The organism is Arthrobacter sp. MDT2-34-1 (assembly GCF_059091365.1).
This window is the reverse complement of sequence record NZ_JBNHGO010000001.1, coordinates 394,630-451,538: the sequence shown is the minus strand read 5'-3', so window position 1 is coordinate 451,538 and position 56,909 is coordinate 394,630. Positions and strand designations below refer to the sequence as shown.

Genomic DNA, 56,909 nt, shown 5'->3' with positions numbered 1-56,909 from the left:
CCTGAGCCTGTTTGCCCCCTACACCGCGGAGGACCTCTGGGCCCGGCTGGGCCACGAACCGTCCGTGGTCAAGGCGTCCTGGCCGGCCGTGGACCAGTCCCTGCTGGTGCAGGACACCGTGACGGCCGTGGTGCAGGTGGCCGGGAAGGTGCGCGACCGGTTGGAGGTGGCAGCCGACGTCGACGCGGACGAGCTGGAGAAGCTCGCCCTGGCCTCGCCGCAGATCATCCGGACCCTTGACGGCCGCGGAGTGCGCAAGGTGATTGTGCGCGCGCCGAAGCTGGTCAACATCGTGCCGGCCTGACCGGCGGCCCGGCCCCGATGAATTGGCTCGAGCACCTCGTACAGCGGTCCAAACAGTTGCTGCACCAGCAGCAGGCGCCTGCCCGGCCCGGGCAGCCGCCGCGGCACCGGGTCGCCGTCGTCACGGATTCGGCGGCCTCGCTGCCCGCGGACTGGGTCAACCAGCCGGACACCGCGGACTGGCTGCGGGTGGTGCCGATGCCGGTGATGATCTCAGGGCAGATTTACGGGGAAGGCGTCGACGACGTCGCGTCCGCCCTGGCGGTCGGGCTCGCCGAGGGGCGCGACATCAAGACGTCTCGCCCGTCGCCGGGGCTGTTGGAGCGGACCTACCGGGAGCTTGAAGACCTGGGCTTCGACGCGATCGTCTCCATCCACCTCTCGGCCGAGCTCTCCGGCACGATCGAAGCGGCAGGCCTGGCCGCCGACGGCGTGGGCATCCCGGTGGAAGTGGTGGACACGCGCAGCGCCGCTCTGGGCGAAGGATTCGCCGTCATCGACGCCGTCGTCGCGGCGCAGAGCGGTCTCGACCGGCAGGCCGTGACGGATCGCGCCAAGGCGGCCGCCGTGTGTTCCGACGTCTTTTTCTACGTGCCCAGCCTGGATCAGCTGCGCCGCGGCGGCCGGATTTCCGCCGCCTCCGGCCTGCTCGGCTCCCTGCTGGCGATCAAGCCGCTGCTGGCCATCCGCGACGGTGCCATCCTGCCGCTGGAGAAGGTGCGGACCGCCGCCCGCGCCCAGGCCCGGCTGCAGCAGCTTGTGGTGCGCCGGATCGAGGAACTCGACTACGAACCCCGGGTTGCGGTGCATTACTTCGGCAACGAAACCGAGAGCCGGGCCATCGCGGATACCCTGCAGCAGTACCTGAGCGACGAGGTGCTGCTGACCCCGGTGCCCTCGGTCCTGGCCGCCCACACCGGCCTGGGCGTCGTCGCTGTGGTCGTCGGGCCGCCGACGCCGCCCCTGGACTGACCGCTCCTTTCCTGCACAGGCGGCGCCGCCGGAGCCGCAGCGTTACCCTTGCAGAGGTGTCGGCTGATCAGGGGTAAACGAGCAGGTTCTTGTGCGCATGGCGCCAGCCTTCAGCCAGTTCCTTACTGACGTCGTAGTCGTCGTCGACCAGCTTTGCCTTTACGCCGGGGGCGCCCAGCTCCACAGCGGGGGTGCCGCCGCCACAGCCGGAGGAGGCTGTTTCGGCTTTCAGATTCTCCACGACCACGCACACAATGCCGTCTCCACCAGGGTCGTTCGACAGCGCCGCATGGAACACGTAGTCGTCGTCCTTGAACAGGAGCCGCGCGCTGTCTGCCTTGATGTTGAGGTCCTCCGCGTCGCCGGCCAGGCTGGTGTCGGCGGGTCCGGCCGGAGCATCCAGAGCAGCAATCCAGAACTTCGGATCATCCAACCCGCGCACCAACAGGTTCTTGTGCAGGTAGCGCCAGCCATCGGCCAGTTCCTTACTGGCGTCGTAGCCGTCGTACGCCAGCTTCGCTTCCAGGAGGCCGGGAGTTCCCTCGGTCTTGTCCCTGGCAATGTACGGGGTGCCGTGGCCACATCCAGTTGATTCGGCGCCCCCTTCATCCTGAATGACCACGCAGAGGCGCCCGCTGGCCAACTCGGCGAGCGGCACCAGAGAGTAAAACCTGTAGGGCGCTTCTTCTGCCAGCAGATGCTTATTGGTTGAGGTGAGGGGCAGGTCCTTGAATGCCAGATCAGGCGGCGCCGGCTTTGGTCCGCTGGTGCAGCCAGCCATCGCCAGGAGTACCGCTACACCGGCTGTCAGTTTGGTCAGCGTGCGCACATCGTGTTCCTGTCTGCTGGTGGCTGGCACCACTCAAACTACTGCAGGCTGTCGTGATACCGACAAATTCGAACGCAAACACCGAAGAGAAGCGATTCCCTAGGCGGCGTTGAGCCACACGGATTTCCTTTACCGTAGACATATTTGTCTCAGGCTAACCGCAGGACGCTAGGCGCGAAATTTTTCCCACATTGCGAAGCAATAACTTCTTTATGTGCATGGCCATAGCTGCATAACCCTGGCTGCTCCCTTTGAACCCCCCAGTCCAGCTTGGGCGAGAGAGTAGGCTTCGGATACAAGGCGTAGCTAAAGGCAACCTTCTCTGGACAATCTCTCAGGTTGATTTAGGTCCAATAAGTAGTGTCTTAACTTAGGGGGAACATGAACCAGAATCACGGCACCGCAAATTTTCCAACCGTGCATATGGTTCTTGCCATTTGTGCCGCCGCTTTTCTCGCCGGCTGCACTGTGTTGGAAGTACCTCCGGCTGTCTCTCAATTGGCGCCTGCCAGCCCAGCCCCATCCTCCGACCCGGAACGCGTTGACGCTGAGCCGGTGACTGTCATGACCGTGGCGGCACCGTCCCCTGATCCAAAACGTACCGATATGGTTGCTCCCGGGCCGCGGAACGTTGAAGCTGACGTGGCCTATACGAACGCGTTCCTAAGCCAGGCTTGGGACACTACAGAGCCCAAATCCCTTGTCGAGGTTTCCATTGGAGACTGCATATTCTTCGATTACGACTACGCAGCAACAACGACGGCACTGTTCACCGTCGACTGCTCCCAACCCCACGAAGGCGAAGTCCTCGCGATTTACCGGTACCACGAGTCCGAATATCCCGGCCAAGTAACTTTATGGGGCAGGGCAGGCCAGGCGTTCAGTGATGCGGTGGACAGCCTGAGGGAGGCCGGATGGATCACCACAGGATTTTCATATCAAGACTTGGCTCCCACAGAGGCCGACTGGGAAGCCGGCGGACGCACCGGCCTGACAATCCTGCGGCACGGAGACAGCAATGGCCTTTTGGACGGCAGCTATCTTGATGCAGAGCGCTTCGTCACAATTGACGCCGCCAATGGGTAACCGCGTACGCCTGGGAAAAACTGGACGGTTTAGGTAACAACCTCCTGCTTACCTGCGGCACAATTCGGATATCGAAACCCGGGTCCGAGGAAACCCAAAGGTGAAGGGACGACAATGAAGCATGGTCGCCCCCGAAGTACCGGCTCGCACTCCGAAAAGCGGACTGGAACGCATCTCTGACCACGCCCTTTGGTGGCTGCCCATGGTGGCTTTGCTGCCTGCAAATATCCTGCAGCCGAATGCGGATCTGGGCGCCCGGATCCTCACCAGCCTCGGGGCAGTCGTCCTCGTCGAAGCCCTGCTGCTCGTCGGGGTGAGACGCGACAAACGGAAGCGCCTGACCGCGGACATCGAAGAACACGGGATCATTGATTGCCTCCTCCGCTATCCCACTGCTGTGCCCGGGTCACTGCGCAACCGGTGGGCACTAGGGTCGGCCCAGCTTAAACCAGGCACCATCGTGTTCAGAGAGCGCAACGTCATTGAACCCTTTGGCTTGGACCAGGCCATCGGAGCCCCCCGAATCCTCGAGGTCCAGTCATTCGCCGAGCAACGGGTTCTGCCTCCGCGCACGCAAAAGGAGCTTCGACGGAACCAGCGCGTGGTCAGTATCCAAACGAGCCACGGTGAAGTGGAACTGGCAGCTGATGAGATGAGCCTCAACGCCTTGCGCAGGCTTGTCGACGGAACAAACCATGGCGACTAGGCTGTCACGACCGTGGTCAAGTCACGCCTGGCGAAGCCCGCGTTCGCACCCGCCAGTGCATGACGGTTATCCACAGGATTGCGAGTCTCTAGTTTTCGGGAAACTGAATCATGCCTGCCACACCTGCGGAGATGGAATTTGCGGAAGGCGGGAGCCGTCTGAAAGATGACTCCGCGTGGGCGGCGATGCCCGGGGAGTTTGGGTTCTTCGTGGCTCACGACGGCCTAGCTGCCGCCCATCCTGCCATCAACAGCCCTGCCAGCACCGCCGCGCCGGCGAATCCCAGCGGCGAAGCCCAACCGAGCTGCGGCAGCGTCAGCGCCACGGCAACGACCGCGCAGGAGAGTAGGAACTCGACGGCGACCCGCAGGGGACGCTGCCTGTAAAGAGGCGATGCGATGAAGTGTGCTAGCGGTACTACTGGCACCAGGGCGAGTAGAGCGGGACCGAGAATTGGGTAGAACCCGTAGAGGACGAAGAACAGCGAGGATGCGGCCAGGAGCACCACGAACAGTGCCAGCTTTGCCACCCGTTGCGTCCAGCTGTAACTGTCCCAGCGCAGGCAGAGAATGGCCCAGGACGGCAGGCCCAGCAGCCAGAGCCCACCCCAGTAGCCGGTGCCCAGCACCCACAGTGCCACCATCAACAACCCGGGCAGAACGAATGCCAGGATCCGGGCCCAGGTGGCATCCCTGATGTCAGGACCGTAGATGAACAACCCAACCGCCGCGTAAACGATCGCATACCCGGTCAACAGTTCAGCACCGGGCCGGGTCCCCAGCCCAAGGAGGAGCAACAGGATGCCGATTGCTGCGACAGCCACAGCGGCCACCGCCCAGGGGCGGCCTGGAGCCGCTACATCGTCAAGCCAGTCGCGCCGATCCCTGAGGCTCTCCATGCCTGCAGTATTGCAGAGCAGGCGGGAGATCCGCGCCCACACCAGCCCCTCATGCCTGCCCGACGATCACGGCAAAGTATAGGCATTCGCATCGGCCGACCACACGTAAGTGGGAATGCCTTCGGATGTGTCAGGTACGTGGGTAGAAGTGTCGGACGTGAAAGACAGACTTAAGGTTCAACCCATTCGTCGCGCAGTGCCGTGGTTTCCTGTTCCGGCCGCGCCGCGTCTTCTGGAACCCTCAACAAGTCCTTCAGCGGCCGACCATCAACCACGGGCCGCCGACGCCACCCCTGGGCTGAGCGTTCCTCTCCTCCACAGTCGGCGCCGCCGGAGCCGCTGTCCACGAGAGTTTGGGGCACGGGCGGGGCAGCCGCACCGCCGACCTAGTGTTGCCGCATGGGCCGACACCGCTGGCTTCCGGCAACCGCCCGCGGCGGCATCGCGTCGCGAGCTCAGCGGACTCCGCGCTTCCGCATAGCCCTCGGGGCAGCGTTCGTGGTGGCCGGGCTGTGCCTGGGCTACGGACTTGTTTCGCTGGCCACGGCTGACGTGAGCCGCTCGGCTGCTCCCATCCTGGAGAGCATTCCGCTGACGTCCGACCGGGCTGCCGGCCCGGCTGCCGACGAAGAAACGAAAGGCAAGCCGTCAGCAGCGCACTCTGCTGCCGGCGAGGACGGTACGGAGACCGCGGATGAACCGTCAGGCGACGGCCCCGGCCTCATCGTCCATGTGGCCGGGGCCGTCGCCTCGCCGGGGATCGTCCGGCTGGCCGACGGCTCCAGGGTGTTCGAGGCCATTGACGCTGCCGGGGGTGCGACGAAGAAGGCTCGGCTTGAGGAGTTGAACCTGGCGGCGCCGCTGACCGACGGACAGCAGGTCTTCGTGCCCTCGCCGGATGCGCCGGGACCGCCGCAACAGGCGGACGGGTCGGGAGGCGGCGGCGGTGCCGGCGGATCCGGCGGCAGCGCCGAGGAGTCAGGCGGGGGCGGCGCCGCGGGCGGTCCGGCTGCCAAGATCAACATCAATACGGCGACGGCCGAGGAGCTCCTCGAACTGCCCCGGGTCGGACCGGTTCTTGCCGCGCGGATTATCGAGTTCCGCGAGCAGCACGGCCCGTACGGCCAGCCGTCGGATCTTGATGCAGTGCCCGGCATCGGGCCGGTCATGCTGGAGGCGCTGGTGGAACTGGTGTCGGTATGAGCCGGCCGCCGCGCTGGCAGCGGTACGCGGATGCGGCCCGACGTCCGACTGTCGTGGCGCCGGACCAGAATGAGTTGGGTCAGCCGCCCAGACGGCGCAGGAATCTGGGCCAGGGGTTGCTGCGGCACGTCAAGCCGGATCCTGCGGCCGCTGAGGCCGCCGCGGCGGAGGCCCAAGGCCGGCGACTGGATCTTCGCCTGGGCCTGGCGGCGGCGGTATGCTGGGCAGCTGCCTTGGCCCTGCCGCTCGCGCCGCCGGGGGTGGTCCTGCTGTCCGCGGGCTTGCTCTTGGGAACCGCCTGTGCAGCGACCGCCCGTTTGCTGTTACCGCTGCGGCCGGCCCGGCTCCTGCCTCGACCAGCCACCAGGTTGGGACGTTATCTTCGGCCCCGGCCGCGGGAAGACCCGCCCCAGCCACGGCCCCCACGGCAGGGAAGCCAGCACTACCCGCAGGCCCGGCAGCAGCGGAGCGGAGCTCACCCACGCAACCGGCCTCGGCGCGGCCTACTCGGGACGGGGGGCATCGCCGTCGTAGTTGTGCTGTGCAGTTGCACCGGGCTGCTGGCCCTGACGGTGGGGCTGCAGCAGGCGGAGCGGCTGGCGGGCCCGATCGGGACGGCCATCACCGGCGAGCAGACCATCACCGCCCGCCTGGTGGCCACTGGGGACGCTGCCGCAGTGAAGGCGCCGCGGCAGTTTGGGAGCGGCCCGCGTTTCCACCTGACCGCCACCATCGTCGAGGCCACGGCCGGCCGCGTGCGGTTCGAGGCCGACACGCCGGTGCTGGTCCTCGGTGGGCCGGAGTGGTCCCACGTGCGGTTCGGCGAGCGGCTGCGGACCTCCGGAAAGCTCGTCCGGGCGGACCCGGGCCAGGCCGTCGATGCCCTGCTGATCGCATCCACTGCCCCGTCGGAGCGGTCGGCACCACCCCTGGACGCATGGGTCTCGGGCCTGCGCGCCCAGTTCGTGGCGGCGCTGGCCGGATTGCCGCCCGACGCCCGGGGGCTCCTTCCCGGGATGGTGCTGGGGGACAAGGAACACCAGGGTGCGGACCTCGAGGAGGCCATGCGGCGTACCGGGCTGACGCACCTTCTCACCGTCAGCGGCGCCAATGTCTCCTACGTGCTGGCCTTCATCTACCTGCTCGGATCGGCGGTCCGCCTGCCCCGGTGGGCGAAGGCGGTTGCGGGCCTTGTTGGACTCGCCGGGTTCGTGCTGCTGGTCCGGCCGGAGCCCAGTGTGCTGCGGGCGGCGGTGATGGGCTCGCTGGGAGTAATTGCGGTACTGAGCGGGCGGCGCAGGGCAGCGCTGTCCTTCCTGGCCGTTGCGGTGCTGGTGTTGCTGATCGTAAATCCGTGGTTGGCCGCCAGTTACAGCTTCGTGCTCTCGGTGTTGGCCACCCTCTCCCTCGTGCTGCTGGGGACCGCGTGTTCCCGCCGGCTGCAGCGCTTCCTGCCGGTCCCGCTGGCGCACGCGGTCGCCATGCCGCTGGCCGCGCAGGTCTTTTGTGCCCCGGTCATTGTCCAACTCCAGCCCGAACTGGCCTTGTATGCTGTCCCCGCCAATGTGGCTGCGGGACCGCTGATTCCTTTCATCACCGTTGCCGGAATGATAGGGACGGGGCTGCTGCCGCTGTTTCCCGGACCGGGCGCGGCCGTGCTGCATGCCGCGGGCGGGATGACCTTGTGGATCGCAGGGGTCGCGCGATGGTTCTCCGAATTGCCCATGGCCGCGCTGCCGTGGGCGGGTGGCCCGCTCGGTGCAGCCGGAGCGGCAGGTGCCGGTTTGGCGCTCCTGTGGGGGCTGCGGGCCGCGGACAGGCGGCGGGCTGCGCAGGATCAGCACCTTGGGTCGGACGACGACGACGGCGGGGCGGCGTTGCGGGGGCACGGCTTCGCTTCCGGCATGCGCGCTGCGTTGTTCAAGCTGGTCTGCTGGACGGCCCTGCCCGGGCTCGCCGCAGGAGCGCTGGCGGCTGCGCTTCTGCGGCCGGCACCGGCGGGGGAGTGGGACGTGGCGGCCTGTGACGTCGGACAGGGTGATGGGTTGGTGGTGCGGACGGGCGAGGGCAGCGCGATCGTAGTGGATACCGGACCCGACCCCGAGGCGATGGACCGGTGCCTGAACGGACTCGGCGTGAAGCGGATCGACCTGCTGGTGCTGACGCACATGCACCTGGACCACTACGGCGGACTCGCGGGAGCCGTGGCGGGACGGCAGACCGCGCGGGTGCTGTACTCGAGCGCCGAGGCAGCGCCGCCGGCTGCCGTGCTGGCCTCGCTTGAGGACCGGCGGCTTCAGGCAGAGCGTGCCTTTGCGGGCCTCTCCGGCTCGTCCGGAGCAGTTGCCTGGGCGGTGCACTGGCCGGTGGAGGGCAGCGCCGGCCTGTCCGAAAACGACGCGAGCCTCGTTATCGACATCACCCTGCCGTCTCCTGCCGGGGGATCGACGCGGATGCTGCTGACCGGTGACCTGGAGGAGGAGCAACTGCCTGCCCTGATGCGCCGGTTGGGCCCGGACTTCGCCGTCGACGTGCTCAAGGTCAGCCATCACGGCGCACGGAACGGGGGAACGGCGCTCATCACAGCGCTGCGGCCCGCGGCGGCCCTGATCTCCGTGGGCGCCGGCAACGAGTACGGCCATCCGGCGGATGAAATCCTGGCGGCGCTTCAGGCGGCTGGCACACACGTCCTCAGGACCGACGAGCTGGGAACGGTCTTCGTGGACGTCGGCCACCGGGAATTGTCCGTCCGCGCCAACCGCTAGCCGGGCAGCGGAGACCCGAGCCGCCGCGTATGGGTGACCTGAGCCCGCTTAGTAACGGAGACCGAGCGAGGCGGCAGCGGGGACTGCTTTGGGCAAAAGGCCCGGATCGTGAAACTCTGGACCTGAACAAGGAGGAACCTGCCGTGAACCCGCCACCCGGATCCCGCTCTCCGGCCGCCAAGAAGGGCGCCGTCACCGTCTCCTGGCGTGACGTCGAGCCGGCCGCCGTCGTGCTCGTCAGCGGTCCGGAAGAGTACCTGGCCCACCGGGCCAAGGAACGCGTCCGGGGCCTCCTGCGTGGCTGGCACCCGGACCTCGAGCTGGTTCAGCTCGATGCCTCCGCCTACACCACCGGCGAGCTCACCATGCTGGCCAGCCCCAGCCTCTTCGGAGAAGCGAAACTCATCGAGGCGTCGTCGTTGGCGCAGATGAACGACGAGTTCCTCACGGACCTGCTGGCGTATGTGGCGGCACCGGCTGAGGACGTCTGGCTCGTCCTGCACCACGGGGGCGGGACCCGCGGAAAGAAACTGCTGGACGCCGTTAAGGCTTCGGGCGCCCCCGTGGTCGACTGCCAGGCCATGAAAAAGGACTCCGAAAAACTGGACTTCGTCAGGCAGGAGTTCAAGTCGGCCCGCCGGGCCATCGAACCCGCCGCGGCTCAGGCCCTGGTGGCCGCCGTCGGCTCGTCGCTCCCGGACCTGGCTGCCGCCTGCTCGCAATTGATCTCCGACGCCGACAGTGCGGTCACCGAAGAAACGGTCGAGAAGTACTACGGCGGGCGGGTCGAAGCCACCGGCTTCAAGGTCGCGGATGCGGCCGTTTCCGGCCGCGGCGCGGCGGCCCTGTCATCTCTCCGGCACGCACTGGCCACCGGGGTGGATCCGGTGCCGATCGTCGCCGTGCTGGCCATGAAGCTGCGCCAGATTGCCAAGGTCAAAAGCGCGTCGGCCAACGCACGCGACCTGGGCATGGCGCCGTGGCAGTTCGACCAGGCCCGCCGGGACGCGCGGCTGTGGGAATCAGATGCTTTGGCCCGCTGCATCCAGGTTCTGGCCGAGACCGACGCCCAGGTCAAAGGCGAGGGCCGCGACCCGGAATATGCCGTGGAGCGGGCCGTGACCTTGATCGCCACCAGCGCGCGCCGCTGAACCTCAGGCGCCGCTGGCGCTTCCGCCGTGTCCCCGGACCCGGCTGCCCATGTAGCCGCCGAGGAAACCCCCGGTGATCGCAACGGCAGAGCCTGCCCGCGCCAAGCCGATCCCCAGCCCCTGACGTCCGCTCCGGCGGGCCAGCCATGAGCCGGCGAATACCAGGGTGGCTGCCGTGGTTGCCGCTGAATGCAAAACGCCGATGCGCCGCGTGGCCGGGTCCGCGGTGGTCCACTCGGCAAGGCCGGCCACTGCGGTGGGTAGGGCGGCCAGCACGCCCAAACCGACCAGGCGGCGGGCAGCGCGGCGTTCTCCTCCGTCGTCGTCAAACAAGTCGAGGAACACGGCCATGAACCAGGCACCGAACGGCGCGTCGGTCAGGACCGCGTGCGGCGGGATGGCTGTGTCCACCCCACTGAAGAACCGCCTGAAAGCCGGCTTCCCGACCAAGGGAGCGCCCAGCGCGCCCAGCACCCTGACCGCCCCGTCCAGGACGGGTGAACGCCCCATCCGGTCGACTAAACGCAAGTAAGCATTCGCGCCGTTCATTTCGCCCGCCCCATCCCGCCCAAGCTGCCGGCCCGCGCCGGCCCCCGGCGCCCCGCCGGAGACAACCAGCCCAACGGGACACAACCAAAGGTACCCGCCGGGCAGGCCGCCGTCTGCAGCCGGATGCACAAAGGCCGGAGGCCGCCTCCCGAACGGGTGGCGGCCTCCGGCCTTGGCTTGGGTCGGCCTCTCGGCCGGAACGCGCTGCTTAGAGCGCGTTGACCTTCTTGGCCAGCGAAGACTTGTGGTTCGCGGCGTTGTTCTTGTGGATGACACCCTTGCTGACGGCCTTGTCGAGCTTCCGGCTCGCGGCGACCAGGGCGGTGGCGGCGGCGTCCTGGTCGGCAGACTGGACGGCACCGGTCACGGCGCGGATGGCGGTCTTCAGCTCGGACCGAACCGAGATGTTGCGCTGGCGTGCCTTCTCGTTGGTGAGGATGCGCTTCTTCTGGGACTTGATATTGGCCACGAAATAACTCTCTTTGTTGAGGAACTTGGTCTTTTGAGGGCAGTCGGTCCGGTCATTGACTGAGCGGCGTGGGGTACCGTAATGGCAACCGGCCCGAGGTGCCCGTCGACCTGCGCGGACACACAGCTATAAATGTTAGCAGATCCGTGCTCAGGGCGGCGGACTTGCGCGCGAGCGACACGCGGCGCCCCGACGGTGAGCCTGCGGACGGCCGACACGCCGGGGCCGGGCCGCAGCTGAGCCCGGGACCGCGATCCGCCCCTCCGATCAGCTCCAGCCGCGCCGGCGCATGGCCCGGGCAACCTCGTCGAACGAGGCCCGCGGCAGCACCGCTCCTTCGCGCCGGACCCGATCCGGCTGCAGTTGCAGCACGCGGTCGAGCTTGACTTCACTCGGGCGGCCCCGCACGTCCCAGGGGCCAGAGCCCAGGTCCAGGTAGTCGCCGTCGCGCCGGCCGTCGTTGTTCCGGTCCCGCGTGGTCAACATGAGCGCCAGCAAACGGCCGCGGTGGTAGCCGATGACCAGGACGGGCCGGTCCTTGCCCCGCGTGTAGTCCTCCTCGTACGGCACCCACGTCCAGACAATCTCGCCCGGATCCGGCGCGCCGTCGGCCTCGGGGGAGTAGCTGATGGTCCCCGTGCCCCGGTAGTCGCCCGGATACGCCGAGCCCGGACCGGATTCCGCACCCCGGCGCCCGGCCACGCCCCCGGGAGGCTGGCCCTGCCTGCCGGCCACCGGACCGCGTCCTTGGGTGGAACCTCCGGAGTGTCCGGCACCGGACAGACCGCGCAGGGCCCGCACGGCGGAACGAAGCAGACGGTTGAGGCCGCGCTGGGAAAAAGCCATGGCCCTAGGCTACCGACGGCGGCACGGCCGCGATATCGGCGGGGCTGCCGAATCAGCACCACAGGCGAGATCGGCGGGTCCAGCGATCCGGCACCCGCGCGGTCCCGGCAGGCACGCCCCCGGGTGCGCGGATCGCGGGCAGGCGTGGGACACTTATAGTTGAGCAAATTCAGCGTGCTGGTCGACCCGGCCGCATTGCCGTAGCCCGCTTGTCTGAGAGTAAGGAACCATCTGTGTCACCGATGGCCCGCACCGCACCGGTGCCTGCCGCCACCGATCCGGCGATCATCAGGAACTTTTGCATCATCGCCCATATCGACCACGGCAAGTCCACTCTTGCCGACCGGATGCTCCAGCTCACCGGCGTGGTCCAGCCGCGCGATATGAAGGCCCAGTACCTGGACCGGATGGACATCGAGCGGGAACGCGGCATCACCATCAAGTCCCAGGCCGTGCGCATGCCGTGGGAGCTTGACGACGTCAGTTACGCCCTGAACATGATCGACACCCCGGGCCACGTGGACTTCACCTATGAAGTTTCCCGTTCGCTGGCAGCCTGCGAAGGCGCGGTCCTGCTGGTGGACGCGGCCCAGGGCATCGAGGCCCAGACGCTGGCCAACCTCTACCTGGCGATGGAGAACGACCTCACCATCATCCCGGTCCTGAACAAGATCGACCTGCCGGCCGCGCAGCCGGAAAAGTACGCGGCCGAGCTGGCCAACCTGATCGGCGGCGATCCGGAAGACGTGCTGAAGGTCTCCGGCAAGACCGGGGTGGGCGTCGAAGCGCTGCTGGACAAGATCGTGCGCGACCTGCCGGCCCCCACGGGCGACGCGGACGCACCGGCCCGCGCGATGATCTTCGACTCGGTCTACGACACCTACCGCGGCGTGGTCACGTATGTCCGGGTGGTCGACGGAAAGCTCTCGCCGCGCGAACGCATCCAGATGATGTCTACCCGGGCCAGCCACGAACTGCTCGAAATCGGAGTCAGCTCGCCCGAACCCACCCCGTCCAACGGCCTGGGCGTCGGGGAGGTCGGCTACCTGATCACCGGCGTGAAGGACGTCCGCCAGTCCAAGGTTGGCGACACCGTCACCAACCTGCTCAAGCCGGCGGCGGAGTCCCTGGGCGGCTACGCAGACCCCAAGCCCATGGTCTTTTCCGGGCTCTACCCGATCGACGGCACGGACTACCCGGTACTGCGCGACGCGCTGGACAAGCTCAAGCTTAACGACGCGGCCCTGATCTACGAGCCGGAGACCTCCGCGGCCCTCGGCTTCGGCTTCCGGGTCGGCTTCCTCGGGCTGCTGCACCTGGAAATCACCCGGGAACGGCTTGAGGCCGAGTTCAACCTGGACCTGATCTCCACCGCTCCCAACGTGGTCTATGAGGTCACGCTGGAGGACAAGAAGGTCCTGACGGTCACCAACCCGAGCGAGTATCCCGACGGCAAGGTTTCCGAGGTCCGCGAGCCGATGGTTTCGGCGACCATCCTCGCGCCCAACGAGTTTGTCGGCACCATCATGGAGCTCTGCCAGGGCCGCCGCGGCGAGATGAAGGGGATGGATTACCTCTCCGAGGACCGCGTGGAGCTGCGCTACCGGCTGCCGCTGGCGGAAATCGTCTTCGACTTCTTCGACAACCTCAAGTCGCGCACCCGCGGCTACGCCTCGCTGGACTGGAAGGCCGACGGCGAACAGGTGGCCGATCTGGTCAAGGTGGACATCCTGCTGCAGGGCGAACAGGTCGACGCGTTCAGCGCCATCACGCACCGCGAGAAGGCCTACAGTTACGGCGTCATGATGACCTCCAAGCTGCGCGAACTCATCCCGCGCCAGCAGTTCGAGGTGCCCATCCAGGCCGCCATCGGTTCCCGCATCATCGCGCGCGAAAACATCCGCGCCATTCGCAAGGACGTCCTGGCCAAGTGCTACGGCGGCGACATCTCCCGTAAGCGGAAGCTGCTGGAGAAGCAGAAGGAAGGCAAGAAGCGGATGAAGATGGTCGGCCGAGTGGAGGTCCCGCAGGAGGCCTTCATCGCCGCGCTGTCATCGGATGACTCCAAGGACAAGGCAAAGAAGTAGCTCTGCAGTGCTTGTGACCACAACGACGACGGCGGAGGTGCGCCTCAGTGCCTAGCGTCCTTCCCGTGGGGGACCCGGCGCCGGCCGACGGCCTGCTGCCCGCTCAGGCAGCGGCAGGCGCGGAGGACCGCGCGTTCTGCCTGTACGTGCACATCCCGTTCTGCCGGGTGCGCTGCGGCTACTGCGATTTCAACACCTACACCGCCAAGGAACTGGGTTCCGGCGCGTCGCAGGATGAGTACTCGGGCACCCTGAACACGGAGCTGGATCTGGCGGCGCGGGTGCTGCGCGGTTCCGGCCTGCCCGACCGCCCGCTGGCCACGGTGTTTTTTGGCGGCGGCACACCGACCCTGTTGCCGGCGACTGACCTGGCGTCGATGCTTCGCCAGGCCGCGGACCTGTGGGGTTTGGAGCCGGGCGCCGAGGTCACCACGGAAGCCAACCCGGACTCGGTCACGCCGGAGTCGCTGAAGATCCTGGCCGACGCAGGTTTCACCCGCGTGTCCTTCGGCATGCAGTCGGCCGTGCCGCATGTGCTGAAGGTCCTCGACCGTACTCATAACCCGGAACGGGTGCCGCAGGCGGTGCAGTGGGCCCGCGACGCCGGGCTGAACGTCAGCCTGGACCTGATCTACGGCACGCCGGGGGAGTCCATCGCGGACTGGGAAGCCAGCCTCGACTCCGCGATCGCCTGCGCGCCGGACCATATCTCCGCCTATGCCCTGATCGTCGAGGACGGGACCAAGCTCGCGGCGCAGATCCGCCGCGGCGAGGTGCCCGGAATCGACGACGACGACCACGCCGCCAAGTATGAGATCGCAGACGCGCGGCTCGGCGCGGCCGGGTTCGGCTGGTACGAGGTCAGCAACTGGGCCCGCACTCCCGAGGACCGCTGCCGGCACAACCTGGCCTACTGGCGCGGGGACGACTGGTGGGGAGCCGGCCCGGGCGCACACTCGCACGTGGGCGGCGTCCGGTGGTGGAACGTGAAGCACCCCGCGGCCTACGCCCAGCGGCTGGCCACGGGGGTATCTCCGGCAGCCGGCCGCGAGACGCTGGACACCGGCACCCGCCAGTTGGAACACGTGATGCTGCAGACCCGCATCATCGACGGGCTGCAGACCCGGGACCTGGGCCCCAACGGCCGGAAGGCCGTGGCCGGGCTGATCGCCGACGCCCTGGTCGACCCCGCCGCGGCCTTCGCCGGGACCATCCGGCTCACCCTCAAGGGCCGGCTGCTGGCCGACGCCGTGGTGCGGCGGTTGCTCGAGGACTGACCGCGCCGGCCTAAAGCGACCGGCCGATCCGGTGCAGGGCCGCCTCGTAGGCGGAGTCCCAGCTCCACCCGGCAGCCGGCGCGCCCGCCAGCTCCAGCGAGACGAGCCCGTGGACCTGGCCCCACACCACGCCCACCATGGACGCGACGTCGTCGTCCGATGCCCCGGGCAGGGCGGCGGCGACGGCGGCAAACAGCGGCGCGATCGCCGGTTCCGCGGCGCCGGGCGTCGGCTGGCACGGCACCTGGCTGGCCAGTGAGCCGCCGAACATGAGGCCGTACAGGACCGGATGCTCCAGGGCCCACGCCCGGTAAGCCTTGCCCAGCGACTCCAGTCCGTCGGGAGCGGCGCGCTGCTGGGAGGCCGCGAAGGAGGCGAAACCGTCGTCGAGGATGGCGGTGAGCAACTCCGCCTTCCCGCCGAAGAGCGAGTACACCGCCGTCGTCGACGTCCCGGCCGCCGCCGCGATCGCCCGGAGCGACACGCCGGGGGCGCCGTCGCGGGCAATCAGGGCCGCGGCAGTGTCGAGCAGCGTCCGCCGCAGCGAATCATCGTGGACTATGGGTCTTGCCATGAGCCCAGTATTGCATAACACTGTTCTGTAACACTGTTACGAAAGGAATCGGCTCATGTCGGAACACGTACACACAGGGCGGTTCACAGCCGATCCGGGCGGCGAACGGGTTACGGTCTTCCTCATCGGGATGCGGGCCAACCGCTGGTGGAAGATCGGCAAGGTGGCCCGCACCGCGTCGGCGATGCCGGCGATGCTGGCGCACCTGGCGGCATCGCCGGAGGCCGGCCTGCTGGGCTTCCACCAGTGGTTCGGGCGCACCACGGTCATGCTCAGCTACTGGAAGAGCCCGGAACATCTGCAGCGGTTTGCCTCCGACCGCTCGGCACCGCACCTGGAACCCTGGCGGCGGTTCATGCGCGAATCGGCCGGCAGCGGGGACGTCGGTGTGTGGCACGAAACGTACGAGACGGTGCCGGGGGGCCGGGAGAGTGTCTACAGCGACATGCCGCGCTTCGGCCTGGCCGCGGCGACCGCCCACGTGCCGATCGCGGCGGGGATGAACACCGCCCGCCAGCGGTTCTCGCGGCAGGCAGGGTAGGAGGGCGGCAGGGCCGGCAGGTCTACCGGAGCGGCTGTGCGGGCCGGATGTCAGAGCTACCGGAACAGGCGCAGGTTGTAGGCGTACCGGTAGGGAACGCCGCGGTTGCACTTGACGCCGGCAATGACGGAATAGACCGTGAGGAAGACCCAGATGGCGGCCGCGATGACGGCAAAGAGCCCGCTGACCGCCGGGATGACGATCAGCAGGTTCGCGATGATGGCCACCGCCGTGGGCGGAACCGTGAAGTTCAGGGCCTCTTTGGACTCCTGGGCGGTAAAGGGACCCCGGTCCTTGAAGATCAGGTAGATCGCCAGCGACGGGAAGCAGCCCAGGATGCCGCCGAAGTGCGCCATGGTGGCCCATTGCCGGTCCTCCGAAGGGGTCAGGGGCAAAGCGGACGCCGACGCGCTCTGGTACTGCTGGCGCGGAGCGGACTTGCGCTCCGGCTGCTGCTGACGAGCAGAGTTCTCGGACACTGGACCTACCTTCGGAAAATCTTCTGACGGCTCACTTCTGTTCCTAGCCTAGCTGTTCCAGCCCGTCTCCCGGTGCATTCCGCGGGCGGGGGTGCCGGACGGAACCGGCTCAAACCGTCAGGAAATCGATGACTTCTTCCACCCGGCCCAAGAGACTGGGCTCCAGGTCGGCATAGGTGTTAACACTGCCCAGCAGCCTCTTCCAGCCGTCGGCGATGTCTATCTGGGTCCGGTGCGGCCAGCCGAGGCCGGCGAGGATGCCGGTCTTCCAATCGGTGCCGCGCGGAACCACCGGCCACGCGGACCGGCCGATGACCGCCGGTTTGATGGCCTGCCACACGTCGACATAGGGGTGGCCCACAATCAGTACGTTGCCCGCCGCCGCGGGCACGGCCATGGCGGCCTCGGCTATCCGCCACTCCTTGGAGTTGGGGACCAGGTGGTCCACCAGGATGCCGAGCCTGCGCTGCGGGCCGGGGGAGAAGTCCGCCACGGCCGCTGCCAAATCGTCCACGCCATGCAGGGGTTCGACCACGATCCCCTCTACCCGGAGGTCGTCTCCCCAGACCTTCTCCACGAGTTCGGCGTCATGCTTGCCTTCGACCCAGATCCGGCTGGCCCGCGCGACCCTGGCCCGCTGTCCCTCGACCTTGACGGAACCGGAGGCCGTCCGTTGCCGGACGGGAGCCTTCGCCGCGGGCGCCGCCGGCACCACCTTCACCGGCTCGCCCTCGAACAGGAAGCCGAAACCCAGCGGAAACGAGCGGACCTTGCCCCGGCGGTCTTCCAGCGACACCAGATGCACACCGCCGGACTTCTCCACCCGAACGACGGCGCCGACCCACCCGCTCTGTGCGTCCTCGAGCACCAGTCCCGGTTCGGCGCCGATTTCGCGCAGTGCCCGGGCCTTGGGGGCGGTGAGATCCTGGGGGCCCCAGCCGTAGCTGCTCATAAACTTTAAGTCCTCTGCTGGTTGTCGTCCTCACGGCACGGCCGCCCGACAATGCTAACAACGGCGGCGACGTATTAGACTTAGCACTTGGACGTGTTGAGTGCTAACGGTCTGTCCGCAGACGAGTTGGAGACAGGAGGAGTGCAGTGAGCGAGGTCCGGAGGCTGGAAGTGCTCCGCGCCATTGTCGAAGACTATGTGCACTCGCGTGAGCCGGTGGGCTCCAAGGCACTGGTCGACCGGCACAGCCTGGGCGTATCGTCAGCCACGATCCGCAACGACATGGCGGCGCTGGAGGAAGAGGGGCTGATCGTCGCCCCGCACACCAGCGCCGGCCGGATTCCCACGGACAAGGGCTACCGCCTGTTCGTGGACCGGATTTCGGATGTCAAGCCGCTCTCTGCCCCCGAGCGCCGCGCCATCCAGAAACTGCTGGAAGGCGCCGACGACCTTGACGATGTCATGGAACGCACCGTGCGGCTGCTGTCCCAGTTGACCAACCAGGTGGCCGTCATCCAGTATCCCCAGCTGGGTGCTGCCAAGGTGCGGCACATCGAGTTCATCCTGCTGGCTCCCAAAAGGGCCCTGGTCGTGCTGATCGCGGACAACGGCAAGGTGGAGCAGCATGTCGCGGCGCTTCCGGCGGACGTCACCGAGGATGCCCTGGCCACGCTGCGCGCAGCATTCCTGTCGGTGCTGTCCGGGAAGCCGCTGGCGGCAGTGCCGGGGCTGCTGAAGAACTCCCCGGTGCCGCCGCAGGCGGGGCCGACGGGCACGGCCGAGGCCCTGGCGTCGCAGCTTTCGCAGCTTGCCGCGGCCACGAACGAGGAGCGGATCCTGATGGCCGGCACGGCCAACCTGGCCCGTTCCACGGTCGACTTCCAGCTGAGCATCGGTCCCATCCTCGAGGCTCTTGAAGAACAGGTGGTGCTGCTGCAGTTGCTCTCCGAACTGCATCAGGACGCGCGTGGCATGTCGGTGAGCATCGGCAGCGAAAACCCCTACGGTTCGCTGGCCGAAACCTCCGTGGTGGCCACCGGGTACGGCCCGGGCGCGACGGCCAAGGTCGGCATCCTCGGCCCCACCCGGATGGACTATCCCACCACCATGGCCGCGGTGCGCGCCGTCGCACGTTATTTGTCACGGATCCTCGCCGGCTAGCCACACGCCGCGCAGTGTCCGCACCGGCCGTCGGCGCCGGTGAACCGATCCCCAGGAAGTGAAGTACTACAAGGTGAGTAACCACTACGACGCCCTCGGTGTCAGCCAGGACGCCTCCACCGAGGAAATCAAGAAGGCCTACCGCAAGCTGGCCCGCAAGCTGCATCCGGATGTTAACCCCGGCCCGGAGGCAGCCGAACAGTTCAAGCAGGTCAGCCACGCGTACGAGGTGCTGTCCGACCCGCAGAAGCGGCGCATCTACGACACCACCGGCAACGAGAACGGCAACGATACCGGCTTCGGCGGCGGCTTCTCCGGGTCCGGGTTCGCCTTCCAGGACATCTTCGAAAGCTTCTTCGGCGGGGCCGGAGCGGGCGGCGCCGGTCCGGCCTCCCGGACCCGCCGCGGCCAGGACGCCCTGATAAACGTGCGGATCGACCTCAAGGACGCGGTCTTCGGCGTCAACAAGAAGATCGAAGTGGACACCGCCGTCGTCTGCCCCACCTGCGACGGCAGTTGCTGCCGCCCCGGCACCAGCCCGCGCACCTGCGACATTTGCGGCGGTTCCGGCCAGGTCCAGCGTGCGGTGCGGTCCATCCTGGGCCAGGTCATGACCACTGCCGCGTGCGGCAGCTGCCAGGGCTTCGGCACGGTCATTCCCGACCCCTGCAACGAGTGCAACGGTGAGGGCCGCGTCCGCAGCCGGCGTTCGCTAACCATCAAGCTCCCGGCGGGCGTCGGGACCGGAACGCGGATCCAGCTGGCCGGCCAGGGCGAAGCAGGCCCCGCCGGCGGCCCGCAGGGCGACCTGTATGTGGAAATCCGCGTGAACCCGGACAAGAATTTCATCCGCGAGGGCGACGACCTGCACGTCACGCTCTCGGTGCCGATGACCGCCGCCGCGCTGGGCACCGACCTCACGCTGGACACCTTCGACGGCGAACAGGAAGTCAGCATCAAGCCCGGCACGCAGGCGGGCGAGACCCTCACCCTGCGCGGCCTGGGCGTGACCCACCTGCGCGGCTACGGTCGCGGCGACCTGCAGGTGCATGTGCATGTGGAGACCCCGAGCAAGCTGGATGCGGAGCAGGAGGACCTGCTGCGCCGGCTGGCCAGGGCCCGCGGCGAGGAATACACCGAGGGCAAGCTGGCGTCCTCCGGCACGGGCGTCTTCGCCCGCCTGCGGGACCGGCTCGGTAACCTCTAGGCGTGACCAACCACCTGTTCTTCACCGCTCCGGGCGAGCTCGACGACGTCGCTCCGGGCGACAGCTTCACCCTGGCCGGGGACGAGGCGCGGCACGCCGTCACGGTTAAGCGGATCGAACCGGGTGAAGCCGTCGATCTGGCCGACGGGCGGGGCCGGCGGCTAGTAGGGGAGGCCGTTGCCGGCGCCTCAGGCCAGCTCACCGTCCGCGCGCTCCGGATCCTGCAGGAGCCGCGGCCCGACCCGGAGTTGGTGCTGGTGCAGGCGCTGGCCAAGGGAAACCGCGACGAACTTGCCATCGAGGCGGCCACCGAACTGGGCGTCGATGCGGTAGTGCCGTGGCAGGCCGAACGCAGCATCGTGCGCTGGAAGGCGGATAAGGCGGCCAAGGGCGCGGCGAAATGGCAGCTGGCGGTCCGGGCGGCCGCCAAGCAGTCGCGGCGTGCCCGCGTTCCGGAGGTGGAGCCGCTGGTGGAACGGGCCGGGCTCTGTGCCCTGGTCCGGGACAGCCGGCTCTCGCTGCTGCTGCACGAGGACGCCGCAGGCAGCGTGGCCGACGCCGTGGAGGGGGCCGGGTTGCGTGCCGGCTCCTCCGCCGGGGAGCGCGGCGGAAACGACGGCGGCGCTGCCCCGCCCGGAGCCCGTACCGGCGGCGCGGGGCGCGTGCTGATGATCGTGGGCCCCGAAGGCGGGATGAGCCAGGCCGAAGTGGAGGCGATGCTCGACGCCGGGGCGGTGGCCGTGAGGCTGGGGCCGCACGTCCTGCGGTCCTCCACGGCCGGACCCGCCGCCTTGACCTTGCTCAGCGAGTTGCTGGGCCGCTGGCGCTGACCACGTCGGTCAGCAGCACCGGCCTAGGTGATGGTGAAGACCTTGCTGTCCGCATTCTGCCGTTCGTCGGTTCGCCCGTCCTGATCCTTTTGGAACACGTACAGCCGGTAAGTGCCCGGATCCAGCTTCTGGCTGAACCGGAACTCGCCGATCTGCCCGTTGTCGGCATCAACGAGGGCCGTGCCGTCCTTGACCAGGTCGCCTTCGGACGTGTCGTCGGAGCCGGCCAGGCGGAAAATTTGCCAGCTCAGTTCCGATTCGTACGCGACGCCACGGCCGAACACCTCCACGCGTCCGGCGGCGGTGGCACCGTCGGCCGGATCAATGATCCATACCGGGGCCGCTAGGCTGCTGTTCCGGCCCATCGGCTGGCCCAGCGGCACATGGCCAAAGGCTTCGTAACCGTGATGCCCGTCCACCAGGATGACCACTTCCAGCGGATCGTCCGACGTGCTCAGCCCGGCGTTCGCCGCCGCAGCCGTGGCCGTGAAGACCAGTTGCTGCACGGCCCGTTCGGCGATGCCGGCATCCACCCGGCGGCTGAACGCGTCCGAGGAAATGTCCAGCGTGATGACCGACCCGTTGGTGATGGAGGCGCCCACCTTGCTCGCCGGGCTGAGCGGATTGAAGTAGTCCGGATCGAGGGGCTGCAGCCGCGTCAGCGCGGCCACCGCCGTCGTAATGGGATCACCCAGGTTCTCCGCCTGGCGGTATTCGCGGTACAGGAACACGTTCCCGGCGTTGGTGCCCAGCCAATAGACGGGGGAGAGCTCCGAGGAGCGCAGGGTCTCGACCGGCACGCTGGAGACCAGGGGGCTGCTGGCCGAAGCGGGGTCGGTGGGATTGGGCATGGAGGTCTGTCCGGCGCCGCCACCGCCGGCGGCCTGCGGCGAGCATCCGAGCAGCACCAGCGATGAGGCAGTGACCAGGGCCAACCACGCACCGAAGCGGCGTGTTGGGACCGAGCCTGCAGGCTGCCGGAGCTGGTTGCTGGTGATGCTTTCGATCCCTTCTGACGTTGGCAATGACCGGGTTTTTGTGGGCCGAAAAGGGCTGCTGCCGCCTTTCCTGCCTCACTAGCTTGGCATACGGGAGGGGGGCTGATGGCTGCTTTAACCGGCGCTCAACCGGACTGATGCAGGATTGATGCAGGATCGATACCAAGGCGTTTTTCGGGCCCGCAGAGGACTGTGCGGCGGCTCGTGCCGTAGCATGGACTTGTACCGTCGGGACCGGATCCATTTCCGGTTACCGCCAGCAAGCGCCCACCGAAGGAGCGATGAAAGGCCACATCGGCCGGACTATGTCCCAATCACGCCTGGATGTCGATCCGCTGGGATCAAGCAGCCGTTCCGTCCATTTCGATTCGTCGGAACACATGGTCAGGGCGCTCGGCGCCCACGACGAGGTGCTGCGGGTCATCGAGTCGGAGTTCAGCGATGTGGACCTGCATGTACGCGGCAACGAACTTTCCATCACCGGCCCCGCCGACGCGGTGCAGCTCACACTCAACGTGGTGGAAGAGATCCGCGCCCTGGCAGCGAAGGATACGAGGATCACCGCGCAGGTGGTCGCCCAGCTGCTGCGCATGCTCGGGGAACAGTCGGTGCAGCGGCCGGCCGAAGTCCTGACGCTGAACATCCTCTCCTCGCGCGGCCGCAACATCCGGCCCAAGACCCTGAACCAGAAGAATTACGTCGAAGCCATCGACAACCACACCGTGGTGTTCGGCATCGGCCCCGCGGGCACCGGCAAGACCTACCTGGCGATGGCCAAGGCGGTCCAGGCCCTGCAGCACAAAGAGGTCAACCGCATCATCCTGACCCGTCCCGCGGTCGAGGCGGGGGAGCGGCTGGGCTTCCTGCCCGGCACGCTCAGCGACAAGATCGACCCGTACCTGCGCCCGCTCTACGACGCCCTGCACGACATGATGGACCCGGAATCGATTCCGCGCCTGATGGCCGCGGGCACCATTGAGGTGGCGCCGCTGGCCTACATGCGCGGGCGCACGCTCAACGACGCGTTCATCATCCTGGACGAGGCGCAGAACACGACCCCGGAACAGATGAAGATGTTCCTCACCCGGCTGGGCTTCGGTTCCAAGATGGTCGTGACCGGGGACGTGACGCAGATCGACCTGCCCGGCGGCACCAGCTCGGGCCTGAAGATCGTCAGCGAAATACTCGACGGCGTAGAGGACGTCCGCTTCTCCCGGCTGGACGCCACCGACGTGGTCCGCCACCGGCTGGTCAGCGACATCGTGACGGCGTACAGCCGCTGGGACGAGTCCCGCCGCGGCGAGGGCGGCCGGGACGAGTCGCGCCGCTCAGACGGCGGCCGGGGACCGCGCCGCGCACCCGCGGCCAGGCGGAAGACGGACGCGGAAGCCGGCCCGGAGGATCGAGCATGAGCATCGAGGTCAACAACGAATCGGCCGTCGCCGCCAACGAGGAAGAGCTGGTGCGGCTGGCACGGTTCGTGCTGGACTCGCTCTACGTCCATCCGGAGGCGGAACTGTCCATCATCATGGTCGACACCGAAGCGATGGAGCGGCTGCACATCGAGTGGATGGACGAGCCGGGCGCCACCGACGTGCTGTCCTTCCCGATGGACGAACTGCGTCCCGGCACCGCGATGAAGCCGGGCCCGCCCGGCGTGCTGGGCGACATCGTGATCTGCCCGCAGGTGGCGCAGGAGCAGGCAAAGAAGGCCGGCCACGGCCTGTTGGACGAAATGCTGCTGCTGACCACGCACGGCATCCTGCATTTGCTCGGTTTCGACCACGCCGAGCCGGCCGAGAAGGAAGAGATGTTCGGCCTGCAGCGCCAGTTGCTGTCCTCCTTCACCGGCAAGGCAGCCCCCACCGAAACCACCCTGTAGAGCCCGGCGATGCTCTGGATACTCGCCGCCATGACGCTGGCTTTCACGCTGTTCGCCGGGGTGCTGACCGCCGCCGAGGCCGCCTTTACCTACCTGCCGCGCCACGACGCCGAAAACCTGCTGCGTTCCGGGCGGAGCCGCAGCCTGCGCCTCATCCTGGCCTCGCCGGCGGCCCACATGCACGGGCTGCGTTTCTGGCGCGTCTGGTTCGAGATGGCCGCCGCCGTCGCCATCGCCCTGCTGTTCCACGACCTGTTGGACAACATCTGGCTGGCCGGACTGCTGGCCACCGTCACCATGGCCGCCGTCGGATTCGTGCTGGTCGGGGTCTCCCCGCGGCAACTGGGCCGGATGCACGCCGGCGCCGTCGTGCTTTCCACCGCCTTGCTGGTCAGGCTGCTGTGCTCGATCCTCGGTCCGGTGCCCCAATGGCTGGTCCGTTTGGGCAGCGCGGTGGCCCCTAACGCGCCGCGCGCCGACGCGGCCTTCTTCACCGAAGAGGAGTTCCGCGAACTCGTGGACCGGGCCAACGAGTCCGACATGATCGAGGACACCGAGGCGGAACTGATCCACTCCGTCTTCGAGCTGGGCGATACCAAGGTCCGGGCGGTGATGGTGCCGCGCACGGACATGCTCAGCATCGACTCCGGCTCCACCCTGCAGGAGGCCATGACGCTGTTCCTGCAGTCGGGCTATTCACGGATCCCCGTGATCATGGACACCGCGGACCAGATCCGCGGCATCGTCTACCTGAAGGACGTGGCCGCCCGGATCCACGGCCGGGAGGACCACGGCGCCGGCATGCTGGTGGACCAGATCTGCCGCGAGGTCCGGTACGTGCCCGAGTCGAAGTCGGTCGGCGAGCTGCTGCAGGAGATGCAGCGCGAGTCCACGCACGTGGCGATCGTGATCGACGAATACGGCGGCACCGCCGGACTGGTCACGCTGGAGGACCTCATCGAGGAGATCGTCGGCGAAATCGTCGACGAATACGACACCGAGCGCCCCGAAATCGAGGCGCTGCCGGACGGCCTGTACCGGGTCAGCGCGCGCACCGGCATCGACGACGTCGGCGAACTGTTCAATCTGGAGCTGGACGACGAAGAGGTGGACACCGTCGGCGGGCTGCTGGCCAAAAGCCTCGGCCGGGTGCCGATCGTCGGCAGCGAAGTAGAGCTGGACGGCCTGCACCTGCGGGCCGAACGGCTGGAGGGCCGGCGCAACCGCGTCAGCCATGTCCTGGCCTGGTACGAAGCGCCCGCCCGGAACCAGTACGCCAACGACGACGGCGCTGCCGCCGCCGATGACCCCGCCCGGATGCCCGGGACGGAGAGGGAACGATGACCAACCCCGAAAACGCCACCGGCGCCAACAGCACCGACAAGGCCGTGGCCATGCCGTCCAGCGGCTGGCCCAAGGACTACCGCGCCGGTTTCGTGTCGCTGGTGGGCCGCCCGAACGCGGGCAAGTCCACGCTGACCAACGCGCTGGTCGGGCAGAAGGTGGCCATCACCTCCGCCAAACCGCAGACCACGCGGCACACCATCCGCGGCATCGTGCACCGGCCGGATGCCCAGCTGGTGCTGGTGGACACGCCCGGCCTGCACCGGCCCCGGACCCTGCTGGGGCAGCGGCTGAACGACCTCGTGGCGGACACGCTTGCCGAAGTGGACGCGATCGGCTTCTGCCTGCCGGCCAACGAGAAGATCGGCCCCGGCGACCGCTTCATTGCCAACCAGCTGGCCGCCCTGTCCGGCAAGCCCGTGGTGGCACTGGTGACCAAGACGGACCTGATGGACAAGCAAGCGCTGGCCGAGCAGCTGCTGGCGGTCGCGGCACTGGGCGCGGAGATCTTCGGCCCGGACGGCTTCGCCGACATCGTGCCGGTTTCCGCCGCCAAGGGGGACCAGGTCCAGACGGTCGCCGATGTGCTGGTCCGGCGGATGCCGCTGTCGCCGCCGCTCTATCCCGACGGCGAGCTTACGGACGAACCCGAAGCCGTGATGGTGGCCGAGCTGGTCCGGGAGGCGGCGCTGGAGGGGGTGCGCGACGAACTGCCCCACTCGCTGGCCGTGGTGGTCGAGGAGATCGTTCCGCGCGAAGGCCGCAGCGCCGACAACCCGCTGCTGGATGTCCGGGTGAACCTCTTCGTGGAACGTCCGTCGCAGAAGGCCATCATCATCGGCAAGGGCGGGGAGAGGCTCCGTGACGTCGGCACCCGCGCGCGCAAGGGGATCGAGGGCCTGCTGGGCACCCGCGTCTACCTTGACCTGCACGTCAAAATAGCCAAGGACTGGCAGCGCGACCCCAAGCAGCTGGTGCGGCTCGGTTTCTGAGCCTCCGGCGCCGCCGGGAACTTTCCCCGGCCGCAACCCGTAGAATACTTAGCGGCCAGTGATGGGCTGGCCGCGTCTTTTTTTATCTGGCTTACAACCGTGCAGAGGGGTATCCCGTGGATCATCGCGGCAGTTCCGGTGATGACCCGCAGACCCCGACGGGACAGCCGCCCGCGGGGCAGGATCCCGCCCCGCGGTCACCGGCCGACGGCGCGCCGCGGCGCGCGCAGGCGCGGGCCGCCAATCCGAGGCACATGGGCCGCGGGCCCAAACTGCTGTGGCTGAAGGTCGTGGCGGGCGCGCTGGCGCTGGCCCTGGCGGCCGGTGTGGGCGTCGTGGTGTTCAAAATCGTGGGCCTGCGCGACAGCATCAGCACCTCGCCGCTGAACCTGGGCACCGGCGCCCAAGGGCTGCCGGTGGACCTGAGCCGTGATCCCGTGCAGATCCTCATCCTGGGTACCGACACACGCGCCGGCAGCGACGGCCGGTACGGCTCGGACGGCTCGTCGGCCGGCTTCGGCAAATCGGACGTGATGATGCTGATGAACCTGTCCGCGGACCGGGAGCGGGTCACCGTGGTCAGCCTGCCGCGCGACCTGCTCACCACCATCCCCACCTGCACCGATCCGGAGACCGGCGAGGTGTACCCGGAGCAGCAGGATGCCCAGCTCAATGCCGCCCTGACCTATGGCGGCCCCGGCTGCACCGTGGCGGCCGTCAACGAAATGACAGGCCTGGAGATCGACCACTTCATGATGGCCGACTTCAACGCCGTCAAGGAGCTCTCCACGGTGATCGGCGGCGTGGAAGTCTGCGTCAACGAGCCCATTAATGACACCTACTCCAAGCTGCGGCTCCCGGCCGGCGTGAGCACCGTGCAGGGCGAGCAGGCGCTGGCGTTCCTGCGCACCCGGCACTCCTTCGGCGACGGCGGAGACCGCGGCCGGATCCGTGCGCAGCAGAGCTTCCTGGCGTCCATGGCCCGCAAGATCCAGTCCGAAGGCACGCTGACCAACGTGCCCCGCCTCTACTCCATCGCCGAGGCCGTGGTCAACAACCTCACGGTGGACGAAGGCCTGGCCGAGGTTTCCCGGCTGCTGGCCCTGGCCGACCGGGTCAAGAGCGTTGACCTGGGGAAGGTCGCGTTCGTCGCGCTGCCCACTAAGAGCGCCCCCATGGACGAGAACCGCCTGGTCTTGGACGAGGAACCGGGACAGGCCCTGTTCCGGATCCTGCGCCAGGACGGCGACGTCACCGCACCGGAGGTCAACACCGCCGGGTCGCCCGACCCGACGACGACGGGGGAGGCCGGCGGAGAACCCGCGGCCGGCGCCTCGGGCGGCGGCACCCCGTCCCCGACGGCAACCGACGACGGCGGGCCGACGGCCGGGGCGACGACCGCGCCGGGCGGGGACCCGACGGCCGGCGTGCCGTCCTTCGACCCGGCCGTGCAGCCCGTCGAGGTAATCAACGCCTCCGGCGCGGCCGGCCGCGACGAGGAACTGGCCGAACAGCTGCAGGCGCTGGGGTACCTGCTGGCGGCCCCGGGCGACGGCGGATCCGAACGCACCACCACGCAGCTGTTCTACTCGGCCGGATTCGAACACGTGGCCCTCTCCCTCGCGGAAGAACTGAACGTCCCCCGGGCCAACGTCCTCGCCTCCGGCGACCACTACGGCGTCGCGCTTTCGGTCGGTCGGGACTTCGCCAGCGGTACCCAACTGGCCGAGACCGGCGGCGTGGCCGGCGGCTTCAAGGGCCAGACCGCCGACCAGGTCACCTGCCAGCAGCCCGGCGCCTTCTAGCAGCCGCTACCAGATCCTGACCCGCTCGGCCGGGTCGAGCCACAGCCCGTCGCCCGGAGCGGTGCCGAACGCTTCGTGGAACGCGTCCAGGTTGCGCACCACCTGGTTGCAGCGGAACTCGTTCGGGGCATGCGGGTCGATCGCCAGCCGGCGCGCCGCCTCCTCCGAACGGATCTTCTGCCGCCAGCACTCGGCCCAGGAGTAGAAGAACCGCTGGCTGCCGCTCAGCCCGTCAATCACCGGGGCTTCCCGGCCCGCCAGGCTCAGCCGGTACGCGCGGTACGCGATGGCCAGCCCGCCGAGGTCGCCGATGTTCTCGCCCAGGGTGAGTTCGCCATTGACCGTGTTGCCGGGAGCCTCCGCCGGACTGAGCGCCGAGTATTGGGCCACCAGCTGGCCGGTGAGCCGCTCGAAGGCGGCCCGGTCTTCGTCGGACCACCAGTTCCGCAGCGCGCCGGTGCCGTCGTACTGCGATCCCTTGTCGTCGAAGCCGTGGCCGATCTCGTGGCCGATGACCGCACCGATGGCGCCGTAGTTGGCCGCGGCGTCGGCGTCGGCGTCGAAGAAGGGCGGCTGCAGGATCGCCGCGGGGAAGACGATCTCGTTCATCGTCGGCATGTAGTAGGCGTTGACGGTCTGCGGCGTCATGTGCCACTCGGCCTCGTCGATGGGCTTACCCAGCTTCGCCAGGTTGCGCCGGACCTCGAACTCGTTGGAGGCGAGGACGTTGGACCAGACATCGTTCCCGGGCACGAAGGCGGAGTAGTCGATCCACTTCTCCGGGTAGCCGATCTTGGTGCGGAAGGCCGCCAGCTTCTCCAGCGCTTTCCCGATCGTTGCCCTGCTGAGCCACGGCAGGGCGGAGATGCTCTCCCGGTAGGCGGCCAGCAGGTTGGCGACCAGTTCTTCCATCCGTTCCTTATGCGCCGGCGGGAAATGCCGCGCCACGTATTCCTGCCCGATGGCCTCCCCGAGGGCGCCTTCCACCAGGGACACGCCGCGCTTCCACCGCTCCTTGAGTTCCGGGGTGCCGCTGAGGGTGCGGCCGTAGAAGCCGAAGTGCGTCTGGACCGCTTCGTCGTGAAGATAAGGCGCCGCCGTCGTCAGCACGTGGAGCCGCAGCCAGGCCTGCCAGGCCTCCAGCGGCTCGCTGTCCAGCAGGGCGTCGAGCGTGCCGAGGAACCCGGGCTGGCAGACCACCATCTCGGCCGCCGCGCCCGCTTCCGGGCCCAGCGCCGCCAGCCATTCCGGCATCCAGTCCGCCATGGCGGCCACCTGCCCGGCGGTGCGGAGGTTGTAGGTCTGCTGCGGATCGCGGCAGGAGACCTTGTCCAGGTGGCCGGCCGCCAGCTTGTGCTCCAGATCCAGCGCCGCGTCAGCCTGCACCGGGTCGAAGCCGGCCAGCTGCAGCATCTTCCTGGCGTAGTCCCGGTAGGCCTCGCGGATGGGACCGAAGTCCTCCTCGTGGTAGTACGCCTCGTCCGGCAGACCCAGTCCCGCCTGGTACAGGTAGATCAGGTAGCGGGTGGGGTCGCCGGCGTCGTTGTTGACGAAGAACGCGAGCGGATACGCGGCGCCGCTGCGGCTGAAGGCCCCGATCACCTCGCGCAGCCCGTCCCGGTCGGAAATCTTCGCGATCGCGGCGAACTGCTCCGCCAGCGGCGAGAAACCCTTGGCCTCGGCCGTGTCGGTGTCCATGAAACCGGCGTAGAGGACGCCGATCTTACCCGCCGGGCTGGTGGGATCCGGGTGCGCGGCGGCGTCTTCGATGATGGCCCGCACGGATTCTTCGGATGCGTCGCGCAGGGCCGTGAAGGAGCCTTCCAGCGCCCGGTCGCCGGGGATGGCGGTCTCGGCAAGCCACTTCCCGTTCACGTGCCGGAAGAGGTCGTCCTGCGGGCGGACGGCCGGGTCGACGTTGGACAACACGATGCCGGAGCGGCTCATGTGCGCCTCATTTCTTCGTTGCTTTCATCTATTCCCTCACATCCTACGCACCGTGCTAGTGTGAAATTGTGCGCGCAGGAATGCTCCTTCTTAGCTGCCGCGGCGAGGCCACGCGAACTACTGTTTGACAGGCCGAACCCTCGCTGCGGAGTTTGTGTTGCCCGGCCAAAATTTTTCGATTAGCTCACATGAGAAAAGGCCACACACCAAAATGCGAAACGCACAAAAGTCCTCCGGAATGCCCATCCATAAGTACATTCCCTTCCAGGACCAGATCGCCGTAGAACTGCCCGACCGCACCTGGCCGGACAAAGTGATGACGAAGGCCCCGCGCTGGTGCGCCGTGGACCTGCGCGACGGGAACCAGGCGCTGATCGATCCGATGAGCCCCGAACGCAAGCACAAGATGTTCGACCTGCTGGTGAAAATGGGCTACAAGGAGATCGAAGTCGGTTTCCCGTCCGCATCGCAGACCGACTTCGACTTTGTCCGCCAGCTGATCGAAGGCGACCGGATCCCCGATGATGTGACCATCCAGGTCCTCACACAGTCCCGCGAGCACCTGATCGAGCGCACCTACGAGTCCATCGCCGGCGCCGGCCGCGCCATCGTGCACCTGTACAACTCCACCTCAGTGCTGCAGCGGCGGGTGGTGTTCCGAGAAGACCAGGACGGCATCGTGGACATCGCCTTGCAGGGCGCCCGGCTGTGCCGGAAGTACGAAGAGGGCCTGAAGGGCACCGAGATCACCTACGAATACTCGCCCGAGTCCTACACCGGCACGGAACTGGAATTCGCGGCCCGCATTTGCAACGCCGTCACCGACGTCTTTGAGATCTCCGCCGACCGGAACGTCATCCTGAACCTGCCGGCCACGGTGGAGATGGCCACCCCGAATGTCTACGCCGATTCCATCGAGTGGATGTCGCGGAACCTGAACAACCGCGAGAACGTGATCCTCTCCCTGCACCCGCACAACGACCGCGGCACCGGGGTGGCGGCGGCGGAACTGGGCTACCTGGCCGGCGCCGACCGGATCGAGGGCTGCCTGTTCGGCAACGGCGAGCGGACCGGCAACGTGGACCTGGTGACGCTGGGGCTGAACCTGTTCAGCCAGGGCATCGACCCGATGATCGATTTCTCCAACATCGACGAAGTGCGCCGTACCGTCGAATACTGCAACCAGCTGCCGGTGCCCGAACGCTCCCCGTACGGCGGCGACCTGGTGTTCACCGCATTCTCCGGCTCCCACCAGGACGCCATCAAGAAGGGCTTCGAGGCCATGGAGGCCGACGCGGCCGCCCAGGGCAAGACGGTGGACGAACTCGTCTGGGCGGTGCCCTACCTGCCGGTCGATCCGAAGGACCTGGGCCGCAGCTATGAAGCAGTGATCCGGGTGAACTCGCAGTCCGGCAAGGGCGGCGTGGCCTATCTGCTCAAGCACGAGCACAACCTGGACCTGCCGCGCCGCGCCCAGATCGAGTTCTCGGGCGTCATCCAGCGGCGCACGGACACCGTGGGCGGCGAGGTCAGCCCCGCGCAGCTGTGGGAGACCTTCACCGACGAGTACCTGCCGACCCCGGACAACCGGTGGGGCCACTACACCCTGGGCTCCGTCAAGACCGACAGCGCCGATGACGGTTCCTTCCAGCTGACCGCCACCATGGGCGTGGACGGCGTCCAGAGCCGCCGCACGGCCGAAGGCAACGGCCCCATCGCCGCGCTGCTGGAAATTTTCCGGCAGGACGGCGTGGATGTGCGGGTACTGGACTACACCGAGCACGCGCTCTCCGAGGGCGGCAACGCCCGGGCCGCCGCCTACGTGGAGTGTGCCGTGGGCGACCGGGTGCTGTGGGGCATCGGCATTGACACGAACACCACCATGGCCTCCCTGAAAGCCGTCGTGTCCGCGGTGAACCGCGCCATCCGCGACGAAGGCGCCAAGGCCGCCGGCTCGCTCTAGGGAACCCTCCAGCGGGCTTCCCTGCCGTGCCGCGGCGGGGGAGCCCGCTTTAGTGGGAGAATGGGACAGTGTCCAACAGATCCTTCGCCTCCCGCACGTACCGGGACCAGGGCGTCATCCTGCGGACCCACAAACTCGGCGAGGCCGACCGGATCATCACGCTTCTCACCAGGCAGCACGGCCAGATCCGGGCGGTTGCCAAAGGCGTGCGCCGCACCAGCAGCAAGTTCGGCGCGGTGCTGGAACCCTTCATGGTCGCGGACCTGCAGTTGGTCTCCGGCCGGAGCCTGGACATCGTCACGCAGGCCCAGATGGTCGGGCCGTACGGCCGGGACATCGCCGCCGACTACACCAAGTACACCTCCGCCGCCGCCATCTGCGAGACGGCGGAAAAACTCACCGACGTCGACGGCGAATCGGCAGGAGCGCACTACGGGCTGGTCATCGGCGCGCTCTCGGCGCTCAGCCGCAGCGTGCACGCACCCGAGCTGATCCTGGATTCCTACCTGCTGCGGGCGCTTGCGACGGCGGGCTGGGCCCCCAGCTTCGACCAGTGTGCCCGGTGCGGCGCCCAGGGACCGCATACCGCCTTTGCCGCTCCGCTGGGCGGCGCGGTATGCCACGACTGCCGTCCGCCCGGGTCGGCCTCGCCCGCACCGGAAACGATGCAGCTGCTCGCCGCCCTGCTCTCCGGAGACTGGCCGGCAGCGGACGCCTCCGCCGCGGGCCCGCGCCGTGAGGCCGCCGGCCTGGTGGCCAGTTACCTGCAGTGGCACCTTGAACGAACCCTGAAATCCCTCAAGCATGTGGAGCGAGTGTGACCCCGATTTCCCGGCAACCGCAGCAGCCATGGCCGCATCCCTCCGGCGCCAAACCGCCCGCCCTGCCTCCGGCGCTGGTCCCGGAACACGTGGCCATCGTGATGGACGGCAACGGCCGCTGGGCGAACCAGCGCGGGCTGCCGCGGACCGAGGGGCACCGCGCCGGGGAAGCGGCCCTGCTGGACGTGATGGCCGGCGCGATCGAAATCGGGGTCAAACACGTCAGCGTGTATGCCTTTTCCACCGAGAACTGGAAGCGGTCCCCGGAAGAGGTTCGCTTCCTGATGGGCTTTAGCCGGGATGTGCTGCGCCGCCAGCGCGACCAGCTCGACGATTGGGGGGTGCGGATCCGCTGGTCCGGCCGCCGGCCCCGGTTGTGGAAGTCGGTGGTCAACGAACTGGAGGTCGCCGAGCGACAGACGGCCGGCAACTCCACCTGCATCCTGACCATGTGCGTGAACTACGGCGGGAGGGCGGAAATTGCCGATGCCGCCGCCGCCATCGCCGCCGACGTCGCGGCCGGACGGCTGCGGGCGTCGTCGGTCTCGGAAAAGACCGTGCAGCGCTACCTCGACGAGCCGGACCTGCCGGACGTCGACCTGTTCCTGCGCACGTCGGGGGAGCAGCGTTTCTCCAACTTCATGCTGTGGCAGTCCGCGTATGCGGAGATGGTGTTCATGGATACCCTCTGGCCCGATGTGGACCGCCGCACCCTTTGGGAAGCCATCGACATTTACGCCCGCCGCGACCGGCGGTACGGGGGAGCGGTGGACGCCGCCGCGGCCGGCGGGGCCTAGCCGGTTGCAACCGCGGCGGCCGTACTACCGCTGCCGGGTGTCCGTAAGGTCCTCGGTCCGGTCGTCCTGCAACACGTAGGCCTGCGCCCAGCGCTGCAGCCGGGCATAGGCGTCCCGCCGCACGTCGGTGCGGGAGAGGAACACGTCGTGCAGGGCGTCATGCACCTGCTCGATGGAGACGCTGTATCCCAGCCGGACCGCCCGCTCGGTCATGGTGCGGATGTCCAGCACCACGTCGGTGCTCCTCATGTCCTCGTGCCAGACCGAGCCGTTCATGCTGCGCGTCGAAGACATCACCAGCACCGGGATCTCGAGCTTGAGCCCCTTCGCGACCTTCGACTGTCCCTCCCAGATGGCGCTGAGCCAACCGGCGCGCACGGGGAAGGACTCCGGCGGCCGCAGCCTGGGGTCCAGATCCCATTCGCCCTCGGCGGTGCGGCTGATGCTGCGGTAGTAGAAGCCCCGGACCGGCAGTTTGATCTCGGTTTCCGGCTTGAGCCGGGACAAGGGTTCCAGCACCGCGCCGGCGGCTCGCCGGACCAGGGAGCTGCCGTGCATTTCCAGCCAGGGACTGTTCAGGACCAGGGCGCGCAGCTCGCCCGGGTGTTCCGCCGCCCACAGGGCCGCCACCAGCCCTCCGGTGGAGTGTCCCATCAGCGTGATCTTCGTCTCCGACTGGCCGCGTTCCTCACGGATCAGATCGAGCGCCAGCGAAATCTCGTCCTCGTACTGGCGCAGGTCCGTCACGAAGCCCGCCGGATCCCCCTCCCGCAGGCTGCGTCCGTGATGGTGCAGGTCCAGCGCAAAGAACGCCACGCCTTGGCGGTGCCAGAACTCCGCCAGTTCCGTGTTGAAGAAATAGTCGCTCCAACCGTGCACATACAGGACGGCGTGCCCGCCGGGGGAGCGCTGCGGGGAGTGCGGCAGGTAGCGGATCAGCGTCGCCCGCTGCTCCCGCCCGCCGGGGGCCGGCACTTGCAGGACCGTGGACTCGAACTCCGGCCCGAGGATGTCTTCCTGCCAGTCGGCTGCCGTCGCCACGTGGTCCTTCCTCTCTGTCCGGTTGCTGCCCCCATGTTATCGCCGCAGTGGACACGGTTTGGTGCGGCGGCCTCCGCACGGAAAACTAGGACCATGCGCCTCTACCCCGCCTTCTTCCGCGCCGCGTTCTCCTGGATGGACGCCGAGCGTGCCCACCGTATCGGTTTCCAGCTCATCCGTGCCGCGCACCGGTGCGGGGCCGGGGCAGTGCTGCGCCGCGTCACGCGCCCGGATCCGTCGCTGGCCACCGAGGCGCTGGGCCTGACCTTCCCCTCGCCGTTCGGCCTGGCCGCGGGCTTCGACAAGGAAGGTTTCGGCATCGAGGCGCTGGCCGACCTGGGTTTCGGCGCGGTGGAGGTCGGCACCATCACCGGGAGCGCGCAGCCGGGCAACGCGCAGCCCCGGCTGTTCCGGCTGGTCGAGGACCGCGCCGTGATCAACCGGATGGGCTTCAATAACGACGGCGCGGCGGCCGTCGCGCCGCGGATCGCCGCCGCCCGGCGCGGCCTGGCTTCCCGATACGGCACGCTCCGGCCGGTCATCGGCGTGAACATCGGCAAGACGAAGGTGGTGGAACTGGCCGACGCCACCGAGGACTATCTGAAGAGCACCCGGCTGTTGGCCCGGTCCGCCGACTACCTGGTGGTCAACGTTTCGTCGCCGAACACGCCCGGACTGCGGCTGCTGCAGGACGTGGAGACGCTGCGGCCGCTGCTGCGGGCAGTGGGGGAGACCGCCGATTCCGCGGCCGGCCGCCATGTCCCGTTGCTGGTGAAGATCGCCCCGGACCTCAGCGACGAGGATATCGACGACGTCGCCCGGCTGGCGCTGGAACTGAACCTGGACGGCATCATCGCGACCAACACGACGGTTTCCCGCGAGGGCCTTGTCTCGGACGACACCAAGATCGCGGCCTGCGGGGAAGGCGGCCTCTCCGGGGCACCGTTGAAGCAGCGCTCCCTCGACGTGCTGCGCCGGCTGCGCACCGCCGTCGGGGACGACCTGGCGCTAATCTCCGTGGGCGGTGTCGAGACGGCCGGCGACGTGCAGCAGCGGCTGGACGCCGGTGCGACCCTGGTGCAGGGCTATACGGCGTTCCTGTACGAGGGACCCTTCTGGGCCGGCCGCATCAACCGCGGCCTGGCCAAGCGCCGGCGCTGAACCGACCCGCGCCATCCGGCGCCCCGGCATGCCCTCCGAAGGGCGACCGGGCCTCGGGCGGGATGCCAAAGGGCCGGGAGCCGCGATGCTCCCGGCCGATGGCATGCGAAAGGGCCGGGCGCCGCGATGCTCCAGGCCCCATGGATGCGAAAGGGCCGGGAGCCGCGATGCTCCCGACCCTTCGACCGGCCCCTCCCCGCTGGATCAGGCGGGGTATTCGCCGCGCTTGACCTGCGGCTTCGGCAGGCGCATCCGGCGCAGCTGCAGCCCGCGCATCACGCCGTACCAGACCGCCCCGCGCTCCACGTCGCCAAACTTGGCGGCCAGGCGCTTCTTGAGCTGGCGGCCGAGGATGAAGGCATCGATGGCGACCAGCGCCAGCAGCACCCAGAAGCCGAACAGGATGAACGCTTGGACGTTGAGGTCGCGGATAAAGCTGAGGACCACGAAGATGAGGGCGAAGACGATCAGGAATTCGCCCAGCACCCAGCGGGCGTCCACGAAGTCGCGGACGAAGCGCTTCTGCGGCCCCTTGTCGCGCAACGGCAGAAAGCGCTCGTCGCCGGTGTTCATGGCCTCGCGCATCTTCAGCCGCTGATCCGCCATGGCGGCCCGGTTGGCCTCCTTGGCGGCCTTGCGGTCGTTCGGGACCAGGGGGCGCTTGCGCGCAGCTTCCTGGTCCTTGCGCCGGGGCGTGGGCGCGCCCTTGCCGTATCGAGGCTGCTGGGCGTCGTTGGCCTGATCGATGGTTTCCTGGGGCGTGGGAGCCTCTTTTTTACGTCCGAACACCAGTCAAGAATACCGGACCGCGTACGGCCGTTGTCCCGCTTGGGGCCCGCGCCGCCGGGGGAGTCACGGGGGCATCGTCGCGACGGAGCCCGGGCGATAGGGTGTCGACTATGACCAATGTGAACGTAGACGAACTTGCGGCCGCAGTCGACGCCGGCATGGGGCTCACCATCTCCTCGTTGGAACAGCTGGTTTCGATCCCGGGGATCGCCTGGCCGGCCTTCGACCCGGAGGACTTGGCGCGCAGCGCGGATGCCGTAGCCGGCATGGTCCGGGAGCTGGGCCTGGAGGACGTGCAGATCCTCAGCGTCGCGAACGGCGAGGCCGCCGGCGGCCCCGCCGTCGTGGCCCGCCGCCCGGCCGCGGCCGGCAAGCCGACCGTCCTGCTGTATGCCCACCACGACGTGCAGCCGCCGGGGGACCCGGCGCTCTGGCGGACGGAACCGTTCAAGGCCACGGAGATCGACGGCCGCCTCTATGGGCGCGGAACGGCCGACGACAAGGCCGGGATCATGGTCCACCTGTCCTCGCTGCGCACGCTGCTGGAGGTCCTCGGAGACGATTTCGGGCTCGGCATCACGTTGTTTATCGAGGGGGAGGAGGAGGCCGGCTCGCCAAGCTTCCGCCCGTTCCTCGAAGCTCACCGCGAACTGCTGCGGGCAGACGCCATCATCGTCGCCGACTCCAGCAACTGGAAGGTCGGCGTCCCGGCACTGACCACGAGCCTGCGTGGCCTGGTGGACGGCACCGTGGAGCTGCGGGTGTTGGAACACGCCGTCCATTCGGGCATGTTCGGCGGGCCGCTGCTGGACGCGCCCACGCTGCTGGCCCGGCTGATAGCCACCTTCCACGACGACGACGGGTCGGTCGCCATCGAGGGCCTCGTGTCCGCTCCCGCCGCCTCGGTGGACTATCCGGAAGAAGACTTCCGCCGCGATTCGTCGGTGCTCGAGTCCGTGCGGCTTGCGGGCACCGGAAGCATTGCCGACAGGCTCTGGAACAAGCCGGCCCTGTCGGTGATCGGCTTTGACGCCCCCAGCGTCGAGCTCGCGTCCAACACCTTGATCCCCGCCGCCCGCGCCAAGATCAGCCTGCGGCTGGCACCCGGACAGGATCCGGACCTGGCCATGGAAGCGGTGGCCGCGCACGTTGCCGCCCACGCGCCCTTCGGCGCCGCCGCCACGTTCGTGCCGGGGGAACGCGGCCACGCGTTTGCCACCGACACCTCCGCGCCCGCGGCCCGGGCGGCGCTGTGGGCCCTGGAGCAGGCGTGGGGCACGCTGCCGGTGGAGGCCGGCATGGGCGGGTCCATCCCGTTCATCGCCGACCTCACGGAAGTCTATCCGGAGGCACAGATCCTGATCACCGGCGTCGAGGACCCCGACTCGCGGGCGCACTCGGCCAACGAGTCGCTGCACCTCGGGGACTTCCGCAACGCGGTCCTGGCCCAGGCCCTGCTCCTGGCACGGTTGAACGGCGAGGGACTCTAGGCCTGTTCGCGCCAGGCTGGAGGCGGGGGAGAGTTATCCCATTTCGGCCCACCAGACGTACGATGGATGGGAAGCCCGACGCACCACTGAGTAATAGCAGCAGGTCACCGGACGGCCCGAAATAGATAAGGAAGTGCAATGAGCGCAACGACCAACTCGTCCGCCCCCACCACGGCACCCGAAGCGGCAGAACTGCCCACGCATGAAGTTGCTTTGACCGACGTCGCCGCCGGAAAGGTCCGCAGCCTCCTGGAGCAGGAAGGCCGCACGGATCTGCGCCTGCGCGTTGCCGTACAGCCGGGCGGATGCTCCGGCCTGATCTACCAGCTGTACTTCGACGAGCGGATGCTCGACGGAGACGCTGTCCGTGATTTCGACGGGGTCGAGGTCGTCGTCGACAAGATGAGCGTTCCTTACCTCTCGGGCGCCTCGATCGACTTCGAGGACACGATTTCCAAGCAGGGCTTCACCATCGACAACCCGAACGCCGGTGGCTCCTGCGCCTGTGGAGACTCCTTCCACTAAGGGCCTGCAGGGCGCTCTCCGGCCGCCGGGACGGCCGACGCACGGGGGAGCCTGTCACATGGAAGTCATGTGGGCGGGTAAGCTCTACAGTGAGTAGTAAAACTGGATATGCGGCCAGGCTCAGCTCTGCCATGGCCGCATCACTTGCACGAAACAAAGAGGAAGGGCCGTCTGTGAGTTCGCAGGTTCGAACCGGCAGTCGACGCGCCAGAATCGCCAAGGCTACAGGTCTGGGTGCACTCGGTGCGTTGTTGTTGACGGGATGTTCAGAAGAAGTCCGTTTGGGTTGGTTGCCCACCGAGCGGGACGTTACCAACCACACGCCCGAAATCATTGATTTGTGGGTCAACGGATGGATCGCCGCGCTGGCCGTCGGTGTCGTGACCTGGGGCCTGATCCTCTGGTGCATCATCGCGTACCGCCGCCGCAAGGACGAAACGGGTTACCCGCGCCAGCTGAGCTACAACCTGCCGCTGGAGATCTTCTACACCGCGGTTCCCGTGGTCATGGTCATGGTCTTCTTTTACTTCACGGACAAGACCACGTCCAACATCACCGAGCGGGTGGACAACCCGGACGTCGTCGTCGACGTGCGCGGCAAGCAGTGGGCCTGGGACTTCAACTACGTCAAGCAGGACAAGTACTTTGCCGGCGTGCAGGCCCACCTGACCGGCGAGACCGGCGTCCCGGAGACCCTGCCCACGCTGTACCTGCCGGTCAACCAGAGCGTGGAGCTGCAGATCAACTCCCGCGACGTCATCCACTCGTTCTGGGTTCCCGCCTTCCTGCAGAAGGTGGACATGATCCCGGGCAAGACCAACTTCCTGAACTTCACCCCCACCCGTGAGGGCATCTACGACGGCAAGTGCGCCGAGCTTTGTGGCGAGTACCACTCCGAAATGCTCTTCCGTGTCGCGGTGGTCTCCGAGGCTGAATTCGACGCTCAGATGGCGCGGCTCAAGGACGGCCAGCTCGGCGAAGAGTACGACCGCAACCCCTACGCTGAAGCGTCTGAGTAAAGGAGCGAGGGCCACAAGTGTCAACGTACGAATACACAGCTGACGACCGGGCTACCACGGTAGCTCCGCGCGTCGTGCCGGTGTCCAAGGGGCGCATCGTCGTCAACTGGATCACCTCCACGGACCACAAGACCATCGGGTACATGTACCTGATCGCGTCGTTCATCTTCTTCTGCCTCGGCGGCGTGATGGCCCTGGTCATCCGCGCCGAACTGTTCGAGCCCGGCATGCAGATCCTGCAGACCAAGGAACAGTACAACCAGCTGTTCACCATGCACGGCACGGTGATGCTGCTGATGTTCGCCACGCCGCTGTTTGCCGGCTTCGCCAACGTCATCATGCCGCTGCAGATCGGTGCCCCCGACGTAGCGTTCCCGCGCCTGAACGCGCTGGCTTTCTGGTTCTTCCTGTTCGGCAGCATCATTGCGGTGGCCGGTTTCATTACCCCGCAGGGCGCCGCTTCCTTCGGCTGGTTTGCCTATGCACCGTTGTCCAACACCACCTTCTCCCCGGGAGTCGGCGGGGACTTGTGGGTCTTTGGCCTGGCGCTGTCCGGCTTCGGCACCATCCTCGGTTCGGTCAACTTCATCACCACGATCATCACCATGCGCGCCCCGGGCCTGACCATGTGGCGGATGCCGATCTTCACCTGGAACACGCTGGTCACCGCCATCCTCGTCATGATGGCATTCCCGCCCCTGGCCTCGGCGCTGTTCGCCCTCGGCGCCGACCGGCGCTTGGGTGCGCACATCTTCAACCCGGAGAACGGCGGTGCCATCCTCTGGCAGCACCTGTTCTGGTTCTTCGGCCACCCTGAGGTTTACATCATCGCCCTGCCGTTCTTCGGCATCGTTTCCGAGATCTTCCCGGTGTTCAGCCGCAAGCCGATCTTCGGATACAAGGGCCTGGTCTACGCCACGATCGCCATCGCCGCGCTGTCCGTGACGGTGTGGGCCCACCACATGTACGTCACCGGCTCGGTGCTGCTGCCGTTCTTCGCCTTCATGACGATGCTCATCGCGGTGCCAACCGGGGTGAAGTTCTTCAACTGGATCGGCACCATGTGGCGCGGATCGATCACCTTCGAGACGCCCATGCTGTGGAGCCTGGGCTTCCTGGCGACCTTCCTGTTCGGCGGCCTGACCGGCATCATCCTGGCTTCCCCGCCGCTGGACTTCCACGTCTCCGACACCTACTTCGTGGTGGCGCACTTCCACTACGTGGTCTTCGGCACCGTCGTGTTCGCAATGTTCGCGGGCTTCTACTTCTGGTGGCCCAAGTGGACCGGCAAGATGCTCAACGAGCGCCTCGGCAAGATCCACTTCTGGATGCTGTTCCTGGGCTTCCACGGCACCTTCCTCATCCAGCACTGGCTCGGCGTCGAGGGCATGCCCCGTCGCTACGCCGACTACATGCCGGAAGACGGGTTCACAGCGATGAACCAGTTCTCCACGGTTGCATCCTTCGTGTTGGGCGCCTCGATGATCCCGTTCTTCTGGAACGTCTACATCACCTGGCGCAACGGCAAGAAGGTCGAGGTCGACGACCCCTGGGGCTTCGGTGGTTCGCTTGAGTGGGCGACCTCCTGCCCGCCGCCGCGGCACAACTTCACCTCGCTGCCCCGCATCCGGTCGGAGCGCCCCGCCCTGGACCTGCACCACCCGGAGCTGGCACCGCGGCACACCCCGACGACTCCGGCACCGGTGGCCCAGATGGCCGGTCCCGCTGACCAGAAGGACGCATAACTGTGAAGATTGAAGCCTGGCTATTCATTGCGCTTGCGCCGTTCTTCGCCCTCGTTGCCACCGTCTACGGCTACATGGGGAACTGGGAAGAGCCCGTCGGCTGGCTGGCGCTGTACCTGACGGCCGGATTGTCCTTGATGATCGGCGGCTACCTCTGGTTTACGGCGCGGCGCATCGGTGCCCGTCCGGAGGACCGGGTCGACGCCGAAATCCATGAGGGTGCCGGCGAGCAGGGCATGTTCAGCCCGTGGAGCTGGTGGCCGATCGTGCTCGGTCTCGGTGCCGCCACTGGGTTCATGGGCCTGGCGGTCGGCTGGTGGATCGTCTACATCGCCGTTGGCCTGACCACGGTGGCCATCATCGGCTGGGTCTACGAATACAGCCGCGGGGACCACGCGCACTGATTCCCGCAGCTACACGACGAAAGGGTCCGGAACCGTCAGGGTTCCGGACCCTTTCGTCGTCCCCGCCGGGCGGCCGTGCGCGGCGACGCTGGTCTAGACCGGATAGGATGAAAGGGAATCCAACCGGCTGAGCAGGAGGCCGCATGTCCGTGAACGCCGCCGCGATCGAGGGTGGGCTCGATGGCTCCTCCCGTACCGCAAAGCACGTCCAGCTCAGGGACATTTTGCGCAGGCATGCCCAGGAGCGCTGCGAACCCGGGGCCGCTTTTCCCTCGGAGAGGGAACTGGCCGAACGCTTCGGCGTGGCGAGGATGACCGTGCGCCAGGCGATCGATTCACTGGTCGCCGAACAGGTGCTCGAACGCATTGTCGGCCTGGGAACGTTTGTGCGGCAGCCGAAGCTGGACCTGCAGGTCAAGCTCACCTCCTACAGCGAAGAGATGCAACGCCGCGGCATGGTTCCCGATGCCCGTGTCCTCAGCTTCGAGCAGATCGGCGCCACCCCGCTGGTGGCCCGCGAGCTGCAGATCGAGGAGGGGCAGCCGGTGGTGCGCTTCCGCCGCCTGCTGCTGGCCGACGCCGAACCGATGAGCGTGGACGAAAACTTTATTCCTGCGCAGCGCGTGCCGGGGATCCTCGACGAGGGCCCGCCGTCGTCGCTGTACAACGTCTTGAGCGAACGATACGGACTCATCATGGAGTGGGGCGAGGACACGATTGAGGCGACCGCGGCCCAGCCCTCCATCGCGCGGCTCTTGAGCGTGGACATCGGATCGCCGCTGCTGAAGATCCAGCGGCATGCCTACGTCTCCAAAACCATGGTCGACTTCTCGATCTCGTATTACCGCGCGGACCGGTACAAGCTGTGGGTGCCGCTGCAACGGCCCGGGGGACGTGCGCCGCGTTCCTACAACGTCAAGCGCTTCTAACGGCTGTACGGCGCTGCTGAAGGCCGTCTCGGCCGCAAATGGCGCCGCCGGCCGGGCCCAGAGCTACTGCTGCGCCGGGGGAGCGCTTTAGCCGTGCGGCCGCGTGCCGCCCGTGGTCGCCGTGAGAGCCCCCGTCCCGCCCGGTATACGCAGGGTGCCCCACCGCGGTGAAGCAAAGGGGTGAGACATAGAGAAATGGCCCCGGACCAGGTCCGGGGCCATTTCTCTATCTGGATTTTGCCTTAGCGGGCGGTAACTTCCGCCTTCTCGGCGGGTGCCTCGACCTCGGCGTGGTGGCTATGTGCAGCCTCCAGCTCGGCCGGGGTAACCGGTGCCACACGGTCTTCGAAGAAGAACCGGGACAGGGCACCGCGCAGCTTCTCGGAGCGCTTGATGTGCCCGGCCCTGTTCGGCTGCGCCGGGATTACCTCGGGCGACTCGTAGCTGACCAGCCGGTACTGCTTGTACTCGTTCAGCGGCTCGTGGACCTCGATGAACTCGCCATGCGGCAGGCGGACAATGCGTCCGGTCTCCCGGCCATGGAGGGCGATCTCGCGGTCCTTGCGCTGCAGCGCCAGGCAAATGCGGCGCGTGACGATAAAGCCGAGGATCGGGCCCAGGAAGAACAGGGCGCGCAGCCAGTAGGTCACGTCGTTGAGCGACACGTGGAAGTGCGTGGCGATCAAGTCGGAGCTGGCAGCTGCCCACATCACCGAGTAGAAGACGATGCCGGCGACGCCGGTGGCGGTGCGGAACGGGACGTTGCGCGGGCGGTCCAGGATGTGGTGCTCGCGGGTGTCCTTGGTCACCCAGCTTTCGATCCACGGCCAGGCGAACATCACGGTGAACAGCAGGGCCGCCGGGCCGAGGGCCGGGATGAGCACGTTCAGCGAAATGGTCCGGCCGAAGATCACGAACTCGCCCACACCGGGCATCAGGCGCAGCGCGCCGTCCACCCAGCCGATGTACCAGTCAGGCTGGGTACCGGCCGAGACGGGGGAGGGGTCGTAAGGGCCGTAGTCCCAGATCGCCAGAATCTGGAAGTTCGCGGCAATGACGGCCAGGATGCCGAAGACAACGAAGAAGAAGCCGCCTGCCTTGGCCGCGTAGACCGGGCCGATCGGGAAGCCGACGACGTTGGTCTCGGAACGGCCGGGGCCGGGGTACTGGGTGTGCTTGTGCACGACAACCATGAACAGGTGGACGGCGATCATCAGGAGGATCAAGGCCGGGACCAGCAGGATGTGGAGCACGTACAGGCGGCCCACGATGTCCGTACCCGGGAACTCGCCGCCGAACAGCAACAGCGATATGTAGGTACCAACCAAGGGGATTGCCTTGATCACGCCGTCGATGATGCGCAGGCCGTTACCGGAGAGCAGGTCGTCCGGCAGGGAGTAGCCGGTGAAGCCGGCTGCCAGGGCCAGGATCAACAGGACGCAGCCGACAACCCAGTTCAGCTCACGCGGGCGGCGGAACGCGCCGGTGAAGAACACGCGCAGCATGTGGAACGAGACCGAGGCAACGAACAGCAACGCAGACCAGTGATGCAGCTGACGCATGAACAGGCCGCCGCGGACCTCGAACGAGATCTCCAGGGTGGACTGGTAGGCGACGGACATTTCGACGCCCTTGAGCGGCACGTACGGTCCGTCGTAGTGCGTCTCGGCCATCGAAGGATCGAAGAAGAACGTCAGGAACGTTCCGGTGAGCAGCAGGATGACGAAGGAGTACAGCGCCACTTCGCCGAACATGAAGGACCAGTGGTCGGGGAAGATCTTCCGACCGAATTCCTTGACGATCCCCGAACCGCCGACGCGGGTATCGACGAAGTTGGTGATCCGCCCGACCCGCGTCTTGGGTACGTAGGTATCAGTTGAAGCGCTCATGCTTAGCCACGCTCCCAGTAGCTCGGTCCAACAGGTTCATGGAAATCGCTCGTGGCGATCAGGTAGCCCTCGTCGTCGACGCTGATCGGCAGCTGGGGAAGGGCGTGCGCGGCCGGGCCGAACACTACCTTGCATTCCTGAGCGGCATCGAAGGTCGACTGGTGACAAGGGCAGAGCAGGTGGTGCGTGTGCTGTTCGTACAGCGCCACCGGGCAGCCAACGTGGGTACAGATCTTTGAGTACGCAACGATGCCATTGTAGTTCCAGTCTTCGCGGCCTGGGGAGACCTGGAGGACGTCGGGATTCAGGCGCATCAGGAGGACGACGGCCTTGGCCTTCTCCTCGAGCTTGTGCTCGGCCTCGTTGAGCCCCTCGGGGATGACGTGGAACGCGGAACCAATGGTGACATCCGAGGCCTTGATCGGGGTGCCGCTGGGGTCGCGGGTCAACCGGACGCCTGCGTCCCACATGGTATGCCGCAGCACCTCAGGGTTCAGGTCCTTGGACAGGTCGCGGAAGATGCCGATGGCCGGCAGGATCGCCAGCACGCCGGCGCCGATCAGGGTGTTGCGGATCAGCGGGCGGCGGGAGATGCCGGACTCGTCCAGGACCTGGCCGATGATCTGCTCGGCGTCCTTGCGGTCTTCCTCGGTGCGGACCTCGTGGCGCTCTTCGACGATCTCGTGGTCCGGCATGAGGGTCTTGGCCCAGTGGACAATGCCCACGCCAATGCCCAGCATGGCAAAAGCGGTGCCCATGCCGAGGGTGAAGTTCTGCAGTCGCAGCGTTGCGGTGGTGTCATCCAAGCGGATGCCAAAGTACCCGACGAAGAAAAGTACGGTGCCGATGATGGAGATTACGAAGAGTATCGCAACCTGGCGTTCGGCTCGCTTTTCCGCCCGGGGATCTTTGTCGGCACGGCGCGGGCGGTGCGGGGGGAGTCCAGGATCCTGAAACTTCTCCACGTCGCTCTGACCAGCCGTAGCAACGGTGCCCGAGGTGTTCGGACTGCCGTGACTATGGTCGCCCATGATCCCTCTCATCCTTCTCTAAATAGTTCAAAACTCATTAATGACTGTTGGCGCTTCTCCGGCGGCCCGTTGGGCCGCCGGAAGCGAAGGTTAGGAAGACCGCTGGGTCAGCCAAATGGTGAACGCGATGACCACGCCCAATCCAAGCGTCCACATCAGCAGGCCCTCGGACACGGGGCCGAGCCCGCCAAGCGAGATCCCGCCGGGGGAGGGCTGCTCTTCGATGGTCTTCAGGAAGGCGATTACGTCGCGCTTCTCCTCCGGGGAGATGTTCGCGTCGCTGAACACCGGCATGTTCTGCGGACCGGTGGCCATGGCTTCGTAGATGTGCGCTTCGCTGACGCCGCTAAGCGCTGGCGCGAACTTGCCGCGCGTCAGGGCACCACCTGCTGCGGCAGCGTTGTGGCACATGGCGCAGTTGACCCGGAAGATCTCACCGCCGGCCGCAGGATCACCCTGGGAGACGTCGAGGAATTCATCCGCCGGAATTGCGGGACCGGCGCCGAGGGAGGCTACGTAGGCCGCCAGCTGCATGGTCTGCTCTTCGTTGAACTGGTTCGGCTTTTCCAGTGCCTGGGGGCCGGACATCTGCATGGGCATGCGGCCGGTTCCTACCTGGAAGTCCACGGCTGCGGCGCCGACGCCGATCAGCGACGGACCGGCCTGGTTGCCGTGCGCACCCTCCGGGGCCCCGACAGCACCGATTCCGTGACAAGTTGCGCAGTTGGCCACGAAGAGCTTCTCGCCCTCTTCGATGTCCTGCGCGGAAAAGGTGGTGGTTTGGGCCTTGGCCTCGTTGACGTTCCCGGCAACGGCGTACAGTCCGCCGGTGACGAGCAATCCCATGAGCAGCAGGGCAACGGCCGCCAGGGGATGTCGTCGCCTCTGGGAGAGTGCCTTCACTTGTTGGTTCCTAACTTTGCGGTGCGTGTGCGTAGATGTTCGGCTGGCTCGGTTCGCAGCGAGGCGCGGACCTTTCGGCCGTCTACTTAAGGAAGTAGATGATGATGAAGAGAGCGATCCACACGACGTCAACGAAGTGCCAGTAGTACGACGTGACGATGGCCGATGTGGCTTCGAAATGGCCGAACTTCTTGGCGACGTAGGCGCGGCCGATGATCAGCAGGAAAGCGATGAGGCCGCCTGTGACGTGGAGGCCGTGGAAGCCGGTGGTGATGTAGAACGCCGAACCGTAGGAGTTCGAGGACATCGAGACGCCTTCGGAGACGAGCATCGCGTATTCGTAGGCCTGGACGGAGACGAAGATGGCGCCGAGGATGAATGTCAGCAGGAACCATTCGACCATGCCCCACTTGGCGACATTGAAGAGCCCGCCGGAGCGGCGGGCCTGCAAGCGCTCTGCGGCGAAGACGCCGTACTGGCAGGTGAAGGAACTGGACACCAGAACGATGGTGTTGGCCAGCGCAAACGGAACATTCAACTTCTCGGTTTCCATCGCCCACATCTCGCCGGAGGTGGCGCGGAGGGTGAAGTACATAGCGAAAAGGCCGGCGAAGAACATCAGCTCGCTGGAGAGCCACACAACGGTTCCGACGGAAACCAGGTTGGGGCGATTCAGCGTTGGATGCGCCGGGGTACTGGGGGCATGGGTTGCAGTTGTCACAAGGCCATTATGTCTATAAATCTGCCCACTTCACCAATGCATTTGAACGCGTGGCGCCGCGTTCCGGTTCCTGAAGCGCCGGATTCCGCGGAACGGCGCGGAAGTTAACAATCCGGAAGTTTCTACAAAACGTAGATAACCTAGTGAAGTGACGACCGAACCCAACGCTCAGAACACACCCACCTGGCCTGAACTGATCTCTGCCCTGATCTCCCGGCAGGACCTCACAGCGGCCCAAACCCAGTGGGCGATGAACACAATCATGTCCGGCGGGGCCTCCGACGCGCAGATGGCCGGCTTCCTGGTCGCGCTGCGGGCGAAGGGGGAGACGGTCGACGAGCTGACCGGCCTGGTGGAGGCCATGGTCGGCAACGCCCGGCCGATTGACATCCCGGGGGAGAAGCTGGACATCGTCGGTACCGGCGGGGACCGGCAGAACACCGTCAACATCTCGTCCATGGCCGCCCTGGTGTGCGCGGGGGCCGGGGCCCGGATCGTCAAGCACGGAAACCGCGCCGCGTCGTCGTCGTCTGGTTCGGCCGATGTGATCGAAGCCCTGGGCGTGCGCCTGGACCTCCCGGTGGACCGCGTGGCGCAAACTGCCGTCGAAGCGGGGATCACGTTTTGCTTCGCGCAGGTGTTCCACCCCTCCATGCGTTATGCGGGCGCGGTGCGCGCGGAACTCGGGGTGGCCACCGCCTTCAATTTCATGGGTCCGATGACCAACCCGGCGAATCCCACGGCGGCCGCCATCGGCGTTGCCGATGCCCGGCTCGCGCCGCTCATCGCCGGCGTGCTGGCCGCCCGGGGCATCCGCGCACTCGTCTTCCGCGGCGGGGACGGCCTGGACGAGCTGACCACCACGGGCCCCTCGTCGGTATGGGAGGTGCGCGGCGGCGCCGTGACGGAACACGACCTGGACCCGCTGGACCTCGGCATCCCCCGGGCCACGCTGGACGACCTGCGTGGCGGGGACGCCGCCGCGAATGCCGAAGTGGTGCGCCGCGTGCTCGCGGGGGACAAGGGGCCGGTGCGCGACGCCGTCGTCCTCAACGCAGCCGCCGCCCTGGTGGCCAACGAGGCAACAGCCGACGCTCCGCTGCTGGAGCGGCTGGCCGCCGGTTTGGAACGGGCCGAGGAAGCCATCGACAGCGGTGCCGCGGCCGAGGCGCTGCAGCGCTGGATCGACGCTACCCGCTGACCTTCCGGCCCGCGCGTGGGGCGCAACAGCTTAACAATTAACAAGGAGTGCCCCGGACAAAATGTCCGGGGCACTGCGCCTGTCCGCGGAGCCTAGTGCTCGAACCCGAGCGAGAAGGCTGCATCCAGGTCGTGCTTGGAATAGGCGCGGAAGGCGATGTGAGTGGTCGTTGCCTGAACGCCCTGGACCTTCGAGAGCCGGTCGGCGATGACATCGGCCAGCTCGTCGTGCTTGGCGACCCGTGCGACGGCGATCAAATCCCATTCCCCGGTGACCGAATAGACCTCGCTGATGCCCTCTATCTCGGAGATCTCCTGGGCGCACTCCGGAATCCGGGTCGCATCGGTGCGGATGAGAACGAATGCTGTAGCCACTGCACTGCCTTTCTGCTGGAACTGGGTGTTCTTCCCTATGTCCGAGGTTATTCCACCCGTCGGGCGAAACGTAGTTTGATGAACAGTGCGGCGGCCGCGCGCCACCCCAACAGCAGGGCGCCGAGCACCAGGAAGGCCACGATCTGGAAGGACGGCGCGAGCCCGCCGCCCGCGAGGCCGCGAAGGGCGAGCCCCAGGGCCACTGCGGCCAGCCAGACCGCGACTCCGGTCGGCCAGAGGGCGGCCGGCCGGCGCCAGGCGCGCGAGGCCAGCCAGCCTACGAGGGCCCCGGCCAGGAACGGGCTCGCGGTGATCAGGATTCCGGCCAGCGCCATTCCGTGTTCGTGCGTGTTTCGGCCCGCCGCCGCAAAAATGACGACGGCGGCCAGGTCCAGGGCGAGCGATGCTGCCACCAACGGGATGCCCGCGCGGAGCCGGGGCGATGTTTCAGTCACCCCTCCACACTATCGGGCAGGCACGGGCGTACGATTCGAGGACGAGCCGGTCGGGTCCCTGGCGACGGGTCAGGGGCCGAAGCCGGTCGGCTGGTCAGGGGCCGAAGCCCGCGGCGGATGGGGAGGAGCCGAAGCCATGAAGTTGGCACAGGTTGCGCTCGGTGTGCACGAGCTCGAGCGGGCCACCGCTTTCTACACCGACCTGCTCGGTTATCCGCCGGCCGGGGTCTTCAACCCTCCGGGCCTGGTGTTCTTCGATCTCGACGGCGTGCGGCTGCTGCTGGAGGTGGGCGCGCCGGCCGCCCTGTTGTATCTGAAGGTCGACTCGGTGCGCGACCGGGTCGAGGAACTGCGCGCCCGGGGAATACCGGTTGCCGAAGAACCACACGTCATTTTCCGGCATGCCGATGGTGCCCTGGGACCTGCCGGCATGGATGAATGGATGGGCTTCATCCGCGACTCGGAAGGCAATCTCGTGGGGCTGGTCAGCCACGAGCAGGCGGAGCATTAAGGTTGCGCCCCAGCCCACAACCCTGCATACTTGTTCCTTGAGCCACAAGGAAGCAGATTTGTATGTATGTGTTGACGGTCGATCAGCGGCGCTCCCGGCGCCACGTGGACCTCGTAGAGGGCGCGCTCGGCGCCCTGAATGGCGACCCGTCCCGTCCGCTGGTGCGCGGCTTCGAACGCACCGCCGGCGACGAGATGCAGGCGGTGGTCGCCGACCCGGCCGTCGCGGCTGATCTTGCCCTGGACCTGGCGGTCAGCAACCACTGGAGCGTGGGAATAGGCGTGGGCGGGGTCGTCACCCCGCTCCCGGAGTCTACCCGCGCGGGTTCCGGCGAGGCCTTCGAGCGCGCGCGCGAAGCGGTGACCGCGGCCAAGACATCGCCCGGCAACGTCGCCGTCTCCGGTGCCCGCGAGGAGGCCGGCCATGCCGAAGCGGTGCTGCAGTTGCTGGTATCAGTGGCACGGAAGCGCAGCAGGCAGGCGACGGAAGCCGGGTTGCTCAGTGATGAAGGACTGACCCAACAGCAAATTGCCGACCGGCTGGGGATCACCCAGCAGGCCGTCTCCAGCAGGCTGCACAGTGGGCTCTGGCCCGAGTGGCGACGCGCACGGTTGGCGGCCCAAGCGTTGCTGGAAGGGGCCGACCGATGAGCGTCATCGCACTGCTCACGCTCTGCGTGGCCACGGCCGTGGCGGCGCCCATGTACTTCGAGCGGTTCCAGGGCCGGGGCAACCGCTGGCTGTACGCCGCCAGTGCCGTATCGCTGTTGCTCCTGGGCATTGCGGCATTGTTGGCGGTCCTGGGGTCAGGCGGTCTAGGCCCGGCAGCCTATGCGTTGGGCGTGGCGGCCGCCGCGATCGGCGGTGGCCCGGCCACCGTGACCATCCTGCGGTTGTCGTTCAATGCCTCGCACCCTGACAACCACACCGACCCCGAAGCATCCCCGGTGCTCCGCGGAGGGGCCTGGATCGGGGTGCTCGAGCGGACGGCCATCGCGGCCACCCTGCTGGCCGAGTGGCCGGAAGGATTGGCAGTCGTCCTCGCGGTGAAAGGCCTGGGTCGGTATTCCGAACTCGGTCAGTCCGGAGCGGCCGAGCGATTTATCCTGGGCACCTTCGCGAGCGTGCTGTGGGCCGCGGCCGCTACCGGCGTCGCGGTTCTCCTGCGCTGAGCGCAGGCGGGCTCGGCATTCCCGGGCCAAGGCGGCGGCGCCAGGCCAGCGGCGCGCAGTCCGTAACAAAAACCACGGTCCCGCCCGGTGCTGCCGCCGCCCCTGCTGGGCCCGTGTTCCGTCCCCACGAAATATTGCCAGCGGTCTGTTGCCCACGCCACATTCGGCCTCTTATGATGATCACCGGTCAAGGAGCGGCCATGGGGAACTCTTGAGGGGACAAAGCATGGATCCCAAACTGCGAGTGGTCGTCCGGCTGGATATCGATCGGGAATCCGCCAATATCGAAGTGCGCGGGCACGTGACAACCCGAAACATCGTGGCGCTGTATTCGTTGGTTCGCCGCACCAGCGCCCTTGCGCCCGGTCGGGGCGTCACCATCAACCTTCAGCATGCCCGGATTGAAGCTGTCGCGCTGGAAGAGCTTCACCGCTGCAGTGAAAGCAAGCAGCTTCCCGGTTATGCGGCGCCCGAAGGGGAGGGGTGCCGCCTGCAGGTGATAGACCCGGGTGGCAGGGACGCCACGGCCCCGGTGCTGGCCGGTGCCCCGGGCTGAGCCGGGGGCATGATGTTGGCTGCCGGTGGGTGCCCGGTTCACGTTGAACACCCGATTCATGGACGTTCGAGGGGCGGTTCTGGTACGCCTGACGCAGGGGAGGAGCCCATCATGCAGAAGATCACGCCATGCCTGTGGTTCGACAGCGAAGCCGAAGAGGCGGCACAGTTCTATGTCCAGCTGTTCAAGAACTCTAAGATCCTGGACGTAACGCATTACGGCGAGAGCGGTCCCGGGATGGAAGGCCAGGTGCTGACCGTAGAGTTCGCGTTGGACGGCCAGTCCTTCACGGCCCTGAACGGGGGAGCCCAGTTCACGTTTAATGAGGCCGTGTCCCTGCAGGTGGATTGCGAGGACCAGGCGGAGGTCGACCGGCTCTGGGACGCCCTGACCGCCGACGGCGGTGCCGAGAGCCAATGCGGATGGCTCAAGGACAAGTACGGATTGTCCTGGCAAATCATTCCCTCGGTGCTGCCGCGGCTGATCGGGGGGCCGGATGCGCAGAAGGCTCAACGTGCCATGGAAGCCATGCTGCAGATGCGGAAGATCGACATCGCCGAACTGCAGCGCGCCTACGACGCCGGCTAGCGCCTTGTGCGCAGCGAGCCCATTCTGTCCGCTGCCGCCGGCCGGGTGCTCACAAGATGCCGGCCGGCAGGTGCGTGTTCCTGACTGCGTCGAAGACGACGTCGGTGAGTCTGTGCTGGCGCGCGAGGACTCTCCGCTGCCTTGCCGCGCCGGTGCCGTCGCGAAGGATTCCGTCGACGACGACCTGTATGGGTTCCAGATCGTCCGTTTCCGCCAGCACGGGGCCGACGTGTTCGAGCAGGGCGCTGACCACGTTTCGGGCCGGGGTGCGGTCGCTCTTCAACGGGTGGAGCAGTTCGTCTTCCAGTCCTGACCTGCTGGCCCGCCAGGACGCAAGACGCAGCAGCTCTGCCGGTACCGGAGGCGGCGGGCTGCCGTCGCTCCATTGGCGGGCAGCCGTCTCGACCAGCGCCCGGCACAAGGCGGCCACGGCGGCAGCTTGTTCCGCTTGCAGGCAGACATCGGCCACGCGTATTTCAACCGTGGGATGCCGTTGACCGAGCCGCGCGTCGAAATAGATCATGCCCTTGTCCAGCAGCACGTCGCACTCGAGCAGCATCCCCAACAGTTGGTGGTAGGCAGCGGGGGAGCCGAAGATGCCGGTCGGCCCGGCGGTGGGCCACCGTTTCCAGACCTGGTAGCGGAAGCTGGCGTAGCCACTGTCCACGCCCTGCCAAAAGGGGGAGTTGGTGCTCAGCGCTAGCAGGACCGGCAGCCAGACGCGGATCCGGTCAAGCACGGCAACGGCTTCCTCATCGGAGGCAACCGAAACGTGCACGTGGAAACCGCACGTCAGCTGTTCGTGCAGGGTCAGACCGAACCGGGCTTCCATGGCCTGGTATCGCGGGCGCGGCACGAGGCTGGTAGTGGCGGGCAGGGGATAGGTGCCCAATGCTGCAGCCCTGGCGCCAAAACGCCGCGCCTGTCGGTCAGCCTCGGCGCGCCCGGCCCTGATACCCGCTGCCAGCTCCTGCAGATCCTTGTACGGAGCGGACACCGCTTCGAGCTGTTCCTGCTTGACCTCCGACATCAGGCTGCCCTTGTAGCCTCCGCGGGACGCCGTATCCCGAGGTGTATCCAACGTCGCAGGCTCTCCCTGCCCCCGGAGCAGTTGTTCCGAGACGGAGGCCAGGGCGCCGGTCTTGGCGTCCACCAGGAGCAGCTCTTCCTCCACGCCAAAGGTTCGCATGCTGTTTAGTGTTCACCACAGGCGGGCTTGGCGAAAGACCGTCGCGGCCCGCCGGACATTCCTTGGGGGCCGGACGCGGCACGTTCACGCCGGTTGATCAGGTTCGCCCGCGGTCATGACCGCATTCAGGGGTCCCGCCGGGCCGCAAAACGGGATACCGTAGCCGTCACGGAGGAGCGCATGCACCTCCGGCAGGGCCCGCAACCGATCAGAATCCCCACGGCCTGATCTTCGCAAGGCCGCTTTGCAGCCCCGGGGTCTGTGCCGTTGCGAGCCGGCGTATATCGGCCCTCACCCTAGGATCGTGCTGTGGAAATCGTCGAAACCATGCTCCCCGGCGTCGGCATGCGTTATGACCTCAAGACGAGGACCAACGTCAATTTTTCCCTGGTGATAGACCGGAATGGCGGGGCCGACATCCTGACCTTTGACGAGGCCGATCCGGACCGGGCAATCAGCAAGCTCCAATTGGAACCGGAAGAAGCGTTACAGCTGGCCGAGCTCTTGGGCGCGCCCCGGATCACGCAGCGCTTTGCGGATCTTTCCAGGGAGGTCCCGGGATTGGAAACCAGCCGCTTCACCGTTCGGCCCGACTCACCGTATGCGGGCCGGGCTCTGGGTGACAGCAAGGCCCGCAGCCGGACGGGGTGCTCAATCGTGGCGATCATACGTGGAGAGCGCGTGATCACGGGCCCGACCCCGCAAGAGCAACTCCTGGCCAACGATGACCTGATAGCCCTGGGGTCGGCCGACGGGCTCGCCGCACTTGAGGCCCTCATCAATGCGCCGACCGCCACCTGAACGTGACACACCTGTCGCTCCTCCTGATCGAACTGGGAGTGCTGTTCACCGTCCTATCCGGGCTCGGGCTTCTGGCCCACAGGCTTGGCCTTTCACCGGTCCCGTTTTACCTCCTTTCCGGCTTGCCGTTCGGAGAGGACGGACTGCTGCCGGTGCATGCCGCGGGGCCCTTCGTGGAAACCGCGGGGGAGATCGGCATTGTCCTTTTGCTGCTTCTGCTGGGACTCGAGTTCTCCGCGGCCGAGCTGATGTACAGCCTCAAGCGGCATCGTGTCTCGGGTTTGATCGATTTCCTGCTGAACGCGGTACCCGGATTCCTGCTGGGACTGGTGCTGCAGCTGCCGTGGCAGGCGGCTTTGGCGCTTGGGGGAGTCACCTGGATATCCTCGTCCGGCATTATCGCCAGGTTGCTTGATGACCTGGGCCGCTTGGGAAATCGGGAGACGCCGGCGGTGCTGTCGATACTGGTCCTGGAAGACATGGCCATGGCACTGTTCCTGCCCATCCTGGTGGTGGTCCTTGCCGGCGGCGGAGCCTGGCAGGCAGCCGGGGGAGTCGCCCTGGCCGCAAGCGCTGTGACACTGGCCCTTGTCGCGGCACGCAAGGCCGGGTATCGGATGGGACGTCTGTTGTCTCATCCCCAGAATGAACAGGTCATGTTGCGCCTCCTGGGCATTACATTGGCCGTTGCCGGAGTGGCCGAGGGTATGGGCGCCAGCGCAGCAGTCGGCGCGTTCCTGGTGGGCATAGCGATTCCTCAGCACTTTGCCGACCGTGCCCGGCACGTTTTGAGCCCGCTGCGCGACCTCTTTGCTGCGATCTTCTTTGTGACCTTCGGCCTGGCCATCGATCCTGCGGACATGTGGCCCATCCTGCCGGCAGCCCTGCTGTTGTCCGTCGTGACCGCTGCTACGAAACTGGGTACAGGCTGGTGGGCAGCAGGAAAGGAAGGCGTGCGGCAGCGTGGACGGCTCCGGGCTGGGGCCGCCCTGGTCACCCGGGGTGAGTTTTCCGTCGTCATTGCCGGTCTGGCGGTTGCGGCAGGCTACACAGTGGTGGGGCCCATCGCCGCAGCATATGTGATGATTCTGGCGGTCGCAGGTCCTCTTCTGGCCCGCTTCAGCGACGCATGGGTGCCTCGAGCGGACGGTAAGGGCCTGCCGAAACCGGGCCCCGAACCGAGGTGAAGGCCCCACATGAAGCAAACTGTCACCAACTGTCAGGAGGCAGGGGACTGCGGAACATCGTGGCATCCCGCTTGGCAATCGGAAGCCGGGGCACGCGGGACTTCACCGGCATCGAACGCCAAGGGAAATCGCAGTGCGACACTGGGTCAGTGGCTGCTTTCACGATATCGACCGCCTTGCCAGTATCCGATGCAGAACTGCTTTCGCTCTATGAGTCTGTTGGTTGGGCGGCTTATACCAACAACCCGGATCTGCTCTATCGTGCGATAAGGAACTCGTCCTTCGTAGCAGCGGCTCGGACTGAACACGGCAAGCTAATAGGCCTCGCACGGACCGTTTCGGACGACGCAACAATCTGTTATGTGCAAGACATCCTGGTGCACCCGGCGTTTCAGGGAACAGGCGTCGGGCGCGCCCTTTTTGATCATGTGAGGCAGCGGTACCAGCACGTTCGGCAAACGGTGCTCATCACCGATGATGAACCTCGGCAACGCGCCTTCTACCAATCCATGGGACTGACCGAGGGATCGGATTTCGAATCAGGTCCCGTCCGCGTCTTCGCCCGGTTCCGCAGACGTGCGACCGTCCAAATACCGACGGCGCTGTGCTCTTCAAGACGCCGCCGCACGCGCTTCAGCGCAAACTGGCCCTGGGCAGCACGTCTCTGAAGTCCCGGCCGTCAGGGGACAGGATGGATGCCCCAGCCGAGCCGTTACTTGACATAATGTGGATTATCGGCGTTACGGAAAGGCCTAAGCGGGGACCCAATCCGTGGCGGCTCGCCTCCTGCTGCGGCGCATGCTGACCCGGTCGTTGGCTGCCTGTTCTTCACAGTATTGCGATGTCCCGGCACGCACCTACTGACCGGAACATCTCGTGGCAGGCCGACTATGTGCCGCTGGTCGGTCCAATGATGCATGACGTTCACAGTCACGCGAGCTCGCCGAACGTTGGCCGCAGGCAGCCAGGACTCAATGTCACGCTATCTGTGCGGCGAATTCGAGGCGAGGCCCGATAGTGGGCTGGAAAGGCTGTTTTACCGCAACCGCGTGTGCAATCGGGATCCCCTCTAACAACTCGGCACTCCCCTCAAACCATCATTAGGTTGACATAACTCTGCACCCGCCTGCTGCCGTCGGCGCTCCGGACTCCGGCTGCAAGCTTGGTCATCAGGCGCCGACGTAGGCCGCCAGGTGCTTGCCGGTCAGCGTGGAACGATCGGCGACGAGATCGGCAGGCGTCCCCTCGAAGACAATGCGGCCGCCGGCGTGCCCGGCCCCGGGTCCGATGTCGATAATCCAGTCGGCGTGGGCCATGACGGCCTGGTGGTGCTCGATTACGATGACCGACTTGCCGGAGTCGACGAGACGGTCCAGCAGGCCGAGCAGCTGCTCGACGTCGGCCAGGTGGAGTCCCGTCGTTGGCTCATCGAGCACGTAGATGTCGCCCTTTTCGGCCATTTGGGTCGCCAGCTTGAGGCGTTGCCGCTCGCCGCCGGACAGCGTGGTGAGCGGTTGGCCCAACGTCATGTAGCCGAGTCCCACGTCGGCGAGCCGCTCCAGGATCTTGTGGGCGGCCGGCGTGCGCGCGTCGCCCGTGCCGAAGAACTCCTCCGCCTCGGTTACCGGCATGGCGAGCACCTCCGCGATGTTCCGGCCGCCGAGCCTGTATTCCAGCACCGCCGCCTGGAACCGCTTCCCCTCGCATTCCTCGCAGGTGGACTCGACGGTTTCCATGATGCCCAGTTCGGTGTAGATGACGCCGGCGCCGTTGCAGACGGGGCACGCGCCCTCGGA

At 67.1% G+C, this 56,909-nt stretch carries 57 protein-coding genes (2 of these 57 only partly in view); 37 read left to right on the top strand and 20 right to left on the bottom strand.

Annotated features, from left to right (window positions below; genetic code table 11):
- Both leuS and AC5RVV_RS02110 read left to right on the top strand, forming a co-directional pair.
- Positions 1–304 carry the end of a leucine--tRNA ligase gene (gene leuS, locus AC5RVV_RS02115; protein ID WP_493999786.1) on the top strand. 2,186 nt of this gene lie to the left of the window's left edge, so the window shows 304 of its 2,490 coding nt (coding positions 2,187–2,490); the start codon falls outside the window, past its left edge; the stop codon is at positions 302–304.
- Positions 305–321: 17 nt separating this feature from the next.
- A complete protein-coding gene (locus AC5RVV_RS02110) occupies positions 322–1,275 on the top strand; it encodes a DegV family protein (protein WP_493999785.1) in 954 nt (317 codons plus the stop codon).
- 67 nt (positions 1,276–1,342) lie between these two features.
- Here AC5RVV_RS02110 and AC5RVV_RS02105 read toward each other — a convergent pair whose 3' ends face one another.
- On the bottom strand, positions 1,343–2,104 hold the full coding sequence (locus AC5RVV_RS02105; RefSeq protein ID WP_493999784.1) for a hypothetical protein: 762 nt from the start codon (positions 2,102–2,104) through the stop codon (positions 1,343–1,345).
- 381 nt (positions 2,105–2,485) lie between these two features.
- On the opposite strand from AC5RVV_RS02105, the gene AC5RVV_RS02100 reads away from it, so the two are divergent.
- Complete coding sequence (locus AC5RVV_RS02100) at positions 2,486–3,190, top strand: hypothetical protein (protein WP_493999783.1); 705 nt, start codon at positions 2,486–2,488, stop codon at positions 3,188–3,190.
- Between the two features lie 121 nt (positions 3,191–3,311).
- The gene (locus AC5RVV_RS02095; protein WP_493999782.1) at positions 3,312–3,896 is read left to right on the top strand and encodes a hypothetical protein; all 585 of its coding nucleotides are present in this window, start codon (positions 3,312–3,314) and stop codon (positions 3,894–3,896) included.
- Positions 3,897–4,110: 214 nt separating this feature from the next.
- On the opposite strand, the gene AC5RVV_RS02090 is transcribed toward AC5RVV_RS02095, so the two are convergent.
- Complete coding sequence (locus tag AC5RVV_RS02090) at positions 4,111–4,719, bottom strand: hypothetical protein (RefSeq protein WP_493999781.1); 609 nt, start codon at positions 4,717–4,719, stop codon at positions 4,111–4,113.
- A gap of 474 nt (positions 4,720–5,193) precedes the next feature.
- Here AC5RVV_RS02090 and AC5RVV_RS02085 point away from each other — a divergent pair, with 474 nt between their 5' ends.
- From AC5RVV_RS02085 to holA, 3 genes are all read left to right on the top strand, one after another.
- Positions 5,194–5,997 (top strand): ComEA family DNA-binding protein, encoded by an 804-nt coding sequence (locus AC5RVV_RS02085; protein WP_493999780.1) that lies wholly within the window; start codon positions 5,194–5,196, stop codon positions 5,995–5,997.
- Between the two features lie 572 nt (positions 5,998–6,569).
- Positions 6,570–8,762: a ComEC/Rec2 family competence protein gene (locus AC5RVV_RS02080; RefSeq protein ID WP_493999779.1), complete on the top strand. Its 2,193-nt coding sequence runs from the start codon at positions 6,570–6,572 to the stop codon at positions 8,760–8,762.
- Positions 8,763–8,905: 143 nt separating this feature from the next.
- On the top strand, positions 8,906–9,913 hold the full coding sequence (gene holA, locus AC5RVV_RS02075; protein WP_493999778.1) for a DNA polymerase III subunit delta: 1,008 nt from the start codon (positions 8,906–8,908) through the stop codon (positions 9,911–9,913).
- Positions 9,914–9,916: 3 nt separating this feature from the next.
- Here holA and AC5RVV_RS02070 read toward each other — a convergent pair whose 3' ends face one another.
- The 3 genes from AC5RVV_RS02070 to AC5RVV_RS02060 form a co-directional block, all read right to left on the bottom strand.
- Complete coding sequence (locus AC5RVV_RS02070; RefSeq protein ID WP_493999777.1) at positions 9,917–10,423, bottom strand: DUF2231 domain-containing protein; 507 nt, start codon at positions 10,421–10,423, stop codon at positions 9,917–9,919.
- Positions 10,424–10,670: 247 nt separating this feature from the next.
- Entirely contained in the window at positions 10,671–10,931 is a 261-nt protein-coding gene (gene rpsT / locus AC5RVV_RS02065) for a 30S ribosomal protein S20 (protein WP_493978395.1), read from the bottom strand.
- A gap of 267 nt (positions 10,932–11,198) precedes the next feature.
- Entirely contained in the window at positions 11,199–11,777 is a 579-nt protein-coding gene (locus tag AC5RVV_RS02060; RefSeq protein WP_493999776.1) for a type II toxin-antitoxin system PemK/MazF family toxin, read from the bottom strand.
- Between the two features lie 233 nt (positions 11,778–12,010).
- Between AC5RVV_RS02060 and lepA the strand changes: the two genes are divergently transcribed.
- Together lepA and hemW are read left to right on the top strand one after the other, a co-directional pair.
- Complete coding sequence (gene lepA, locus AC5RVV_RS02055; protein WP_493999775.1) at positions 12,011–13,864, top strand: translation elongation factor 4; 1,854 nt, start codon at positions 12,011–12,013, stop codon at positions 13,862–13,864.
- 47 nt (positions 13,865–13,911) lie between these two features.
- Complete coding sequence (gene hemW, locus AC5RVV_RS02050; RefSeq protein WP_493999774.1) at positions 13,912–15,141, top strand: radical SAM family heme chaperone HemW; 1,230 nt, start codon at positions 13,912–13,914, stop codon at positions 15,139–15,141.
- A gap of 10 nt (positions 15,142–15,151) precedes the next feature.
- On the opposite strand, the gene AC5RVV_RS02045 is transcribed toward hemW, so the two are convergent.
- Positions 15,152–15,715 (bottom strand): TetR-like C-terminal domain-containing protein, encoded by a 564-nt coding sequence (locus AC5RVV_RS02045; protein ID WP_493999773.1) that lies wholly within the window; start codon positions 15,713–15,715, stop codon positions 15,152–15,154.
- 55 nt (positions 15,716–15,770) lie between these two features.
- Between AC5RVV_RS02045 and AC5RVV_RS02040 the strand changes: the two genes are divergently transcribed.
- The gene (locus tag AC5RVV_RS02040; RefSeq protein ID WP_493999772.1) at positions 15,771–16,256 is read left to right on the top strand and encodes a DUF4188 domain-containing protein; all 486 of its coding nucleotides are present in this window, start codon (positions 15,771–15,773) and stop codon (positions 16,254–16,256) included.
- A 56-nt stretch (positions 16,257–16,312) separates the two neighbouring features.
- On the opposite strand, the gene AC5RVV_RS02035 is transcribed toward AC5RVV_RS02040, so the two are convergent.
- Together AC5RVV_RS02035 and AC5RVV_RS02030 are read right to left on the bottom strand one after the other, a co-directional pair.
- Positions 16,313–16,735, bottom strand: a complete 423-nt coding sequence (locus tag AC5RVV_RS02035) for a DUF4870 domain-containing protein (RefSeq protein ID WP_493999771.1) — start codon at positions 16,733–16,735, stop codon at positions 16,313–16,315.
- A gap of 109 nt (positions 16,736–16,844) precedes the next feature.
- Positions 16,845–17,687, bottom strand: coding sequence for a DUF3097 family protein (locus tag AC5RVV_RS02030; RefSeq protein WP_493999770.1), 843 nt, complete (start codon positions 17,685–17,687; stop codon positions 16,845–16,847).
- 146 nt (positions 17,688–17,833) lie between these two features.
- On the opposite strand from AC5RVV_RS02030, the gene hrcA reads away from it, so the two are divergent.
- From hrcA to AC5RVV_RS02015, 3 genes are all read left to right on the top strand, one after another.
- A complete protein-coding gene (hrcA, locus tag AC5RVV_RS02025) occupies positions 17,834–18,847 on the top strand; it encodes a heat-inducible transcriptional repressor HrcA (protein ID WP_493999769.1) in 1,014 nt (337 codons plus the stop codon).
- Between the two features lie 73 nt (positions 18,848–18,920).
- Positions 18,921–20,054 (top strand): molecular chaperone DnaJ, encoded by a 1,134-nt coding sequence (gene dnaJ / locus AC5RVV_RS02020; protein WP_494001258.1) that lies wholly within the window; start codon positions 18,921–18,923, stop codon positions 20,052–20,054.
- A gap of 2 nt (positions 20,055–20,056) precedes the next feature.
- The gene (locus tag AC5RVV_RS02015; protein WP_493999768.1) at positions 20,057–20,884 is read left to right on the top strand and encodes a 16S rRNA (uracil(1498)-N(3))-methyltransferase; all 828 of its coding nucleotides are present in this window, start codon (positions 20,057–20,059) and stop codon (positions 20,882–20,884) included.
- 23 nt (positions 20,885–20,907) lie between these two features.
- On the opposite strand, the gene AC5RVV_RS02010 is transcribed toward AC5RVV_RS02015, so the two are convergent.
- The gene (locus AC5RVV_RS02010) at positions 20,908–21,909 is read right to left on the bottom strand and encodes a GerMN domain-containing protein (protein ID WP_493999767.1); all 1,002 of its coding nucleotides are present in this window, start codon (positions 21,907–21,909) and stop codon (positions 20,908–20,910) included.
- 278 nt (positions 21,910–22,187) lie between these two features.
- Here AC5RVV_RS02010 and AC5RVV_RS02005 point away from each other — a divergent pair, with 278 nt between their 5' ends.
- The 5 genes from AC5RVV_RS02005 to AC5RVV_RS01985 all read left to right on the top strand — a co-directional run bounded on the left by AC5RVV_RS02005 (position 22,188) and on the right by AC5RVV_RS01985 (position 27,905).
- The gene (locus tag AC5RVV_RS02005; RefSeq protein WP_493999766.1) at positions 22,188–23,294 is read left to right on the top strand and encodes a PhoH family protein; all 1,107 of its coding nucleotides are present in this window, start codon (positions 22,188–22,190) and stop codon (positions 23,292–23,294) included.
- The gene (ybeY, locus tag AC5RVV_RS02000; RefSeq protein WP_493978405.1) at positions 23,291–23,764 is read left to right on the top strand and encodes an rRNA maturation RNase YbeY; all 474 of its coding nucleotides are present in this window, start codon (positions 23,291–23,293) and stop codon (positions 23,762–23,764) included. The genes AC5RVV_RS02005 and ybeY overlap by 4 nt, the downstream gene beginning before the upstream one ends.
- A 9-nt stretch (positions 23,765–23,773) precedes the next feature.
- On the top strand, positions 23,774–25,108 hold the full coding sequence (locus AC5RVV_RS01995; protein ID WP_493999765.1) for a hemolysin family protein: 1,335 nt from the start codon (positions 23,774–23,776) through the stop codon (positions 25,106–25,108).
- Between the two features lie 50 nt (positions 25,109–25,158).
- On the top strand, positions 25,159–26,100 hold the full coding sequence (era, locus tag AC5RVV_RS01990) for a GTPase Era (protein WP_494001257.1): 942 nt from the start codon (positions 25,159–25,161) through the stop codon (positions 26,098–26,100).
- 116 nt (positions 26,101–26,216) lie between these two features.
- Complete coding sequence (locus AC5RVV_RS01985) at positions 26,217–27,905, top strand: LCP family protein (protein WP_493999764.1); 1,689 nt, start codon at positions 26,217–26,219, stop codon at positions 27,903–27,905.
- 6 nt (positions 27,906–27,911) lie between these two features.
- On the opposite strand, the gene AC5RVV_RS01980 is transcribed toward AC5RVV_RS01985, so the two are convergent.
- The gene (locus AC5RVV_RS01980; RefSeq protein ID WP_493999763.1) at positions 27,912–29,852 is read right to left on the bottom strand and encodes a M13 family metallopeptidase; all 1,941 of its coding nucleotides are present in this window, start codon (positions 29,850–29,852) and stop codon (positions 27,912–27,914) included.
- Between the two features lie 211 nt (positions 29,853–30,063).
- Here AC5RVV_RS01980 and leuA point away from each other — a divergent pair, with 211 nt between their 5' ends.
- The 3 genes from leuA (at position 30,064) to AC5RVV_RS01965 (ending at position 33,433) form a co-directional block, all read left to right on the top strand.
- Positions 30,064–31,815 carry a 2-isopropylmalate synthase gene (gene leuA / locus AC5RVV_RS01975; RefSeq protein WP_493999762.1) on the top strand — a complete coding sequence of 584 codons (1,752 nt, stop codon included), beginning with the start codon at positions 30,064–30,066 and terminating at the stop codon, positions 31,813–31,815.
- Between the two features lie 68 nt (positions 31,816–31,883).
- Positions 31,884–32,636, top strand: a complete 753-nt coding sequence (gene recO / locus AC5RVV_RS01970) for a DNA repair protein RecO (RefSeq protein ID WP_493999761.1) — start codon at positions 31,884–31,886, stop codon at positions 32,634–32,636.
- Complete coding sequence (locus AC5RVV_RS01965; protein ID WP_493999760.1) at positions 32,633–33,433, top strand: isoprenyl transferase; 801 nt, start codon at positions 32,633–32,635, stop codon at positions 33,431–33,433. Before recO ends, AC5RVV_RS01965 begins: the two co-directional genes overlap by 4 nt.
- Positions 33,434–33,457: 24 nt before the next feature.
- Here AC5RVV_RS01965 and AC5RVV_RS01960 read toward each other — a convergent pair whose 3' ends face one another.
- On the bottom strand, positions 33,458–34,474 hold the full coding sequence (locus tag AC5RVV_RS01960) for an alpha/beta hydrolase (RefSeq protein WP_493999759.1): 1,017 nt from the start codon (positions 34,472–34,474) through the stop codon (positions 33,458–33,460).
- A gap of 93 nt (positions 34,475–34,567) precedes the next feature.
- Between AC5RVV_RS01960 and AC5RVV_RS01955 the strand changes: the two genes are divergently transcribed.
- Positions 34,568–35,635, top strand: coding sequence for a quinone-dependent dihydroorotate dehydrogenase (locus AC5RVV_RS01955; protein WP_493999758.1), 1,068 nt, complete (start codon positions 34,568–34,570; stop codon positions 35,633–35,635).
- A gap of 204 nt (positions 35,636–35,839) precedes the next feature.
- Here AC5RVV_RS01955 and AC5RVV_RS01950 read toward each other — a convergent pair whose 3' ends face one another.
- Positions 35,840–36,424 (bottom strand): DUF3043 domain-containing protein, encoded by a 585-nt coding sequence (locus AC5RVV_RS01950; protein ID WP_493999757.1) that lies wholly within the window; start codon positions 36,422–36,424, stop codon positions 35,840–35,842.
- Between the two features lie 110 nt (positions 36,425–36,534).
- Between AC5RVV_RS01950 and AC5RVV_RS01945 the strand changes: the two genes are divergently transcribed.
- From AC5RVV_RS01945 to AC5RVV_RS01920, 6 genes are all read left to right on the top strand, one after another.
- Complete coding sequence (locus tag AC5RVV_RS01945) at positions 36,535–37,914, top strand: M20/M25/M40 family metallo-hydrolase (protein WP_493999756.1); 1,380 nt, start codon at positions 36,535–36,537, stop codon at positions 37,912–37,914.
- A gap of 138 nt (positions 37,915–38,052) precedes the next feature.
- A complete protein-coding gene (locus AC5RVV_RS01940; RefSeq protein WP_493978415.1) occupies positions 38,053–38,439 on the top strand; it encodes a HesB/IscA family protein in 387 nt (128 codons plus the stop codon).
- A 173-nt stretch (positions 38,440–38,612) separates the two neighbouring features.
- Positions 38,613–39,458 carry an aa3-type cytochrome oxidase subunit II gene (gene ctaC / locus AC5RVV_RS01935; protein ID WP_493999755.1) on the top strand — a complete coding sequence of 282 codons (846 nt, stop codon included), beginning with the start codon at positions 38,613–38,615 and terminating at the stop codon, positions 39,456–39,458.
- Positions 39,459–39,475: 17 nt separating this feature from the next.
- The gene (gene ctaD, locus AC5RVV_RS01930) at positions 39,476–41,203 is read left to right on the top strand and encodes an aa3-type cytochrome oxidase subunit I (RefSeq protein ID WP_493999754.1); all 1,728 of its coding nucleotides are present in this window, start codon (positions 39,476–39,478) and stop codon (positions 41,201–41,203) included.
- Between the two features lie 2 nt (positions 41,204–41,205).
- Positions 41,206–41,607: a cytochrome c oxidase subunit 4 gene (locus tag AC5RVV_RS01925; protein WP_493999753.1), complete on the top strand. Its 402-nt coding sequence runs from the start codon at positions 41,206–41,208 to the stop codon at positions 41,605–41,607.
- A 143-nt stretch (positions 41,608–41,750) separates the two neighbouring features.
- Entirely contained in the window at positions 41,751–42,536 is a 786-nt protein-coding gene (locus AC5RVV_RS01920) for a GntR family transcriptional regulator (protein WP_493999752.1), read from the top strand.
- A gap of 242 nt (positions 42,537–42,778) precedes the next feature.
- Here the strand turns inward: AC5RVV_RS01920 and qcrB are convergent, their stop codons facing one another.
- The 4 genes from qcrB to ctaE form a co-directional block, all read right to left on the bottom strand.
- A complete protein-coding gene (qcrB, locus tag AC5RVV_RS01915) occupies positions 42,779–44,425 on the bottom strand; it encodes a cytochrome bc1 complex cytochrome b subunit (protein ID WP_493999751.1) in 1,647 nt (548 codons plus the stop codon).
- A 2-nt stretch (positions 44,426–44,427) separates the two neighbouring features.
- Positions 44,428–45,456: a cytochrome bc1 complex Rieske iron-sulfur subunit gene (gene qcrA / locus AC5RVV_RS01910; RefSeq protein ID WP_493978421.1), complete on the bottom strand. Its 1,029-nt coding sequence runs from the start codon at positions 45,454–45,456 to the stop codon at positions 44,428–44,430.
- A gap of 90 nt (positions 45,457–45,546) precedes the next feature.
- Positions 45,547–46,359, bottom strand: coding sequence for a cytochrome bc1 complex diheme cytochrome c subunit (qcrC, locus tag AC5RVV_RS01905; protein WP_493999750.1), 813 nt, complete (start codon positions 46,357–46,359; stop codon positions 45,547–45,549).
- An 82-nt stretch (positions 46,360–46,441) separates the two neighbouring features.
- Positions 46,442–47,080: an aa3-type cytochrome oxidase subunit III gene (gene ctaE, locus AC5RVV_RS01900; RefSeq protein ID WP_493999749.1), complete on the bottom strand. Its 639-nt coding sequence runs from the start codon at positions 47,078–47,080 to the stop codon at positions 46,442–46,444.
- Positions 47,081–47,228: 148 nt separating this feature from the next.
- On the opposite strand from ctaE, the gene trpD reads away from it, so the two are divergent.
- Entirely contained in the window at positions 47,229–48,281 is a 1,053-nt protein-coding gene (gene trpD, locus AC5RVV_RS01895; RefSeq protein ID WP_493999748.1) for an anthranilate phosphoribosyltransferase, read from the top strand.
- Positions 48,282–48,373: 92 nt separating this feature from the next.
- Here the strand turns inward: trpD and AC5RVV_RS01890 are convergent, their stop codons facing one another.
- Complete coding sequence (locus AC5RVV_RS01890; protein WP_493978425.1) at positions 48,374–48,655, bottom strand: Lrp/AsnC family transcriptional regulator; 282 nt, start codon at positions 48,653–48,655, stop codon at positions 48,374–48,376.
- 47 nt (positions 48,656–48,702) lie between these two features.
- Positions 48,703–49,110: a DUF3054 domain-containing protein gene (locus AC5RVV_RS01885; RefSeq protein WP_493999747.1), complete on the bottom strand. Its 408-nt coding sequence runs from the start codon at positions 49,108–49,110 to the stop codon at positions 48,703–48,705.
- A gap of 136 nt (positions 49,111–49,246) precedes the next feature.
- On the opposite strand from AC5RVV_RS01885, the gene AC5RVV_RS01880 reads away from it, so the two are divergent.
- From AC5RVV_RS01880 to AC5RVV_RS01860, 5 genes are all read left to right on the top strand, one after another.
- Positions 49,247–49,621, top strand: coding sequence for a VOC family protein (locus AC5RVV_RS01880; RefSeq protein ID WP_493999746.1), 375 nt, complete (start codon positions 49,247–49,249; stop codon positions 49,619–49,621).
- Between the two features lie 62 nt (positions 49,622–49,683).
- Entirely contained in the window at positions 49,684–50,271 is a 588-nt protein-coding gene (locus AC5RVV_RS01875; RefSeq protein WP_493999745.1) for a sigma factor-like helix-turn-helix DNA-binding protein, read from the top strand.
- Complete coding sequence (locus AC5RVV_RS01870; protein WP_493999744.1) at positions 50,268–50,792, top strand: hypothetical protein; 525 nt, start codon at positions 50,268–50,270, stop codon at positions 50,790–50,792. Before AC5RVV_RS01875 ends, AC5RVV_RS01870 begins: the two co-directional genes overlap by 4 nt.
- 226 nt (positions 50,793–51,018) lie before the next feature.
- Positions 51,019–51,348, top strand: a complete 330-nt coding sequence (locus AC5RVV_RS01865) for a hypothetical protein (RefSeq protein ID WP_493999743.1) — start codon at positions 51,019–51,021, stop codon at positions 51,346–51,348.
- A gap of 111 nt (positions 51,349–51,459) precedes the next feature.
- Positions 51,460–51,936 carry a VOC family protein gene (locus AC5RVV_RS01860; RefSeq protein WP_493999742.1) on the top strand — a complete coding sequence of 159 codons (477 nt, stop codon included), beginning with the start codon at positions 51,460–51,462 and terminating at the stop codon, positions 51,934–51,936.
- A gap of 49 nt (positions 51,937–51,985) precedes the next feature.
- On the opposite strand, the gene AC5RVV_RS01855 is transcribed toward AC5RVV_RS01860, so the two are convergent.
- Positions 51,986–53,125 carry a glutamate--cysteine ligase gene (locus tag AC5RVV_RS01855; RefSeq protein WP_493999741.1) on the bottom strand — a complete coding sequence of 380 codons (1,140 nt, stop codon included), beginning with the start codon at positions 53,123–53,125 and terminating at the stop codon, positions 51,986–51,988.
- A 309-nt stretch (positions 53,126–53,434) separates the two neighbouring features.
- Here AC5RVV_RS01855 and AC5RVV_RS01850 point away from each other — a divergent pair, with 309 nt between their 5' ends.
- The 3 genes from AC5RVV_RS01850 (at position 53,435) to AC5RVV_RS01840 (ending at position 55,781) form a co-directional block, all read left to right on the top strand.
- Positions 53,435–53,926, top strand: a complete 492-nt coding sequence (locus AC5RVV_RS01850; RefSeq protein ID WP_493999740.1) for a cation:proton antiporter regulatory subunit — start codon at positions 53,435–53,437, stop codon at positions 53,924–53,926.
- A gap of 2 nt (positions 53,927–53,928) precedes the next feature.
- Positions 53,929–55,113 carry a cation:proton antiporter gene (locus AC5RVV_RS01845; RefSeq protein WP_493999739.1) on the top strand — a complete coding sequence of 395 codons (1,185 nt, stop codon included), beginning with the start codon at positions 53,929–53,931 and terminating at the stop codon, positions 55,111–55,113.
- A gap of 149 nt (positions 55,114–55,262) precedes the next feature.
- Complete coding sequence (locus AC5RVV_RS01840) at positions 55,263–55,781, top strand: GNAT family N-acetyltransferase (RefSeq protein ID WP_493999738.1); 519 nt, start codon at positions 55,263–55,265, stop codon at positions 55,779–55,781.
- A 501-nt stretch (positions 55,782–56,282) separates the two neighbouring features.
- On the opposite strand, the gene AC5RVV_RS01835 is transcribed toward AC5RVV_RS01840, so the two are convergent.
- Positions 56,283–56,909, bottom strand: partial view of an ATP-binding cassette domain-containing protein gene (locus AC5RVV_RS01835; protein ID WP_493999737.1) — the final stretch only. It continues 1,761 nt past the right edge of the window; only the last 627 of its 2,388 coding nucleotides appear in the window; its start codon lies beyond the right edge, outside the window — the gene reads right to left on this strand; it ends in the stop codon at positions 56,283–56,285.

Bases quoted from the DNA above. Each gene is read 5' to 3' on its own strand.
- AC5RVV_RS01865 (WP_493999743.1), top strand. From the start codon at position 51,019: ATGGATCCCAAACTGCGAGTGGTCGTCCGGCTGGATATCGATCGGGAA.
- qcrB (WP_493999751.1), bottom strand. From the start codon at position 44,425: ATGAGCGCTTCAACTGATACCTACGTACCCAAGACGCGGGTCGGGCGG.
- AC5RVV_RS02060 (WP_493999776.1), bottom strand. From the start codon at position 11,777: ATGGCTTTTTCCCAGCGCGGCCTCAACCGTCTGCTTCGTTCCGCCGTG.
- ybeY (WP_493978405.1), top strand. From the start codon at position 23,291: ATGAGCATCGAGGTCAACAACGAATCGGCCGTCGCCGCCAACGAGGAA.
- qcrA (WP_493978421.1), bottom strand. From the start codon at position 45,456: ATGGGCGACCATAGTCACGGCAGTCCGAACACCTCGGGCACCGTTGCT.
- AC5RVV_RS01980 (WP_493999763.1), bottom strand. From the start codon at position 29,852: ATGAGCCGCTCCGGCATCGTGTTGTCCAACGTCGACCCGGCCGTCCGC.
- AC5RVV_RS01880 (WP_493999746.1), top strand. From the start codon at position 49,247: ATGAAGTTGGCACAGGTTGCGCTCGGTGTGCACGAGCTCGAGCGGGCC.
- AC5RVV_RS01870 (WP_493999744.1), top strand. From the start codon at position 50,268: ATGAGCGTCATCGCACTGCTCACGCTCTGCGTGGCCACGGCCGTGGCG.
- AC5RVV_RS01945 (WP_493999756.1), top strand. From the start codon at position 36,535: ATGACCAATGTGAACGTAGACGAACTTGCGGCCGCAGTCGACGCCGGC.
- AC5RVV_RS02110 (WP_493999785.1), top strand. From the start codon at position 322: ATGAATTGGCTCGAGCACCTCGTACAGCGGTCCAAACAGTTGCTGCAC.
- era (WP_494001257.1), top strand. From the start codon at position 25,159: ATGCCGTCCAGCGGCTGGCCCAAGGACTACCGCGCCGGTTTCGTGTCG.
- AC5RVV_RS01955 (WP_493999758.1), top strand. From the start codon at position 34,568: ATGCGCCTCTACCCCGCCTTCTTCCGCGCCGCGTTCTCCTGGATGGAC.
- AC5RVV_RS02100 (WP_493999783.1), top strand. From the start codon at position 2,486: ATGAACCAGAATCACGGCACCGCAAATTTTCCAACCGTGCATATGGTT.
- AC5RVV_RS02095 (WP_493999782.1), top strand. From the start codon at position 3,312: ATGGTCGCCCCCGAAGTACCGGCTCGCACTCCGAAAAGCGGACTGGAA.
- leuA (WP_493999762.1), top strand. From the start codon at position 30,064: ATGCGAAACGCACAAAAGTCCTCCGGAATGCCCATCCATAAGTACATT.
- AC5RVV_RS02005 (WP_493999766.1), top strand. From the start codon at position 22,188: ATGTCCCAATCACGCCTGGATGTCGATCCGCTGGGATCAAGCAGCCGT.
- AC5RVV_RS01855 (WP_493999741.1), bottom strand. From the start codon at position 53,125: ATGCGAACCTTTGGCGTGGAGGAAGAGCTGCTCCTGGTGGACGCCAAG.
- AC5RVV_RS02030 (WP_493999770.1), bottom strand. From the start codon at position 17,687: ATGAGCAGCTACGGCTGGGGCCCCCAGGATCTCACCGCCCCCAAGGCC.
- AC5RVV_RS02040 (WP_493999772.1), top strand. From the start codon at position 15,771: ATGTCGGAACACGTACACACAGGGCGGTTCACAGCCGATCCGGGCGGC.
- AC5RVV_RS01920 (WP_493999752.1), top strand. From the start codon at position 41,751: ATGTCCGTGAACGCCGCCGCGATCGAGGGTGGGCTCGATGGCTCCTCC.
- AC5RVV_RS02045 (WP_493999773.1), bottom strand. From the start codon at position 15,715: ATGGCAAGACCCATAGTCCACGATGATTCGCTGCGGCGGACGCTGCTC.
- AC5RVV_RS01995 (WP_493999765.1), top strand. From the start codon at position 23,774: ATGCTCTGGATACTCGCCGCCATGACGCTGGCTTTCACGCTGTTCGCC.
- AC5RVV_RS01860 (WP_493999742.1), top strand. From the start codon at position 51,460: ATGCAGAAGATCACGCCATGCCTGTGGTTCGACAGCGAAGCCGAAGAG.
- AC5RVV_RS01875 (WP_493999745.1), top strand. From the start codon at position 49,684: ATGTATGTGTTGACGGTCGATCAGCGGCGCTCCCGGCGCCACGTGGAC.
- AC5RVV_RS01940 (WP_493978415.1), top strand. From the start codon at position 38,053: ATGAGCGCAACGACCAACTCGTCCGCCCCCACCACGGCACCCGAAGCG.
- AC5RVV_RS02085 (WP_493999780.1), top strand. From the start codon at position 5,194: ATGGGCCGACACCGCTGGCTTCCGGCAACCGCCCGCGGCGGCATCGCG.
- AC5RVV_RS02070 (WP_493999777.1), bottom strand. From the start codon at position 10,423: ATGGGGCGTTCACCCGTCCTGGACGGGGCGGTCAGGGTGCTGGGCGCG.